Origin of the sequence: Pseudomonas rubra, assembly GCF_028656935.1 — a bacterium.
GTDB lineage: Bacteria > Pseudomonadota > Gammaproteobacteria > Pseudomonadales > Pseudomonadaceae > Aquipseudomonas > Aquipseudomonas rubra.
This window is the reverse complement of sequence record NZ_JAMDGZ010000063.1, coordinates 1-54,261: the sequence shown is the minus strand read 5'-3', so window position 1 is coordinate 54,261 and position 54,261 is coordinate 1. Positions and strand designations below refer to the sequence as shown.

The window sequence follows — 54,261 nt, the reverse complement described above, 5'->3', positions numbered from 1 at the left end:
TTCCGGCGTGTGTTGTCATATCCTGACAAGTCACGTGCGGCTTCGTGGGGCAACCATGGTCTCGTCCGATTCCGAACTTCATGTCATGCATGCCAGTCGCTACGAGCAACTGGTCCAGACCGTTGTCGATTACGCCATCTACATGCTCGACCTCGAAGGCCATGTGGTGTCCTGGAATGCAGGGGCCCAGCGGATCAAGGGCTACCGAGCGGACGAGGTGATCGGCAAGCATTTCTCGTTGTTTTTTACCCCCCAGGACTGCGCCGATGGCAAGCCAGCCCGGCTGCTACAACGGGCCTTGAGCACCGGCGGTGCCCAGGACGAAGGCTGGCGCATGCGCAAGGACGGTACGCTGTTCTGGGCGCTGGTGGCGCTGGACGTGATCAGGGCACCCGATGGCGAAGTGGTGGGGCTGGCGAAGATTACCCGCGATATCACAGATCGGCGCGACGCCGCACTGCAGCTCGATGAAGTCCGCGCCCAGCTGTTCCAGTCACAAAAGCTTGAAGCCCTGGGCCAACTGACCGGGGGCATGGCCCATGACTTCAACAACCTGCTCACGATCATCATCGGTTCGGCCCGGCTGGCCCTCAACAGCCGTGATCCGCAGCGCACCCAACGGCTGCTGGAACATATCCTCGATGCCGGCGAGCGCGGTAGCCAGATGACCCAGCAATTGCTCAGTTTTGCCCGGCACAAGGCATTGCGTTTCGGCCGCGTGCGGGTCGCCGACCTGGTCGAGTCGACCCGACTGCTACTGGGCCAGACCTTGCCCAAGGCCGTGAACCTACAGGTGATCATGGCAGACAACCTGTGGGACGTCGAAGTCGACGCCGGGCAACTGCAGATGGTGCTGCTCAACCTGATCTTCAATGCCCGTGATGCCATCGATGGCGAAGGCTTGATCATCATGCAGGCGCACAACCACGAACTGCAGGGCATCCCCGACGGCCTGGTGGGGCGCTATGTGTGCATCAGCGTCAGTGACAGCGGCCGGGGGATCGACAACCTGGTACTGCCGCGCATCTTCGAACCGTTCTTTACCACCAAGAGCTTTGGTAAGGGCACCGGTCTGGGCCTGAGCCAGGTCTATGGTTTTGCCAAGCAGAGCAATGGCACGGTCAGTGTCAGCAGCGAGGTGGGCAAGGGCACGCGCATGAGTGTCTACCTGCCGGTCTATACCCTCGCCGCTGATTCGCAACTCAACCCCTGACGCAAGAGGCTCAGCATCGTGGAACCACTTGAACGCCTTGTCACAGGAATTCCCGGGCTCGACGCACTGCTCAAGGGCGGCTTGGTGGTCGGCGCCTCGTACATCGTTCAAGGGCGACCGGGTTCGGGCAAGACCATCCTCGCCAACCAGCTGGCCTTCAATCACGTAGCCCAGGGCGGCCGTGTGCTGGTGGCGACGCTGCTGAGCGAATCCCATGAGCGCCTGTTCCAGTACCTGTCGACCCTGAGCTTTTTCGACCCGACGAAGATCGGCGGACAGTTGCAGTTCGTCAGTGCCTTCGACACCCTCGAACAGGAAGGCCTGGATGAAGTGGTGAAGCTGCTGCGCGGCGAGATCAGCCGCCATCAGGCCAGCTTGCTGATTGTCGATGGCCTGCTCAATGCACGCTCGCGGGCGGAAACCCCGCTGGATACCAAGAAATTCATCGCCGAACTGCATGGCCATGCCGCGTTTGCCGGCTGCACCGTGCTGTTTCTCACTAGCTCGCGGCTTGAGGACGGTAGCCCGGAACACACCATGGTCGATGGCGTCATCGAGCTGGGTGAGGAGTTGTACGGAAGTCGCTCGGTGCGCCGTATCCAGCTGCGCAAAACCCGTGGCAGCGCTGCGTTGTCGGGTATTCATGAATGTGAAATCACCGAGGACGGCCTTCAGGTCTACCCGCGGCTGGAGTCGCTGTACAGCTACCCCAGTGGGCTTGGCAGCGGCGAGTTGAGCCGGGTGCCCAGCGGCATCCCGGTATTGGACAGCCTGCTGGGCGGTGGCCTGCCAGCGGCCTCGGTGACCCTGGTGATGGGACCGTCGGGCATTGGCAAGACCTCGCTGGGCGCAAGCTTTCTGGGCGCCGCAACCGTCGACGCACCGGCCCTGCACTTCGGCTTTTACGAAACCCCGCAACGTCTGCGCCTGAAGGCTCGAGCCCTGGGTCACGACTTTGCCGCGCTGGAACGTAGCGGCGCCTTGCACATTGCCTGGCAGCCGACCACCGAAGGCTTGCTTGATGACGTTGGCATGCGCCTATTGCGTAAGGTCGATCAACACCAGATCAAACGCGTGTTGATCGACAGCCTGGGCGCGTTTACCCGGCTGGCGACACATCCTGGCCGGCTCAACGAATTCTTCCGCGCCTTGACGGGCGAGTTGCGCGCTCGCGATGTCACCGTTCTGGCCACTTGGGAGATGCGCGATATCTTTGGCTCGGAAATAAATGCACCAGCGCCTGACCTGTCGAGCATCGTTGATAACCTGTTGTTGATGCGTTTTGTCGAGCTTGAGTCCGAGCTCAAGCGGCTACTGTCGATTCTAAAGGTGCGCGACAGCGACTACGATCCGGCCCTGTTGGAACTGATCATCAGTGACCACGGTATCGATCTGCAGAAAGCCTTCAACCAGGCCACGGCTGTGATGTCTGGATCGGCGACGCCGGTACCCGGGTCATGAGACGCAGGAAGGCAAGGCCATGAAGACCATTCTGGTCGTTGACGATGAGTACCTGATTGCCCAGATTCTTGGATGGGCCCTTGAGGATGCAGGTTTTGACGTGGAACTGGCCGGCAATGGGCACAAAGCCCTGGAACTGTTGAAAGGCAAGCGGGTCGAGCTGGTAATCACCGACTACATGATGCCGGGGATGAATGGCGAGGAGTTGGCCACAAGCATTCGCGCAGAGCCGCAATGGCAAGGCGTGTCGGTCATGCTGATGAGTGGGGCGCAGGCTTACAGGGGACGGGAGGCTCCCGCGCTGTTCGCTGCAGTGTTCGACAAGCCCTTCGATATCGATCAACTGATCGCCAAGGTCAAGGAACTGGTCGGCACGCCTGAAGCACCTTGAGACCTGGTCGGCAGCCAGCTGGGGGCTGTCAGGGCAGGATCAAGCGCATCCGTGCGGCTTGAGTCAGCTGGGGGCTGTTTAGTGCTCGTCGCCTCCTTTCTCCGGTGCCGGGCTGCCGGCCTGAATGCGTTTGAAAATTTCTTCGCGGTGCACCTGTACATCTTTCGGTGCATCGATGCCAATCCTCACTTGCATCCCTTTGACGCCCAGAATGGTGACTTTGATGTCATCGTTGATGACGATGCTTTCGCCAACCTTGCGGGTGAGTATCAGCATGTATATCTCCTTGGTAACGTAAGTTGCCTTGCAGGCGTTGCCCGCACAAGCCGGGATCACACGGAGGTGTTTCCCTCTTTCCCTTCATTAAAGACGCTTTCGGCGGATATTAATTCCCCCGAACACAGATTCTGTAGTGAGAGTCTTTAGTCGCAGGTGCCGATTGGCTGGCCAAGCGATCCCGAACAGCGAGTGCTGCTCGTACCCGCAAGCATAGGGGTGTTGAAGGAATATGGGAAATTTCTCTGCGTGATATAGGAAGTAGGTTGCGCTGAATGCTTTTTCAAGGGGCGGTCAGGTTATCTGGAAACTGCGATGGAGCGCAGGCTCAGCCCAACAGTGCTACCGACTTGATCTGTGCCCACAGCGCCTGCCCGGCATGCAGCTTGAGCTGGTCGGCGGAGTAGCGGGTAATGCGTGCCAGCAGGGTGGTGCCGGCGGCGTCGAGGCTGACCAGCACATGGGCGCTGTTGTCGGCCGGGCGGTGGTGACTGACGGTTACCGGCAGGCGATTGAGGATGCTCGACTGCTGGTCGGCGCCCAGGCTCAGGCTCACATCACGCGCCTGTACTTTCAGGCGCAATGGCATACCGACGGCCAGCGGCTCGTGAGCCACGCGCAGTTGCAGGTCACTGTGCGGCAGTTGCAGGCTGAGCAGTTGATAGTCGCTGTCGTAGGCACTCACCTTGCCCTCTATGATCACCCCGGCGTCATCGCCCTGGGCCAGCGGCAGGTCGAGGCGCGCAAGGGTGGCGGCGATCGGGCCGCTGGCCTGGACCTTGCCGTGCTCCAGCAGCACCAGGTGATCGGCCAGGCGTGCGACTTCGTCCTGGGCATGGCTGACATAGATCAGCGGAATCTCCAGCTCGCTGTGCAGGCGCTCCAGGTACGGCAGGATCTCGCGCTTGCGCGGGCCATCGAGGGCCGCCAGTGGTTCGTCCATCAGCAGCAACTGCGGGCTGCTCAGCAGCGCCCGGGCAATGCCCACGCGCTGGGCTTCGCCACCGGAGAGAGTAGCGGGTTTGCGTTCGAGCAGGTGTTCGATGCCCAGCAGCTCACAGGCCTGTTCAAGGCTGACCTTGCGCTGCCGGGCGGGGATGCGTTTGTAGCCAAAGGTCAGGTTGGCGAGTACCGACAGGTGGGTGAACAGGCTGGCTTCCTGGAACACGTAGCCAATCGGGCGCTGATGCGGGGCGACGAAATGATCGCGGCGCGAGTCTTGCCAGATCTCGCCATTGACCTCGATGTACGCCTGTGGTGCGCGTTCGAGCCCGGCCAGGCAGCGCAGGCAGGTGGTCTTGCCCGAACCTGAATGGCCGAACAGAGCGCTGATGCCGCGCCCAGGCAGTTGCAGGTCGACATCCAGCTTGAAGTCGGCGCGGGCCAGCTGCAAGCGGGCGTGAATCATCGCGGCCATGCTCAGCTCCAGACCGATTTGCTGCGGCGGCTGGAGTACAGCGCCAGCAGCACGAGGAAGGAAAACACCAGCATGGCCCCGGCCAGCCAGTGGGCCTGCAGGTACTCCATGGCCTCGACATGATCGAAGATCTGCACCGAAACCACCCGGGTCTTGTCGGGAATATTGCCGCCGATCATCAGCACCACGCCGAACTCACCGACCGTGTGGGCAAAACCGAGGATGCTGGCGGTGATGAAGCCGGGGCGCGCCAGCGGCAGCACCACATGCACGAACGTGTCCCAGGGGCTGGCCCGCAGGGTCGCGGCCACTTCCAGCGGTCGCTCGCCGATGGCGCTGAAGGCGTTTTGCAGCGGTTGTACGACAAAGGGCATGGAATACACCACCGAACCGATCACCAGACCACTGAAGCTGAACACCACGGTGCCCAGCCCCAGTGCCTCGGTGGTTTGGCCGATCCAGCCATTGGGTCCCAGAGCCAGCAACAGGTAGAAGCCGATCACCGTGGGTGGCAGCACCAGGGGCAGGGCTACCACCGCACCCACCGGCCCGCGCAGCCACGAGCGCGTGCGCGCCAGCCACCAGGCGATGGGCGTGCCGAGTAGCAACAGAATCAGCGTGGTCAGGCTGGCCAGTTTGAAGGTCAGCCAGATGGCACCGAGGTCGCTGGCATCCAGTGGCATCAGATTTGGTAACCGTAGGACTTGATCACGGCGGCAGCTTTCGGGCCCTTGAGGTATTCAACCAGGGCTTTGGCAGCGGCGCTGTCCTTGCCTTTGTTGAGGATCACTGCGTCCTGTTTGATCGGCTCATGCAGGCTGGACGGCACGATCCAGGCCGAACCGCTGCTGAGCTTGCCATCCTTGTAGATCTGCGACAGGGCGACGAAGCCCAGTTCGGCATTGCCGGTGGAGACGAACTGGAAGGCCTGGGTGATGTTCTGGCCTTCGACGATCTTGCCCTTGGTGGCCTCGCTCAGCTTTAGCTTGTCCAGCACCTGGGTGGCGGCCAGGCCGTAAGGCGCCGCTTTCGGGTTGGCGATCGACAGGTGCTTGAATTCGTTTTTCTTCAGTACATCGCCCTTGGCATCGACATAGCCTTCTTTGGCCGACCACAGTGCCAGGGTGCCGATGGCATAAGTAAAGCGCGAGCCTTTGACGGTGTCGCCTTCGCTCTCGAGTTTTGCCGGGGTACTGTCGTCGGCGGCGAGGAACACTTGGAAGGGTGCGCCGTTCTTGATCTGCGCGTAGAACTGGCCGGTGGCGCCATAGGCGGCAACCAGGGTGTGGCCGGTGTCTTTTTCGAAGTCCTTGGCGATGGCCTGGATGGGCGCTGTGAAGTTGGCGGCGACGGCGACCTGGACCTCGTCGGCCCAAGCGCTGTTGAAGGTCATGAAGGTGGCCAGGGCGGCCAGGGCAAAACGCGGTGCGCACTTACTCATGAAAAACAGCTCCACAGGCTGAGGGGTAGTCGTTATATAGGTGAATATATAGCGAATGCCCGACCAACGGGAAGTACTGCTTCAGCGTTTGAGCTGGGCGAGGGCGTCTTCGGCCAGTTTTTGCGTCAATTCGCCAGCTGGCAGTGCCTGGCCCAGTCGCAGAGCCTGACCCGCCCAGAGGTTGCTGAAATCGCTGCTGCCGAGCGGCTCGCTGATCGCCCGCAGCGGCATCAAGGCGCCACCGGCCAGGGGGAAGCGTGGCGCCAGGTCACTCATGGGGCCCAGTTCACGCATGATGCGGGTGCCGATACCGCGCGCCGGGCGTCCGGTAAACAGATTGGTCAGCGCCGTGTCGCTTGCCATGGCGCTGTGCAGGGCCTGGCGATGGGCCGCCGAGACCTTGGCCTCCGGGCAGAACAGGTAGGCGGTGCCCAATTGCACCGCTGAGGCACCCAGGGCCAGGGCGGCAACGATGCCGCGGTGGTCGCCAATGCCGCCGGCGGCAATCACTGGAACCTTCACGGCGTCGACAACCTGCGGCACCAGCGCCAGGGTGCCGATCTGGGTGTTGAGGTCACTGCTCAGAAACATCCCGCGATGGCCACCGGCTTCATAGCCCATGGCAATGATCGCGTCACAACCGTGATCTTCCAGCCACAGGGCTTCTTCTACGGTGGTGGCGCTGGACAGGACCCTGGCGCCCGAGGCCTTGACCCGTTTGAGCAAGCTGGCCTCGGGCAGGCCGAAGTGGAAACTGACCACAGCGGGTTTGAACTCTTCGATCAGGCGACAGGTGGCGTCGTCGAACGGCGCGCGGTTTGACACCGGCGTCGGCGCGTCGAAGTCGGCGCCCAGTTCTTCGTAATAAGGCTTGAGCGCCAGCTTCCAGGCTGCGTCGCGGGCAGGGTCGGGCTGCGGTGGTTGATGGCAGAAGAAGTTGACGTTGAGCGGGCCACGGCTTGCTTCGGCAAAGGCTTGCAGCTCGGCGCGGATCTGTTCCGGGCTCAACGTGGCACAGGGCAACGAACCCAGGCCGCCGGCATTGCTCACGGCAATGGCCATGGCTGAACCGGTAGAGCCGGCCATCGGTGCCTGAAGAATCGGCAGGTCGATGCCGAGCAGATCGAGCAGGCGGGTGTCCGGCCATTGGCTCATGCCTGGGGTTCCTTGTGCTGAGGGGGTTACAGCGCTTTGCTAACCTTTATATCGGTGATTTTACTGGCGTCTTCGCCGTGCAGCGCTTTCAACGCTGCTTGTACCTGCTCAGGTGCATCACTGCTCATCTGGGCGAAATCGAATCGTTGCGCGCCGTCTAGCTTGTACTTGATGACGTACTTGGTGGTCTGGCTCATGGGCTTATCTCAGCTTCGACGACGAACGGCGAATGAACTTGATGGTGTGGGTAAAGGTCGGCTTGGTCACTGCCGACAGGGCCCGTGGGCCGACGGTGTCGATGGTGATGTTCCAGAAGCCGGTGCTGGGCACGGTGATCTTGGCCGGGAAGTCGACGAAGGCGCCACCATGGTAGGTGTGACGGCCGCCGTTCTTGAAGCTGCGGAAGTTGGCGTCGTTCATCAGGCGGATGTTGCAGCGCTGGGAGCAATGGATGACCACGATGTCTTCCTCATTGAGGTGCTCGCGCTGGTGTACGAATTTCATGTTGCACTCCGCAGGGGATCTGTTAGCAAATCAAAACGATACCATGATGTCGGTTACACTGTCGGCCTTCGTGCCAGGCCCAGGATAAAACTGCCAATCAAGGGAGCAAAATGGTCTGCGCGTGGTCCTATCCTTTTTCCGTGGTGGAGGTGTGCTTGATGAAGTGGGTCGTAGCAGCGTTGGCAGTGACGCTGGGTGGGTGTGTCAGTGTCTCGGAGCTGGAAAACAGCCCGGAAACCCTCAATGTGATTTCTGGCAAGAAGCCTGAGGAATACGCTGTTTGCGTGCAGCAGCAATTGAGCGAGTCGCGTGGGCAACTGGCGGTTGAAGAGCGCCACGACGGTCTGCGCCTGGTCGTGCCGCAAAAGGTCGGTGCTGGCCCTGCCGCACTGGTGGACATCGATAAGCGTGGTAGCGGCAGCAGCATCAAACTGTACGAGCGGCTGAACAATTTCCCCCTGCGCCTGGGTGATGTAAAGACTGCGGCGACGCGCTGCATCTCCGGATGATCTCACCTTGAGCTAACCGATTCACCTGGCATCTCGCCATTATTCTTCGTTGTAGCTCACGGCGTATAGGCCTACTATTCATAGGCTTATATTTATTAAGCCTAAGCTTATAACAAGAAAATGGAGCCCGTGATGATCCCACTGGATCGAATCCTGATCAGCAGCCTGCTGCTGTTTTCACTGCCTGCCGCGCATGCCGTCGATGGCCAGAAAATCTTCACCCAGGGCGGCCAAAACCCGGCTGCCATGGCCTGCCTGGGTTGCCATGGCCCGGACGGCAAGGGTATCGCGCCTGCGGGTTTCCCGCGATTGGCTGGCTTGCCAGCGGCTTATCTGAGCAAGCAGTTGCATGATTTTCAAAATGGCAGCCGCAAGCACCCGATCATGGAACCCCTGGCCAAAGCCCTCAGCGCTGAGGAAATCCAGGCGGTAACCGCAGCCTTGGCCGCCATGCCCAGCGAACCGGCCAGCGACCGCCATCGCCAGCAAATGGCCACAGATCCGGCACAGAAACTGGCGCTCTATGGTGACTGGACGCGCAACATCCCCGGTTGCGTGCAGTGTCATGGCCCAGGTGGTGCGGGCGTTGGCGAGCATTTCCCGCCCTTGGCCCATCAGCCTGCGGGCTACCTGGTCGCCCAGCTCAACGCCTGGCGCGACGGCAGTCGTAGTAATGACCCCAACCAGTTGATGGTCGGTGTGGCCAAGGCCATGACCGATGACGAAATAAGGGCCGTGGCCAACTACTTCGCCAACCCCGCCAGCCCGGAGGTCAAGCCATGAAGCCAATGATATTCGTCGCCCTGGCTCTGAGCCTGGGCACTGTCCAGGCAGCGCCGATTGCCATGGAAGACCAGTCTCAACTCAAGACCTCGCCCGCCGCGGCGCCAAGCTTCACGCCGCCAGCGGAAAGCGAACTGCCTGACAATGCCTACGGCAAAATGGTCCGCGATGGCTACGCTTTGTTCGTCGACACTCGTAGATTGATGCCCGAATACGTCGGCAACGGCCTTAACTGCAGTAATTGCCATCTGGACCAGGGCCGCCTGGGTAATTCTGCGCCACTGTGGGGCGCGTATCCCATGTACCCGGCCTATCGCAAGAAAAACGACAAGGTCAACACTTTCGCCGAGCGTATCCAGGGTTGCTTCCAGTTCAGCATGAACGGCAAGCCCCCGGCGGCGGACAGCCCGCAGATGACCGCCTTGTCGGTGTATGCCTACTGGCTGGCGAGCAAGGCGCCCATTGGCGTTGAAAGCGCCGGGCGTGGCTACCCGGAAGTACCGCAATCGGCTGAAGGCTATGACTTCAAACGTGGCGAGCAGGTGTACCAGGCCCAGTGCTCGATTTGCCATGGCGCCAATGGCGAGGGCCAGAAGGTAGCCAAGGACTACGTCATGCCGCCGTTGTGGGGCAAGGACTCCTACAATTGGGGCGCGGGCATGCACCGGATCAACACGGCGGCTTCATTCATCAAGCACAATATGCCGCTGGGTAAGCCTGGCAGCCTCACGGACCAGCAGGCCTGGGATGTGGCGGCCTATATCAACCGTCATGAGCGGCCACAGGACCCACGCTTGGTAGAGGGCTCGATCGAGAAAACCCGGCTGAAGTTTCACGCAAATGATGGTGTGAACCTTTATGGTCAGAAGGTCGAGGGGGTGCTGATCGGGCAGGGTACGTAGGCCGCCCGATAGCCGAACACAGGTGCCGGTGGTCACTCACCGGCGCTATATTTAGGGTCCGGGGGAACTATATCCCTCTGGATTTCTCTATCATGGACTCGGCCGCCCGCTGGTGGGGCATTGTAAGGTGACCGCCGCCTGATTAGACTGCGCCGAATTTCGTACGCAAAGCCCTTGTTAAGGACGTATATGATCAAGAAATGCTTGTTCCCGGCAGCCGGTTACGGCACTCGCTTCCTGCCTGCTACCAAAGCCATGCCCAAGGAAATGCTGCCGGTGGTGAACAAGCCACTGATCCAGTACGGCGTTGAAGAAGCGCTGGACGCTGGATTGAACGAGATTTCCATCGTTACCGGTCGCGGCAAGCGCGCCCTGGAAGACCACTTCGACATCAGCTATGAGCTGGAAAACCAGATCAAGGGTACCGATAAGGAGAAATACCTGGTCGGCATCCGTCGTCTGCTCGATGAGTGTTCGTTCTCCTACACCCGCCAGACCGAAATGAAAGGCCTGGGCCACGCGATCCTCACCGGTCGCCCGCTGATTGGCGACGAGCCGTTCGCAGTGGTGCTGGCGGACGACCTGTGCGTCAACCTCGACGGTGACGGCGTGCTCAAGCAAATGGTCAAGCTTTACAAACAGTACCGCTGCACCATCGTTGCCATCATGGAAGTCGACCCGCAGGAAACCAGCAAGTACGGTGTGATTGCCGGTGACCTGATCGGTGATGACCTGTACCGGGTACGCAACATGGTCGAGAAACCAAAGCCTGAAGATGCGCCGTCGAACCTGGCGATCATCGGCCGCTACATCATGACCCCGGACATCTTCAAACTGATCGAAGAAACCGAGCCGGGCAAGGGCGGTGAGATCCAGATCACCGACGCCCTGATGAAGCAGGCTCAGGATGGCTGCGTGATTGCCTACAAGTTCAAGGGCAAGCGTTTTGACTGCGGTGGCGCCGAAGGTTACATCGAAGCGACCAACTTCTGCTTCGAGAACTTCTACAAGACCGGCAAGGCTTACTGAGTCGTTGGTTGTCTGAGAAAGCCACCTTCGGGTGGCTTTTTTGTTCCCGGCGCGTGAGTCGGGGTATGCTGACGGCCTGGCAAGGAGACTGAAATGGCCTACGATTTTGATCTGTTCGTGATTGGTGCCGGGTCTGGTGGTGTGCGCGCTGCGCGCTTTGCCGCAGGCTTTGGTGCAAAAGTGGCGGTAGCCGAAAGCCGCTACCTGGGTGGCACCTGTGTCAACGTCGGCTGCGTGCCGAAAAAACTGCTGGTCTATGGCGCGCACTTTGCCGACGACTTCGAGCAGGCAGCAGGCTTTGGCTGGTCGCTGGAAGATGCCCAGTTCGACTGGGGCCAGTTGATCGTCAACAAGAACCGCGAAATCGAGCGGCTCAACGGTATCTACCGCAACCTGCTGGTCAACAGCGGGGTGACCCTGCTTGAAGGCCACGCCAAGCTGACCGGTGCCCATGAGGTGGAAGTCGATGGCCAGCGCTACAGCGCCGAGCACATCCTGATTGCCACTGGCGGCTGGCCGCAGATCCCGGACATTCCGGGCAAGGAACTGGCAATCAGCTCCAACGAGGCGTTCTATCTCAAGGACCTGCCCAAGCGCGTGTTGGTGGTCGGCGGTGGCTACATCGCCGTGGAGTTTGCCGGGATCTTCCAGGGCCTGGGCGCCAGCACCTCGCTGCTGTACCGCGGCGACCTGTTCCTGCGCGGTTTCGACGGCAGCGTGCGTGCGCACCTCAAGGAGGAGCTGGAAAAACGCGGCATGGACCTGCAGTTCAACAGCGATATCCAGCTTATCGAGCGCCAGGACGACGGCAGCCTCAAGGCCACCCTCAAGGATGGTCGCGAACTGGTGGCCGACTGCGTGTTCTATGCCACCGGCCGGCGGCCGATGCTCGATAACCTGGGCCTGGAAAACACTGGTGTCGAGCTCGACCCGCGTGGTTTCATCCGCGTCGATGACCTGTACCAGACCACCGCGCCGTCGATCCTGGCCATTGGCGATGTGATCGGCCGCGTGCAACTGACCCCGGTAGCCCTGGCCGAAGGCATGGCTGTAGCCCGGCGTCTGTTCAAGCCTGAGCAGTATCGCCCGGTGGATTACCAGAATATTCCAACTGCGGTGTTCAGCCAGCCACCGATTGGTACCGTCGGCCTGAGCGAAGAGCAGGCGCTAGAGCAGGGCTACAAGGTGCAGATCTTCGAAAGCCGTTTCCGGCCGATGAAACTGACCCTGACCCAGGTGCAGGAAAAGACCCTGATGAAGCTGGTGGTCGATGCCGACACCGACCGCGTACTGGGTTGCCACATGGTCGGCCCCGACGCCGGCGAGATCATCCAGGGCCTGGGCATCGCTCTCAAGGCCGGGGCGACCAAGCAGCAGTTCGACGAGACCATTGGCGTGCATCCTACGGCGGCGGAAGAATTCGTTACCCTGCGTACGCCTTCGCGTTAAGCCGCGCCTAATCGCGGGGCAAGCCCGCTCCTACAGTGTGTATAGGAGCGGGTTTGCCCCGCGATAGCTTCAAACCTTCTATTAATAATCCTGCCTTATAGCCAAAACCAATCAACAACATGAGCTTTGCCAATGAGCATTAATCCAATCCATTGGCTACGATTCTCCCATCAGTTTTTTCAACCCCTGAAGGAGCGTCACTCATGCCTATCATCAACAGCCAGGTCAAACCGTTCAAAGCTACCGCTTACCACCAGGGCAAGTTCGTCGAAGTCTCGGATGCCGATCTCAAAGGCAAATGGTCCGTGGTGTTCTTCTACCCGGCCGACTTCACCTTCGTCTGCCCGACCGAGCTGGGCGACCTGGCTGACAACTACGCGCAGTTCAAAGACCTGGGCGTGGAAATCTACGGCGTGTCCACCGACACCCACTTCACCCACAAAGCCTGGCACGACACCTCGGACACCATCGGCAAGATCCAGTACCCGCTGATCGGTGACCCGACCCACGTCATCTCGCGCAACTTCGACGTGCTGATCGAAGAAGCCGGTATCGCTGACCGTGGCACCTTCGTGATCAACCCACAAGGCCAGATCAAGATCGTCGAACTCAACGACGGTGGCGTAGGCCGTGACGCCAGCGAGCTGCTGCGCAAGGTCAAGGCTGCCCAGTACGTTGCCGCTCACCCAGGCGAAGTCTGCCCGGCCAAGTGGAAAGAAGGCGAAGCGACCCTGGCGCCATCGTTGGACCTGGTCGGCAAGATCTAAGACCGTGAGCCAGCCGAGGGCGGTGGTCTACCGCACCTGACGTTGTCACCGCCCCGCAAAACGCCCGGGCGCTTTCGCCCGGGCGTTGTTATTTCTACCGTTTGAAAAAGGAATCGCCCGTATGTTGGACGCCACGCTTAAAACTCAGTTGAAAGCCTACCTGGAGCGGGTCACTCAGCCGATCGAGATCGTTGCTTCCCTCGATGACGGCGCGAAATCCCGCGAATTGCGCGACCTGCTGGTGGAAGTCGCCGGCCTGTCGAACCTGATTACCCTGCGTGAAGATGGCAGCGACGCCCGTCGCCCGTCGTTCTCGCTCAATCGCCCGGGTGCGGGCATTAGCTTGCGCTTTGCCGGCATCCCCATGGGCCACGAATTCACCTCGCTGGTGCTCGCCCTGCTACAGGTCGGCGGACACCCGTCCAAGGCCAGCGTGGAAGTGATCGAGCAGATCAGCGCGCTCAAGGGTGAGTTCAATTTCGAAACCTACTTCTCGCTGTCGTGCCAGAACTGCCCGGACGTAGTCCAGGCGCTGAACCTGATGGCGGTGCTCAACCCCAATATTCGCCACGTCGCCATCGACGGTGCGCTGTTCCAGGCCGAAGTCGAGACCCGCAAGGTCATGGCTGTGCCCAGCGTCTACCTCAACGGCGAAGTGTTCGGCCAGGGTCGCATGGGCCTGGAAGAGATCCTCGCCAAGCTCGACAGCAGCGCCGGCGAGCGCCAGGCCGAGAAGATCAACGCCAAAGAGGCCTTCGACGTGCTGGTGGTCGGTGGTGGCCCGGCCGGCGCTGCAGCGGCGATCTATGCCGCCCGTAAAGGCATCCGCACCGGCGTTGCTGCCGAGCGTTTCGGTGGCCAGGTGCTCGACACCATGGCCATCGAGAACTTCATCTCGGTGCAGGAAACCGAAGGGCCGAAACTGGCCATGGCCCTTGAGGAACACGTCAAGCAGTACGACGTCGACATCATGAACCTGCAGCGCGGTGAAGCCTTGATCCCGGCAACTGACGGCGGCCTGCACGAAGTGCGCCTGGCCAGCGGCGCCTCGCTCAAGGCCAAGACGGTGATTCTGGCGACCGGCGCACGCTGGCGCGAAATGAACGTGCCGGGCGAGCAGCAGTACCGCAGCCGTGGCGTTGCCTATTGCCCGCACTGTGATGGCCCGCTGTTCAAGGGCAAGCGCGTGGCGGTGATTGGTGGCGGTAACTCGGGTGTAGAAGCTGCCATCGACCTGGCCGGTATCGTCGCCCAAGTGACCCTGATCGAATTCGACAGCCAATTGCGTGCCGACGCGGTGCTGCAACGCAAGCTGCACAGCTTGCCGAACGTGAAGGTGATCACCAGTGCGCTGACCACCGAAGTGCTCGGTGATGGCGAGAAGGTCAACGGCCTGCGCTACAAAGACCGCAACAGCGATGAGGTGCATGACCTCGCGCTGGAAGGGATCTTCGTGCAGATCGGCTTGCTGCCCAATACCGACTGGCTCAAAGGCACGCTCGAGCTGACCCCGCGTGGCGAGATCATCGTCGATGCCCGCGGCCAGACCAACCTGCCGGGGGTGTTCGCTGCCGGTGACGTGACCACAGTGCCGTACAAGCAGATCGTGATTGCGCTGGGTGAGGGGGCCAAGGCTTCGTTGGCGGCCTTTGACCACCTGATCCGCACTTCGGCGCCGGCCTGACGGGCCTTATCGCGGGGCAAGCCCGCTCCTACAGACTATGTAGGAGCGGGCTTGCCCCGCGATTGCTTCAGTGCGCCCCAGCAGCCTTGTTCAAATCACTTGGGGCCCATTGGCTGTACACACAGGCATCCGCCACTGCCCAACGCACCTTGACGCTATCGCCCGGCTGCATCGGCATTCCCGCCGCTGACAGCGCTTTGACGGTCATTGCCGTGCCGCCGTGGGTTACCACGCTGCAGGTCTGGCTCTCGCCCAGGAACAGCACTTCCCCGACCCTCGCCGTTACCTCGTTCCAGCCCGCTGGCAAGGCCTCGCGCGCCGCTTGTTCAGCACTCAGGGCCAGGGCCTTTTCCGGGCGCACCATCAGCAGCACTTCCTGACCTTCAGCCAGCCCCGGCGTCAACCGCATCGCCAGCGGCTGCCCCTCGAAACTGGCCGCGCCATTGCCATGGGCCTTGACCCGCAGGAAGTTGGAGTTGCCCAGGAACGAGGCGACAAAGGCATTCGGCGGGTTCTGGTAAAGGTCATAGCCCGTGCCCAGGCCGACGATCTTGCCGTGGCTGAAGATGGCGATGCGCTGGGACAGGCGCATGGCTTCTTCCTGATCGTGAGTGACATAGACGATGGTGATGCCCAGGCGCCGGTGCAACTGCCGCAATTCGTCCTGCAGGTCTTCGCGCAGCTTTTTATCCAGCGCCCCCAGCGGTTCGTCCATCAGCAGGATGCGTGGCTCGTAGACCAGTGCCCGGGCAATGGCCACCCGTTGTTGCTGGCCACCAGAGAGTTGCGCCGGCCGGCGCTGGGCAAAGCTGTCCAGTTGCACCAGCTTGAGCATGGCGTCCACTTGCCGGTCGCGCTCGGCGGCGCTGCGCTTGCGGATGGCCAGGGGGAAGGCGATGTTGTCGCGCACCGACAAGTGCGGGAACAGCGAGTAGCGCTGGAACACCATGCCGATGTCGCGCTTGTGCGGCGGCACGTTGACCAGGGAGGCGCCGTTGACCAGAATCTCGCCGCTGCTAGGTGTCTCGAAGCCTGCGAGCATCGACAGCGTGGTGCTCTTGCCCGAGCCGCTGGAGCCGAGGAAGGTGAGGAACTCGCCGTCCTGGATGTCCAGGCTGATGTCGTCGACGGCGGCAAAGTCGCCGTAATGCTTGTTCAGGTTGCGCAGGCTGACCAGGGGTTTGGCCTGTTGTTCACAGAGGACTGCACTCATCTTGTTGTTCTCCAGGCGCTCAGGCGCTGACCGGGTTGCGCCGGCGCAGAGCGGCGGCAATCATCATCACCAGCACCGACAGGCCGATCAGCAGCGTCGAAGCGACGGCGATCACCGGGGTCAGGTCCTGGCGCAGGGTGGTCCACATTTTTACCGGCAGGGTCTGCAGGTTGGGGCTGGCCATCATCACGCTGAGCACCACCTCGTCCCACGACACCAAGAAGGCGAACAGGGCACCGGCGATCATCCCCGGGCGAATCGCCGGGAAGGTCACCTTGACGATCGCCTGCAACCTTGAAGCGCCGCAGATCACCGCGGCGTCTTCGATCGACTGATCGAACAGTTTCAGCGAGTTGATGATCGAGATGATGGTAAAGGGCAGGGCGACGATTACGTGGCTGACCACGAAAGAAAACAGCGTGCCGGTGTAGCCGAGCTTGAGGAACAACGCATACACCGCCACGGCGATGATCACCAGCGGCACGATCATCGGCAGGGTGAACAGGCCATAGAGCATCTCCCGCCCAGGGAAGCGCCCGCGCACCAGGGCAAAAGCGATGGGCAGGCCCAGGGCCACGGCAAACACCGTGGTCAGCAGCGCGACCTTCAGGCTGGCCAGGGCCGCCTCCATCCACTCGGCGTTGGAGAAGAACTGGCCGTACCACTTCAGTGTCCAGCCCGGCGGCGGGAACACCAGCCACTGCGATGAGCCGAACGACAGCAGGACGATAAACACGATCGGCAGCAGCAAGAACAGTGCGATCACCCCGGTGGTGGTGTACAGGCCCAGGCGCAGGCGCCGACTCATGGCATTGGGTGTCAGGAGCATCTTGGCTTACCTCGCGTTACTGTTGCCGACCGGGGATTCCGGTTGCAGCTTCAGGTAGAAGTAGAACAGCACCAGGGTGATGGCGATCAGCAACGCGGCGGCGGCACTGGCCAGGCCCCAGTTGAGGAACGACTGCACCTGCTGGACGATGAACTCGGGCAGCATCATATTCTGTGCGCCACCGAGCAGCGCCGGGGTCACGTAGTACCCCAGGGACATGACGAACACCATCAGCGCCCCGGAAAACAACCCGGACCGGCACAGCGGCAGGAACACCTTGAAGAAGTTGCTCCAGGGGCTGGCCCCGCAGATGGAGCCAGCCTGCAGCACCATCGGATCGATCGCCTGCATGGTGGCCTGCAGGGGCAGGACGATGAACGGGATCATGATGTAGCTCATGCCGATCACCACGCCGGTGAGGTTGTGCACCATCTCCAGCGGCGCATCGATGATGCCGATGGCCATCAACGCCTTGTTGATCACCCCTGAAGCCTGTAGCAGCACCAGCCAGGAGTAGGTGCGGGCGAGCAGGCTGGTCCACATCGACAGCAGCACGATATTCAGCAGCCAGCGGCCCCAGCCACGTGGCACCAGGGTGATCGCCCAGGCCAGGGGAAAGCCCAGCAGTACGCTGATCAGGGTGACCAGGCCGGCCACCGAAAAGGTATTGAACAGCACCCGGGCGTAGGCCGAGTTGGCGAACAGTTGCTCATAGTTGCCCAGGCCCGGAACGGGTTCGAGCACGCCGCGCAGCAGCAGGCCGATCAGTGGCGCAAAAAAGAACAGGCCGAGGAACAGCAGGGCCGGCAGCAGGTTGCGGCTGCCGCGCCAGCGTACACGCAGTGGCGGCGAGTGCTTCATCGCAGCTCCCTTGGTGCCGGCCGCGGCGCCGGACGGGGTTTGCAGGGCGTTGATGGCGACTTTCATTTGACCAGCCACTCATTCCAGCGGGTCGCGATTGCCTGGCCGTTCTTGGCCCAGTAGGCGAAATCGAGGGTCACCTGATCCTGAGCGTAGGCGGTCGGCAGGTTGGGCGCGAGCTCGGGCTTGAGCAGGCTGATGCTGTCGAGGTTGACCGGCGCGTAGGCGGTGAGGTTGGCAAAGTCGGCCTGGCCCTGGGCGCCACTGGCATTGGCCAGGAACTTCATGGCCGCGTCCTTGTTTTTCGCGCCTTTTGGGATGACCAGGAAGTCGGCCATGACCAGGTTCTGTTTCCAGCTCACGCCGACCGGCGCGCCATCTTGCTGCAGGGCGTAGACCCGGCCGTTCCAGAACTGGCCCAGGCTTGCTTCGCCTGAGGCCAGCAACTGCTGGGACTGGGCACCGCCGCCCCACCAGACGATGTCTTGCTTGATGGTGTCGAGTTTCTTGAAGGCGCGGTCCAGGTCCAGCGGGTAGAGCTTGTCGGCAGCGACGCCATCGGCCAGCAGGGCCAGTTCGAGTACGCCAGGGCTCGGCCATTTGTACAGGGCACGTTTGCCGGGGAAGGCCTTGGTGTCGAACAGCGCGCTCCAGTCCTGGGGTTTGTTGGCGCCGAGCTTGCCCTCGTTGTAGCCGAGGACGAAGGAGAAGAAGAACGAGCCGACGCCGTGATCGGAGACGAATCGCGGGTCGAGGCGATCACGCTTGATGCTGTTGAAGTCCAGTGGCTCAAGCAGGCCTTCGCTGGCTGCGCGCAGGGCGAAATCTGCTTCGACATCGACCACATCCCACTGCACGTTGCCGCTTTCGACCATGGCCTTGAGCTTGCCATAGTCGGTAGGACCGTCCTGGACCACGCGGATCTTGCTGCTGGCGCTGAACGGCTCGGCCCAGGCCTGCTTCTGCGCATCCTGGGTGGTGCCGCCCCAACTGACGAAATTCAGGCTGTCGGCGGCCAGGGCGGCCTGGCAGGTCAATGTCAGCAGGCTGGCAGCCAGCACTGCGCTTGCGCGATTGGAAAACAGCATGGGTACGCCCTCGTTTCTTGTGTTTTGAGCGGGCTTGGCACTGCCCGCCTTGTAGTGGGGAGCATCAGCAGATTTCTAGGTCTACGGGATATCATATTATGGTATTCCAAGATTTTGACAAGAGCCCGCAGGCTACCGGCTATCACCCGGCACCGGGGCGGGGCGCGGATGCCTGCAGCAGAGCCTTCGCGGTCGACCGTCTATAGTGAAGTCATGTTTTTGCGCGGGAGCCATTGCCATGGAATTGATCAGTCGCGAGCCCTGGTGGCGTAATCCGCCCAAGCCGGGTCAGCACGAACAGGATCTGGAGTGGGGTTATCTGGAGATCTACAAGGATGGCCATGCGGTGTTTGTCGACCAGCGTCCGAGTGACAAGGAACTGGCCGAGCGCAAGAGTTGCCGTAATTTTCCCGAGGCAGATGGATAGCTTCTAAAAGGCAATGCCGAACGCTCCTTATTGGTATACCGTAATACGAAGTATCCAGAGGGAGAGTGTGCAATGAAGGCTTACTGGATTGCCCATGTCGATGTCAGCGACCTGGAGCAGTATCAACAGTACACCCAGCGGGCGCCGGCGGCATTTGCCGCCTTTGGTGGCAAGTTGCTGGCCCGTGGTGGGCGCAGCGAGGCCATGGAAGGCAGGCTGACGCCCCAGCGCAGTGTGGTGATCGAGTTCGAATCTTACGAACAGGCGCTGGCGTGCTACCGGTCGGATGCGTATCAGCAGGCGTGTGTATTCAGGCAGGGGGTGGCGAGGGCCGAGGTGATTATTGTCGAGGGGGTATGAGGGACTATGCGGCTATGCCGAGTTCGTCATCGCACGGGGCTAAAGAGATCAAGTCGGCGCCAGCGGGTTTAGGGCAGGCTGGACAGTCAGCCCAAGGAGATGACCATGACCCGCCTGACCCTGTCCGAAGCCCATACGCTGGCGTATTCAATCCTCTTGCACAATGGCTTTTGCGCCGACCACGCCCAGGCGGTGAGCGACACCATCGTCGCCGGTGAACGTGATGGTTGCGCCTCCCATGGCCTGTACCGGGTACTGGGCTGCGTCAGTTCGCTCAAGGCTGGCAAGGTGGTTGCCGATGCCCGCCCGCAAGTGATTGACCAGGCGCCCTCGATCGTCCGTGTCGACGCCGGTGGCGGGTTCTCCCAGCTGGCGTTCCAGGCCGGCTTGCCGTTGTTGCAAGCCAAGGCCCGCAGCAATGGTATCGCTGCCCTGGCGATCAACCGCTGTGTGCACTTTTCCGCATTGTGGGTGGAGATCGAACAACTGGCTGAAACCGGCCTGGTGGCCCTGGCGTTCACCCCCAGCCATGCCTGGGTTGCGCCAGCTGGCGGGCACCGGCCGGTGTTCGGCACCAACCCGATCGCCTTTGGCTGGCCGCGGGCAGGCCAGCATCCATACGTATTCGACTTCGCCACCAGCGCTATTGCCCGGGGCGATATCGAACTGCACCGGCGTGCGGGCAAGGCCATTCCCCAAGGTTGGGGCGTTGACGAGCACGGCCAGGCCAGCACCGACCCCAACGTGGTCCTGGACCGTGGCGCGATGTTGACCTTCGGCGGGCACAAGGGCTCGGCGCTGGCGGCGATGGTCGAATTGATCGCCGGTCCCTTGATTGGCGACCTGACCAGCGCCGAATCCCTGGCCCATGCCGATGACAGCAAAGCCTCGCCTTACCATGGCGAATTACTGATTGCCCTGGACCCGCGCAAATTTCTGGGTGATGCCGCCGATCTGCACCTGGCCCGCGCTGAAAGCGTGTTTGCAAGTATTGAAGGGCAGGGCGCGCGGTTGCCGTCGCAGCGGCGTTATGCCGCCCGCGCGCGCAGTGTGGAGGAGGGGGTAGAGATCCCGCATGCCCTGTACAACGACCTCAAGGCGCTGCTGGCCTGACCCCCAGTGGGAGCAAGCCCTGTTCTACAGCGCGGCGCGGCTGCTCTGGCCGTCGACCAGGCGGGCGATGCCCAAGGGGTTGGCGTTCTGCAAGGCTTCAGGCAACAGCGCATCCGGACAGTTCTGGTAACACACCGGGCGCAGGAAGCGCTCGATGGCCAGGCTGCCGACCGAAGTGCCGCGTGCATCCGAGGTGGCCGGGTACGGCCCGCCATGTACCATCGCATCACAGACTTCGACACCGGTGGGGTAGCCGTTGAACAGCACGCGGCCAACTTTCTGTTCCAGTAGCGGCAGCAGCTCGGCATGGGTTTGCAGATCTGCCGCTTCGCCAATCAGTGTTGCGGTGAGCTGGCCGTGCAAGCCGTTCAAGGCTTGATGCAATTCGCCGACATCGGCCACTTCAACCAGTACGGTGGCCGGGCCGAAGACTTCTTCCTGCAGCAGCGGATCACCCTCGACCAACAGCGCCGCATCCGCTTTGAACAACTGCGGTTGGGCCTGATTGCCTTGGTGCGCATGGCCCGCCAGGTGGTTGATGTGCGGATGTGCAAGCAGCGCCTCGACGCCCTTGCGGTAACTGGTGAGGGTGCCGCTATTGAGCAGGGTTTGTGCCGGTTGCTCGGCCAATTGCGCCGCCAGTTGCTCGGTGAAGGCGCTGAACGCGGGGGCGCGCAGGCCGATCACCAGCCCCGGATTGGTACAGAACTGCCCACCGCCGAGCACCACTGAGGCGGCCAGTTCGCGGGCGATCTGCTCGCCACGCTTGGCCAGGGCCTGGGGCAGTACCAGCACCGGGTTGATGCTGCTCATCTCGGCGAACACCGGGATCGGTTGTGGCCGCGCCGCCGCCATGTCGCACAGCGCGCGGCCGCCCTTGAGCGAACCGGTAAAGGCCACAGCCTGGATCGCCGGGTGCTTGACCAGCGCTTCGCCGACGCCGGCGCCGTAGATCATGTTGAACACGCCCTTGGGCATGCCGGTGAGCTCGGCGGCGCGGATGATCGCGTCGGCGACCCGTTCGGCCGTGGCCATGTGGCCGCTATGGGCCTTGAACACCACCGGGCAGCCGGCGGCCAGTGCGGCTGCCGTGTCACCACCTGCGGTAGAGAAGGCCAGCGGGAAATTGCTCGCGCCGAACACCGCGACCGGGCCGACGCCCAGGCGATACTGACGCAGGTCGGCGCGTGGCAGCGGTTGCCGATCAGGTTGGGCGCGGTCGATCCGTGCACCGAGGCAATCACCCCGGCGCAGTACCTGGGCGAACAGGCGCATCTGTCCACTGGTGCGCCCACGCTCACCCAGGATGCGCGCAGTGGGCAGCGCCGTTTCGCAGGTCACCAATTGGACGAAGTCATCCCCGAGGGCGTCCAGTTGTGCGGCGATGGCTTCGAGGAATTGCGCGCGCCGCCCTGGTGACACACTGCGAAACGCCGGGTACGCCTGTTGTGCTGCGCGAGCGGCGGCGTCCACCTCTTCGGGCGTGGCTTGATGGAAGCGATAAGGTAGGGCTTCACCACTGCTTGCCGCATGGCTTTGCAGGGTGACAGTGCCAGCGGCGCTGCGCGCGCCGCCGATGTAGTTGTGGCCGATAATAGCCGCCATGGAACACTCCTGAAAAAGGGTGGGGTCAGGCCAGCGCACTGCGCTGGCGCGCCGACACTCAGAGGCCGACGTCCGGCAGATGCGGACGGTTGGCCAGGGCCTTGGCCATGATCTGCTCGACGTAGGCCCGATCGCTTTCTGGCAGGGCCAGGCGTGGTGGACGGGTCAGCGCGCTGCCGCGACCGGCGATGGCTTCACACAGCTTGATGCACTGCACAAGATCCGCACGCGCGTCCAGGTGCAGGATCGGCATCAGCCATTCATAGATCGGCATGGCCTCGGCGAAGCGACCGGCCTTGGCCAGGCGGAAGATCGTCTCGCCCTCTTTGGGGAACACGTTGGACATGCCCGAGACCCAGCCCTGGGCGCCGACCGCGATGCTCTCCAGCACCACGTCGTCCAGGCCTGCGAACAGGATGAAGCGGTCGCCCACTTCGTTGCGCACATCGATAAAGCGCCGGGTGTCGCCGGAGGAGTCCTTAAAGCACACCACGTTGTCGCAGTCGGCCAGGGAAATCAGGATGTCCGGGGTGACGTCGTTTTTGTAGATCGGTGGGTTGTTGTAGACCATCAGCGGCACGTCAGTGTGCTTGGCCACGTACCGATAGTGCTCGGCGGTCTCGAATGGCTTGGAGCCGTAGACCAGCGCCGGCATCAGCATCACGCCGTCGACGCCGACCTGGCGTACCGCGTTGGCCACCTTGGCGGCCTGCACGCTGGTGAACTCGGCCACCCCGCAGATCACCGGCACCCGGCTGCGGGAGGCGTCGACGGCGACTTCGGTGACGGCGATTTTCTCGTCGCTGCTCAGCGAGGTGTTCTCACCCACCGAGCCACAGACCACTAGGCCCGAGACGCCGTCGCGGATCACGTTGGAAATCACTTCGTGGGTTTTTTCCAGGTTGATCGAGAAGTCGTCGTTGAATTGAGTGGTGACCGCAGGGAAGACGCCGCTCCAGTTTACGTGCTTGCTCATGGTGTTCTCCGGTTGTTTATTGTATTTCGTATACGATATTTGAAGTGTTTATGCAGGACCAGTGTTTTTTCATGTTTGAGGCGGTTCGGTTTTCAAGGCTGTTTCGAAATCAAGGGGTTAGGCTTCAGGCGCCGGGCCAGGTGTCCGACAACCGGTAGCCCTGCGGCCAGGGATCGCCCGGATCGAGCAGCAATTGCTGGGTTCCGGTGATCCAGGCACGGCCGGAAATGCACGGGTAGATGGCCGGGCGACCGGCAATCTCGGTGAGCGATTCGATGCGGCAGTCGAACTGCGAACCGATGATCGAACGGCCGATGAAACGATCGCCGGCCTTCATCAGACCTTTGGCCTGCAGCACCGCCATGCGCGCCGAGCAGCCGGTGCCACAGGGCGAGCGGTCGATCTTGCCGGGGCGGATGACCACCGCGTTGGCGGCGCTGGCAACGCCGTCCTGATACTCGATGGGCGCTGCAATCTGGCAGAAGGAAATGTGCGCCCAGTCCGGGTTCAGCGGGTGGCGGAAACCCAGCTGTTCATTGGAGGCGTGAGTGATTTTCAGGCCTATCTCGACGATGTCCCGGGCTTCGTCGGGGCGTATGGCAAAGCCCAGTTGCCGGGCATCGGCAATAACGAAGCTGTCGCCGCCATAGGCGGTGTCGACCTGCAGCGAGCCGTGGCCTTCGACCTCGATCCAGGCGTCGAGGCGGTCGGCGAAGGACGGCACGTTCTTCACTTCCACCCGCTGTACCTTGCCGTCGCGGCAGTGGGCGACGGCCTCGATCAGGCCGCCGGGAGCCTCGAGCACCAGGTACGTCTCGGGCTCGGTCATCGGCAGAATGCCGCTGTCGAGCAGCACCGTCGACACGCACAGCGAGTTGGAGCCGGACATCGGCGGGGTGTCGGCCGGTTCCATGATGATCCAGGCCATTTGTGCGCGCGGATCCTTGGCCGGGACCAACAGGTTGACGTGGCGGAACACGCCGCCGCGCGGCTCGTTGAGGACCAGGTTGCGCAGGGTCTGATCGCGAGCGATCCAGCGTGACTGCTCCCAGACGGTGGCTCCGGGGGGCGGGGCCACGCCGCCGACGATGACGTCGCCAACTTCGCCTTCGGCGTGGCAGTTGACGATGTGGATGATCTTTGATGAACGCATTCACAGGACTCCTTGTGTTGAAGTGCAGGGCCCCATCGCTGGCAAGCCAGCTCCCACAGAGGTCCCTGTGGGAGCTGGCTTGCCAGCGATGCTTCTATTTCACCGACTTGAGAAACGCCGCCGTCTCCGGCTGCAACGGGTTGCCGATGACCTGGTCCGGCGAGCCGATTTCGTGCACCAGGCCGTTGCGAAAGAACGCCACCCGGTCCGACACATCCCGGGCAAAACGTATCTCGTGGGTCACCAGGACCATGGTCATGCCGTCCTCGGCCAGCATGCGCATGGTGTCGAGCACCTCGCCCACCAGTTGCGGGTCGAGGGCCGAGGTGGCTTCGTCAAACAGCATGTAGTCCGGCGACATCGCCAGCGCCCGGGCTATCGCCATGCGCTGCTGCTGCCCACCGGACAGCTTGCCGGGAAAAGTCTTGAGCTTGTCGCCCAGGCCCACGTGGGTCAGTTGCTTGACCGCCAGCGCCTCGGCCTCCTGCTTGTTCTTGCCCAGCACCTTGCGTGGCGCGAGCATGACGTTTTCCAGCACCGTCAGGTGTGGGAAGGCGTTCCACTGCTGGAAGACGATGCCGATCTTCTGGCGCAGGCGGTTCAGGTTCGTGTCCCGGTGGTGGACCTCGACGCCGTCGACGCGAATGTTGCCTTTCTGGATCGGCTCCAGGCCGTTGATGCACATCAGCAAGGTCGACTTGCCCGAACCCGAGCCGCCGATGATCGACACCACCTCGCCCTTGTCCACGGTCAGGTTCACGCCCTTGACCACTTCGAGGTCGCCGAAGGATTTGTGTACGTTCTCGATCTCAATCATTTTCCTGCCACCTTCTTTCCAGACGGGCGCCCAGGCGGGCAACCACCAGGCTCATGACGTAGTAGATGAGGCCCGCGATGCACAGCACCAGCAGGGGTTCCTGAATCCGTGTAACGATGGTCTGCGAGGCGCGCAGCAGTTCGACGATGCCGATCCACATCACCAGCGCGGTGTCTTTCATCACCCCCAGCACCAGATTCAGCCAGCCGGGAAACGCTACCCGGGTGGCCATCGGCAGGACGATCCAGCGCAGGTCCTGCAGGTAACTCATGCCCAGTGAGCGGCTGGCCCGGCGCACGCTCAGCGACACCGCCAAGACACCGCCACGGACAATCTCGGTGAAGTACGCGGCGGTGTAGACCCCCAGCACGATGCAACCGACGCTGAAGGCGCTGATGTCGAGGCCGACGATGCTCTTGAAGGAGTTGAACAGTACGAACTGGATCAGCAGCGGCACGCTGCGAAACACATCCAGCAACCACGCCAGCGGCAAGCTCAGCCGTGGCCACAGGGCGCGGGCCAGGCCGAACAACAGCCCGGCGAAGGTACCCAGCAGGATGGCCCAGAAGGTCAACTGCAAGGTGATCCGCGCCCCGTCGAGCAGGAACATGAAGTCGTTCCAGGTAAAACCGGTGGAAAACATGCCGAGCTCCTCAGTAACGGAACAGCCGCCAGGCCATCAGCCGGGCCAGCGCGACGATTGCCTTGGCAATCACGTAGTACAGCGCCGCCGCCAGGGCGAAGTATTCGAAGGTGCGGAAGGTCTTGACGTTGTAGTCCTGGGTTACGCCGGTGAGGTCGTTGTTAAGGCCCACGATCACCCCCAGCGAGGTCATCAGCACCGCCCAGACCATCTGGTTGGTCAGGGGGTAGAACACCACCCGCAGCAGTTGCGGGATGACGATCATCCGGTAGGTCTGAAAGGCGCTCATGCCCAGCGAGCGCGCTGCGCGCATTTGCGTGGTCGGTACGGCCTTGAGGCCGCCGCGAAAGTTCTCCGCCAGGTACCCCGCGTTGTTGAAGGTGATACCCGCCAGCAAGGCGACCCAGGAACTGACGTGCAGGCCCAGTGAGCCAAGGCCGAAATACAGGATGTAGATCTGGAACAGCGAGGGCGTGTTGCGTGCAATCGACACCCAGCCATTGGCAATGCCGCGCAACAGCGGTTGCTTGCCTTCGCGCATGACGGTCAGGGCCAGGGCAATCAATACCCCGAAGATCATCGACAGCGCGGCGGTCTCGAAGGTGACCCAGGCGCCGGCGAGCATGTCGGGCAGGGCGCGCAGCGCCGAGCGCCACTGGAAGGTGTAGTCGAAGTCAAACATGGGCCCGGTCCTCTTTGCTCGCGGCAGGTTGCAGCCAGGCTGGCAAGCGGCCACTGGCCTGGCCGCTGCAGGCCGACTCGACGCACTCGGCGAGGCTGGCGAAATGCACCGGGCGACCGGCCAGGCCCGGCCCGTAGTGGGCAAATTTGCCCGAGTTGGTCATCAGCGTGCGCGCCGCAGGCGGAATCACCGGCTCACCGAGCATGCACCAGCAGGTGTCGGTCACCAAGGTCACGCCGAAGTGTTCGAGCACCGTGATGTGGCCGGCGGCGCGGGCCTGCTCAAACACCGTTCGACCGCAAGTGATGGCCACGACCACACCCGGGTGTTTGCGCCGGCCCCGACACAGCTGCGCGAGTGCGGCGAATTCGCTGAGCGAGAAGTGCGGGTTACCCAACGACACCACATCCACCTGTGACTCTTGGGCGCTGTTGAGCTCGCGCCAGCTGTGCAGCAACTCGGCCGGTTGCAGGCGCTCGGTGGGCAGGACTGCACCGGGTTCAAGCACCTGCGCCGGGTCCAGCGCTTCGGGGGTGACCCCGGCGATATGAAACAGCGGCGCGGCCGAGGTGGTGGCAAAGGCGGCGCCGAAGGCCTTGAGGTCGTCCAGGCTCGGCTGCGCCTGTTCCAGCCCGTATACCAAGGGGATCCGCGAGCCGGCCAGGGCGCCGATGTGGTAGCCCAGCAGTGGGTAGAAGCTGTCGTCGAGCGGCTTCAGGGCAGACACCTCGACGATTAGTTGCGCCTTGCGCTGGCTGTCCAGGTGGCAGCCAATACTTGGTGCGCGGCCGGTCAGGGCGATGCAGATATCCAGGTAGTCGGGGTACTTGAGGGTGCGCGCACCCAGTACGCTGTTGGCGTAGACCACGGCGTTGGATTCGGCCCAGACGATCTGTTCGCCCTGGCTCGGCGCGCTGTCGAGCAGGTACGGCGCGCAGGTAAAACTCATCTGCGCACCCATGGCCATGTAGGCATCGCCCAGGGCGCTGGCCGGTTCGCCCAGCGCAGGATCAATGCCCAGTTCGCGCCAGCGGCGCTGGTCGACCGAGATGGCGTTGAGGGTGGTCGGCACCCGTACCTTGGCGCCCCACTGCACCAGTTGCTCGGCAAAGCGCAGGCTGGCGGGGCCGGTGTAGATGCAGCCGTCGATGTGCGCCTGGGTCACGTCGAGCAACTGCTCGGCGCCTTGTAGCTCGGCCATGCGCAGGACGATCTGCATGGCCATCTGCGCCGCCTTGCCGTGGGCGCCGTCGAGCAGCGCCTGATCTTGTTCGCTCAGGCTCAGCGCCGTTGGGTTCGTACGCTGGCCCTCGACTCGTACAAGGCCTGCGCCGCGCAAACCGGCGAAGGCCTCCCGGCCGATGCACAGCACCGGCAGGGAACGCCCGAACAGGCGTTGCGCAACCAGCACGCCGAGGGTCAGGATCTCATCGACCTCGGCCAGCACCAGTGCCGCCGGTGCGTGGCCGTTGCTGATCAGTTCCATCATCACGCTGCTGCCGGTGCACGAGCCGCGCCCGCTGGGAATAGCCAGCACGCGCCCGGCGATGCACTGGCCGCTCAGGGGATGATGACGGTCAATGACTTCGCCACTTGCGGGGTCGACCCCGCCCCAGAAGCTCAGCCCGGTATCAGCGAACAGCAAGGGGCCCTCGGCCGCGCCCTCGACCAGGCTGCGCCCGGTCAAGAGGATGGGTGTGCTGGTCATGCTGCCCACCTCAGTAGTAGACCTTTGGCACGGTCAGGTCGGTCGGGGCGATTTCAGTGCCCACCCACTTGGTGAACAGTTCGTTGTAGCGCCCGGTGCGCACCTGCTGGTTGACGAACAGGTCCAGGTAGCGCAACAGGCCATACTCGTTGCGCTTGGCGCCCAGCGATACGTAGTCGATCACGTAGGGGGCATTGCCGGCGACCTTGAGGTTCTTGTACTTGCCGGACTTGAGGGTGGCTGCGGCGACGGTGTTGGTGACCACGGTGGCGTCGATGTGCCCCTGGGCGACCGCCAGCAGGGTGTCGTTCTGCGACTGGTAGGCGCGGAAGGTGCCGCTGCCCCAGCTTTTCACATCTTTCTCCAGGGCAATGGCTTCATAGGTGCCGCTGGTGTTGCCCAGGGCTTTGCCCTTGAGGTCGTCGAAATTGTTGATGCCGGTATTGTCGCGGGTCAGCACCACCATCTGGAAGGCGAAGTAGGGCACGGTCAGGCCGACGGTCTTGGCCCGCTCAAGGGTGTCGGAGGTGGACGCCACGATCACGTCGGCGCGGCCGGAGATCAGCGCCGGGATGCGGTCGGGGAAGGGCGTTTCGACCACTTCGGGCTCGACCCCCAGCACCTTCGCCAGGTCGCTGCAGTAGTCGACGTCGAAGCCTGCGGGCTTGTTGGCTGCATCGCGAAAGCCCATGGGTGGGAAGTCCAGGGTCACGGCGCAGCGCAGCTTGCCTGAACCGATGATGTCGTCGAGTTTGTCGGCCTGGGCGTTGGCAATGCAGGCGGTACTGAGAACAGCGCTGAGGGCTACGGCAAATGTGCGGTTTTTCATAGGTGCCTCGTGGTTGGGTAAGTGCTGTTGGATATCGTATTGGTAATTTCGTATACGATATTTTATTAGCAACGGCCGTGCCTGTTTGTCTCTGGACGCAGGAATAATCCTTAAGCCCGTGAGCTAGGGCGCCTGAAGCACACGCAGGTTGTCAGGAGGGATTTGACTGCCGCGCGATGAGCGCTGCACAGGTGTTACATATCGGAGCACTGCCTGCGCGCAGCGCCCACTAAAGGAACACTCAGCGTTGGCTGTCGCGGTACTGGCTGGGTGAAAGCCCGGTGAGGGCGCGAAACTGCCGGCTGAAGGCACTGTGGTCGGTGTAACCGCAGCGCAGGGCGATGTCGGTGATCGGCAGCTCAAGGTCTTGCAGCAGGCGCGAGGCTTCTTCCAGCCGCGCCTTGTGAATCATCTGCCGCGGCGTGAGCTGAAAGATGCGTTTGCACTGGCGCTCCAGCTGCGCCACCGACAGCCCGGCGATGGCGGTCAGTTCGGCAAGGCTGATGGGGCGGCTGAAGTGGGCGCGGATATGCCCATCGACCGCGGCCAGCTTGTGAAACGCCGGGTGGTTGGACTGGGGCAATTGCAGGTCGCGGGAGATACCGGCGAGGCCGACGATGTTACCGGCGCCATCCTTGAGCGCACGTTTGTGGGTCAGGCACCAGATCGGCTGGTTGCCGAAGTACAGGTGCAGTTCGAGCTGGTCGGACAGCTCCCGGCCACTGCTGAGCACGCGGCGGTCCTGCTCGGTGTAGAGCGGGCCGAAGCGGGCGGGGAAGACGTGCTCGGCGGTGAGCCCGAGCAGGTCTTGGCAGTGCTTGCGCCCGCAGCGCCGGGCCAGGGTCTGGTTGACGAAGGCGTAGCGCGCCTCGCGGTCCTTGATGAAGAACACCACATCGTTGAGCGTGTCGAGCAGCGGCGCGATGGGTTGCAGGCTGCTGAGCAGGGTCGGCAGATCGCAGGGCGCGAAGTGGTTGAGCGTGGCGTGCATGGCGCAAAGGTCCCGGGGGCGTCCGTCCGGATCATAGGGCGCCCCCGGTGCTTACCTCAAGCGTCGCGGGTGTGTTCCAGGCACAGCAGGGTATCGATTCGCGCCGGGCTGAACGGCGGGCGCGGCGCCGAAGGTTGCCAGCCGAACAGGTGCTCGGTGGCCGCACCGCAGATCCTGCCCTGGCAGGCGCCCATGCCGCAGCGGCTGGCCAGCTTGGCCTGGCGCCAGTCGCTGTGCCCGGTGAGGGCAGCATAGGGCACGTCTTCGCAGCGGCACACCAGGGTGTCGGAGTCGGCCAGCGACTTGAGCGCAGGGTCCAGGGCGAAGGCCGTGTTCAGCGCGTTGGCAAAACCCTGCCAGCGCGCGCGGCGGTGCCACAGCCGCTGCGCCGCCTGGCGATTGCCGACCGCAGCATGACCTGCGATAGCACCTTCAACCAAGGCCCGCTCGCTGCCGCCGAAACCGGTGCATTCGCCTGCCGCGTAAACGCAAGGCTGCGACGTCGCCTGCCAGCTGTCGACGGCAACGGCCTGTCGCTCCACGGCGCAGCCCAGTGCCTGGGCGAGCTGGATGTTGGGGATCAGACCGAAGCCGCAGGCCAGTCGATCACAGGCTATTTCCACCACCTTGCCATTTTGTTTCAGGCGCACGCCTTCAAGCCGATCGCGGCCCAAGGCGGCCAGTACATGGCTGGCGCTGCGGTACTGGCGGTCGAACAGGCTGATCGACTGCAGCAGCTTGTGCGGCCAGCGCGGCAACTGTGCGGCGAAGCTGGCGATGGCGGCAGGCGAGGCCTGTTCGGCAATGCGCAGTACCCGGGCGCCATTGCTTTTGGCGGTGGCTGCACTGGCCAGCAGCAAGGGGCCGCTGCCAGCGATGACAATACCTTGGTCACGTACCGGCAGGCCGGCCTTGATCAAGGCCTGCAAGCCACCGGCGCCGGTCACGCCAGGCAGCGTCCAGCCGGGGAAGGGCAGCAGCAGTTCGCGGGCGCCGGTACAGAGAATCACGCAGTCGTAGTCGATCTGCCAGCCGCGCTCGGCGTTCTCCAGCAGCAGGGTGTTCGGGGCGGGGTTGGCGATCACCCGGGTGCTGCTGTGCCAGTGCACATTGGCGCAGGCGAGCACTTGCTCGCGCAGTCGGCGCGCCTGACCGGGTACTTTGGCCTGGGGCCCGTCGCGCCAGATCTGCCCGCCCGGCAGCGGGTTGTCGTCGAGCAGCACGATGCGTTTGGCCCTGGGCGCGGCGGCCAGGGCCGCGCTCAGCCCGGCGGGGCCGGCGCCAATGATCAGCAGGTTGGCGTGTTCGTTCATGGCCGGGTCTCCACCTGCATGCCATCGCGGCACAGGGTCTGGCAGGCCAGGCGCCGACGGCCGTCGATGCTCACCCGGCACTCCTGGCAAATGCCCATGCCGCACAGCGGTGCGCGGCGTTGGCCACTGACCGAGGTGCGCGAGCAGCCATCGCCGCCCAGCGCTAGGGCTGCGGCCACGCTGGTACCGGCAGCCACGTGCAGCGGGCGGCCATCGAGGGTCAGGTCAGGCATGGGCGAGAGCTCCGAGGAAACGATCTGGCAGATAGGGGCAGGCCGCCAGCGGCGGCGTTTCGTCGAACAGTTGTGCGCTCAGCAGGTCGGCGGTTGCCGGTGCGGTGGTAACGCCCAGCCCTTCATGACCGACCGCCAGCCACAGGCCATCCTGCTGCGGATGGCGGCCCACCAGTGGCAGGCCATCGGGGCTGGCGGCGCGAAAGCCGGTCCAGGCGCGGATGCCGTTGAGGTTGGCCAGGTCCGGCATGTACTCGGTCGCGCGTTTGAGCATGCGCGCGAGCATCCAGCCTTCCACGGCCGGGTCGGTGGTGCCGAACTGGCGTGAAGCGCCGATGAACAGCTGGCCGGTCGGGCGCGGCTGGATATTGCACGCAGTCGATGGGCCGCTGGCGTTATGCGCGCTGGTCACGTAGCCCAGCTCCACCAGGGTATGGGTGACGGTGCCGGGGTAGCGGTCGGTGATCAGCAGGTGGCCTTTCTTCGGCTCGATGGGCAGCTCCGGGCACAGGTCAACGGCCTGGATGCCGTTGGCCAGCACCACGGCCTCGGCGCTCAGCCACTGGCCGCTGTCGAGGCGCACGCGATTGCCCTCTACTGCGCTAACCCGCGCCCGACGCTGATCGATTCCTGTTGTTTCTAGCATCCAGCCGGCAGTGGCAGGGGCATAGAGGATGCCGTCGTCGTTGATCAGCAGACCGCCTTCCAGCCCTTCGCGCAGGGCCGGTTCGCGCTGGCGCACGGCGCGTCCGGCGACCAGCTCGCAGGTCACACCCTGTGCTTGCAGGACGTTGAATTTGTGCTCGGCCACGGCCATTTCTTCGGCGTTGGCCGCAAGCCACAGGGTACCGTTGCTGCGGTAGGCGCAGGCCTCTGGCAGTCGCGGGGCCAGTTCGCGCCAGCGTTGCAGCGAGTATTGGCTGAGCGCCAGCTCCGCGGGATTGTCGTCGAGCACCAGCAAGTGGCCCATGCCGGCGGCGGTGGCGCCATGCAGCCCGGCATCCAGCACCAGCACGCGCAGGCCACGGGCGGCCAGCGATTGCGCGCAGGCGGCGCCGATGATACCGGCGCCAATCACGATCACATCGGCGGCGGTAGTGCTGCTCACGGGCGAATGCCCCAGGCGAAGGGGTCGTCTTCCTGGAGGATCAGTGTGGCCTCGGCGCTGATGTGCGCACGGCCGCGGATGGTCGGGATGATGCGCTCGCCGTCGGCCTCGAACGAGCCTTCGAAGGTACTGCCGATGACGCTGGCCTGGCGCCAGGTCTGCCCTGGTTGTAGCTTGCCGTCGGCGGCAAGGCAGGCGAGCTTGGCGCTGGTGCCGGTGCCGCAGGGCGAGCGGTCGTAGGCTTTGCCGGGGCAAAGTACAAAGTTGCGGCTGTCGGCGGCCGGGTCGCCTGCGAACAGTTCGATATGATCGATCAGGCCGCCGTCTTCGCCACGGATGTCTTGATCTTCCAGCGCCTGCTGCACGGCGTAGGTGTATGCGGTCAGCGCTTCGATGTTGTCAGCGGCGACCCGCTGGCCGTGCTCGGCAATCAGGAAGAACCAGTTGCCGCCCCAGGCCACATCGCCGACCACCTGGCCAAAGCCCGGCACCTCCAGTGCCAGGTCCTTGCGGTAGCGGTAGGCTGGCACATTACGCACGCTGACCGAGTGGTCCTCGTGCAGAGTCGCCTGCACGGTGCCGACCGGGGTTTCGATGCGGTGCACGCCCGGGCCGATCCGGCCCAGGTGCGCCAGCGACGCCACCAGGCCGATAGTGCCGTGGCCGCACATGCCCAGGTAACCGGTGTTGTTGAAGAAGATCACCCCGGCGCAGGCGCTTGGCTCCACCGGCTCGCACAACAGCGCGCCGACCAGCACATCGCTGCCGCGCGGCTCGAGCATGCACGCCGTGCGCCATTGGTCGTGCGCCTCAGCCAGGCGCTGGCGGCGCTGGGCCATGCTGCCGTTGCCAAGGTCGGGGAAGCCGTCGGTGACCAGGCGGGTCGGTTCGCCGCCGGTATGGGAGTCGATCACGGTAATGCGTTTCATGGAAGGCCGCGTCCGTTCAGGGAAGTGAACGACAGAGTGGCCTGTGCCCTGCTGGGCAGGCTTGATGCCTTTAGGCTACACCGATGACGAAATCGGCACAGGTTGCCATTATTTGGTGGGAGGCAAATGCTCGAAGAGGGTCTTGCAGACGCCGGCAATGTGTTCATCAAGCAGCCGGACCGCCCGCTCGACATCCTGGGCTCGGCAGGCGTCGAGGATGTCGCGGTGTTCGTGATCGGCGCGCTCCTTGCCGGCCGACAGGCTCATCTGCATGCGCAGGTAGCGCTCCAGCTTATCGTTCACCGAGCGGATCATGTTGACCAGGAACGGGCGCTGCGCAGGTTCGTACAGGCAGGCGTGCAGCTCCCAGTTGAGCTCGGCCCAACGGCCGACGTCGTTCTCGCCGACGAACTCCTGGCAGATGCGTTCGGCGCGGGCGAAGGTCGCGTCTGTCATGTTCGGGATGGCCAGGCGCAGGGCCTTGTCCTCAAGCAGCATGCGCACTTCGAACATCTGCGCCAACTCCGCTTCGGACATGCGTGTGACCATCGCCCCGCGATTGCGCTGGAACATCACCAGGCCTTCGGCCTCCAGGCGCTTGAGCGCTTCGCGCACCGGGATCTTGCTGACGTTGAACTGGCGGGCGATGTCGTCCTGGCGGATCGGTTCGTCTTCGGCGAAGTGCCCGGCAATGATTGCATCGCGCAGGTGACGGGTGATGATCTCCGAGGTCGAAGGCGTGTTGCCCAGGTCCGGGGCGTTGAGGCGGGGTACGGTCACGGTGGCGTCGTCCGAAGTTATTTCTGGATATGGTATACGAAACTATCCAGGCACGGCGCCACACCTGGCAGACGGACAGCCGTGGGGCGGGTTTAACGGATGAAATGCACCTTGCCGGTGTCGTCGTTGCCCATGTAGATCCCGTACACCCCGGCTTGTCGTTCCTCGATGTAGCGTTCGAGAATCTGCCGGATTGCCGGGTAGTAGATCTCGTCCCAGGGAATGTCCTCGGGGGCGAAGAACCGGTAGTCGAGGGTTTCCGGCCCGTACTGGCCGGTGATCTCCAGGGCCGTGGCGCGAAAGATGATGTACACCTCGCTGATGCTCGGCACGCTGAAGATCGAGTAGGGCGAGAGGATCTCGCCACGTACGCCGCTTTCTTCCCACAGCTCGCGCAGCGCCGCCTGCTCGGTCGTCTCGCCGCTTTCCATGAAGCCTGCCGGCAACGTCCAGGTGCCCGGGCGCGGCGGGATCGCCCGTTGGCACAGCAGGTACTTGCCGTCCTGCTCGATGATGCAGCCGGCGATGATCTTCGGGTTCACATAGTGGATGTAGCCACAGGCGTTGCACAGCAGGCGCTCGTGGGTGTCGCCGCTGGGCCGTCCCTGGTGCAGCTGGGCAGTGCAATGCGGGCAGTAACGCGGGACGGCGGGCATGGTCAGCGGCCTATGCGGGGTTCTTTGAGGGCAATGGGCGCGGCGATGTCGCGCACCTTGCTGTTGTCGTTCTGTTTCAGGCGCAGGTAGTCCAGTGCCACCTTGGCAGCGGCGCGCACGTGATCGACCGAGGCCTGGTGGGCGGCCAGCGGGTCGCCGCTCTTGATCGCTTCGACGATTTTTTCCATTTCCTGGTTGCTGGCGCCGCGGCGGTTTTCCTGGGACACCGAGGTGGCGCGCAAGTAGCTGATGCGCGCCTGCAACTGGCGCAACTGGGTCGCGGCGACATGGTTGCCCGAGCCTTCAAGCAGCACATCGTAAAAGCCCTGCACCGAGTCGATCACCTGCTGCAGCTCGCCTTCTTCCAGGGATTTGCGGTTCACTTCCAGGGCTTTTTCCAGGGCGCGGATGTCCTTGGCCTTGGCGTTCAAGGTGAACAGCTGGACGATCAGGCCTTCGAGCACGCAACGCAGCTCGTAGATGTCGCGGGCGTCTTCCAGGGTGATGATGGCTACCCGCGGACCCTTGGCATCGGCGAACTCCACCAGGCCTTCGGACTCCAGGTGGCGCAGGGCTTCGCGCACCGAAGTGCGGCTGACGCCAAGACGCTCGCACAGGTCGCGTTCGACCAGGCGATCTCCGGGCAACAGCTGGAAGCTCATGATCGCTCCGCGCAGTTTGTCGAGGACGATTTCACGCAGGGTGACGGGGTTGCGGTTGACCTTGAAGCTGTCGTCGAGAGGCTGGCGTTTCATCATCGGTGCTCTGCTGAAGGCTGTTGCAGTGGAACAGCCCATCGTTATCGGGTGGGCTCCGAGTCGGCCTCGGCGAAGGCTTCGCGGGCCAGCCGGAAACTGTCCACGGCTGCGGGCACACCGCAATAGATACCGACTTGAAGCAGGATTTCGCGTATTTGCTCACGACTCAGACCGTTACGCAAGGCGCCGCGTATATGCAGCTTGAGTTCGTGCGGGCGGTTGAGCGCGGAAATCATCGCCAGGTTGATCATGCTGCGTTCCTTGAGCGACAACCCGTCGCGGCCCCAGACATGCCCCCAGCAGTATTCGGTGACCAGCTCCTGCAGGGGCCGGTTGAAGTCGTCGGCGTTCTCGATCGATCTGTTGACGTAGTCCTGGCCCAGCACCTGGGTGCGGATCTGCAGGCCTTTTTCGTACATGTCGTTGTGCATCACTGTGCTCCCAATCAGTCAGGCCAGCGGCGGCAGGGCGCCGAGTTTGCCTTTGTGATAGATCATCGGTGTGGCCGGTTGCTCGGGCAGGATCAGGTGCTTGACCGCGCCGACGATGATGGCGTGGTCGCCGCCATCGTACTCGCGCCACAGCTCGCACTCGATGATCGCCGTGGCGTTGCTCAGCAGCGGGTTGCCCAGCGCGCTCAGGTGCCAGTCGATGCCCTTGGCCTTGTCTTTGCCCTTGCCGGCGAAGGCGTAGGCTTCGGCGGTTTGCCCGGCGGCCAGCAGGTGGATGGCGAACTGCTTGCTGTCACGCAGCACCGGGTAGGTGTCGGAGGCGTAGTTGGGGCAGAACAGCACCAGCGCCGGATCGATCGACAGCGCACTGAAGGCGCTGGCGGTGATGCCGACGATGCCGCCGTCGGCGTCCAGGGTGGTGACCACGGTGACGCCGGAGGGAAACGAGCCCATCACGTCTTTGTAAATGCCAGGTTCAATCATGGACGGGCGCTCCTAACGCATGACAAAGGGGTCGGGCATGGGCGCGGTGGAGAGGTTGATCCACACCGTTTTCAGCTCGGTATAGGCCAGCACCGAATCGATGCCGCTTTCACGGCCGTAGCCGCTGTTCTTGAAGCCGCCGATCGGCGCCATGGCCGACACCGCGCGGTAGGTGTTGACCCAGATGATCCCCGAGCGCACGTCCCGGGCCAGGCGATGGGCGCGGCCCAAGTCGCGGGTCCAGATGCCGGCGGCCAGGCCAAACTGCGAGTCGTTGGCCATGGCCAGCGCCTGGGCTTCGGTCTTGAAGCGGATCACTGCCGCCACCGGGCCAAAGACTTCTTCCTGCATGATCTTCAGCGAGTGGCTGTCGCATTCGAACAGGGTCGGCTGGTAGTACCAGCCATCGCCTTCGACCTCGGCGCGCTGGCCGCCCAGGCGCAATGTCGCGCCTTCGGCCTTGGCCGCCGCCACCAGGCTTTCGACCACCGCCAGTTGCTGGGCGGTGGCCATGGGGCCCATTTCGCTGCTTTCATCCTGCGGGTTGCCGATCTTGATGCGTTTGGCCCGCTCGATCAGGCGCTCGACGAATTCGTCGAAGATCTCGTCTTGCACCAGCAGGCGCGAGCCTGCCACGCAGCTCTGCCCGGAGGCAGCGTAGATGCCGGCCACCGCGCCATTGATGGCGCTGTCCAGGTCAGCGTCGGCGAAGATGATGTTCGGCGACTTGCCGCCCAGTTCCAGCGACAGTTTGGCGAAGTTCTCGGCGCTGCTGCGCACCACATGGCGAGCGGTGGCGGCGCCGCCGGTGAAGGCGATTTTGCGCACCAGCGGGTGGCGGGTCAGGGCGGCGCCAGTGCTTGGGCCAAAGCCTGTGACGACGTTGACCACCCCGGGTGGGAAGCCGGCTTCAAGGGCCAGGCGTGCCAGCTCAAGGATGGTCGCCGAGGCATGCTCGGACGGTTTGATGACGATGGTGTTGCCGGCCGCAAGCGCTGGCGCCAGCTTGATCGCGGTCAGGTACAGCGGGCTGTTCCAAGGAATGATCGCCGCCACCACGCCGATCGGTTCGTGCACGGTGTAGGCAAACAGCTCAGGCTTGTCCAGCGGCAGGGTGCCGCCTTCGAGCTTGTCGGCAAGGCCTGCGGTGTAGTGGAAGAATTCTGGCAGGTAACCGACCTGGCCGCGGGTCTCGCGGATCAGCTTGCCGTTGTCGCGGCTCTCCAGTTGGGCCAGGCGCTCTTTATTGTCGCCGATCAAATCACCCAGGCGGCGCAACAGCTTGCCCCGGGCAGTGGCGGTGATGCTGCGCCAGGCGGGGTTATCAAAGGCTCTTTGCGCGGCCTGTACCGCCAGCTCGACATCGGCTTGCGCGGCATCGGGCAGTTGTGCCCAGGCCTGCGCGGTGGACGGGTCGAGGCTGTCGAAAGTTTTGCCGCTTAAGGCATCGCGCCACTGGCCGTCGATGCACATCTGGAAGGGTACAAGTGTCATGCAACGATCCCCTTGGCTGTATCGGAGAGGGCTCGGGCGCGCCCGAGAAAGTCCAGGAGCATCTGGTTGACCAGGCGCGGCGACTCTACCGGCATCATATGCCGTTGCTCGGCCAGCACCACGCTCTGCGCCCCGGGAATGCGCCGGGCCAGTTGCTCGCTCATGGCCGGGGTCGAGCCCAGGTCCCATTCGCCGGTGGCGATCAGCGTTGGTACCTGGATGCTGCCCAGGTCGTCGGCGCGGTACATGTCTTGGGTGGCGAACAGCTCGTAGGTGGTCAGGTAACCCTGCGGATCGTTACTGGCCAGGGTCTGGCGAAGGGCCGCGATCTGCGCCGGGTTGGCCGCCTGGTACTCGCGGCTGAACCAGCGTGCCAGGGCCGCTTCGGCGTTGGCGTCGGGGCCGTGCTCGGCAGCTTGAGCGGTGCGTGCGATGACCCCGGCGCGCTGTTCGGCGCTGCGGTTGAATACACTGTTGAGTACCACCAGCGCGGCCAGGCGCTGCGGGTAGTGCAGGGCGAAGGCGCGGGCCACCAGGCCGCCCATGGAAAAACCGATGATGGTTGCCTGGGGCACTTGCAAGTGCTCAAGCAGCTCGGCCAGTTGTGCGGCATAGCCGGGCAGGCCAGTGCCTGCGGCCGGACGCGGGCTCTGGCCATGGCCGAGCATGTCGTAGGCAATCACCTGGTAGTTGCTGGCCAGGCCGACGATCTGCCCGCCCCACATTTCTTTGTTCAGGCCCACGCCGTGGATCAACACCACGGGTTGGCCTTGGCCGGTCGCCAGGTAACTGGTGCCGGCCGGGGTGCGTTCAGCAGCAGGCTGCATCATCGCTCACTCCTGGGGCGTCATTATTGTTATTGCGCTTTTTCAGCGGCCAGCTCTTCCAGGTCGATGTAGCGGTTGCCGATGCGCGGGTGCAGGCGGCCACCGTCGGCGCAACCGAGCACCACGACGATTTCGTCGGCGCGTGGGGCGTCTTCGATCTGCATTTCCAGGGTGATGTAGTGCGAGCGCAGGCCTTCGTCGTCCTTGTGCATCATCGGGATCTGGATCGAGGTGCCCGGGCCGCCCCGCTTGTTGGTGAAGCTCAGGTAGCTTTTGGCCTGGACCGCTTCGCGGTAGTGGTTGCCAAACCGCAGGGTGTGGATCACTGCCGAGGCGTGTTCGATCTCGCCCTCGGCGCCGACCACGGCGGCCTTGCCGTAGGCCTGGATCTTGTCGGCGCCACCGATGGCTGCGCACAGGCGCTCGACCATTTGCGCGCCCAGATCCGAGCAGTGGGCACGGATCTCGGGCTTCAAGTCGTCGACAAAGCCGCGACCCAGCCACGGGTTCTTGATCACCACCGCCAGGCCGACCATGGTCACCGGCTTGGCAGCGGCCTTGCCGCCTTCAATCAGGGTTTGTTCGCTGTAGGTGACGATCTTGCGGATTTCGAAACTCATGGGCTGCTCCGGTGCAGGGTATTGGTCTTGTTGTCTGATGGTATACCATAATATTTGACGTGCAAGGGCTTCCTGCAAATTTCTCTGCGTGGGGGACGGGTGGGAGGTAGAAAAGCATCGCGGGGCAAGCCCGCTCCTACGGGCCGGTAGGAGCGGGCTTGCCCCGCGATCAGCGATTACTTGCGCGCTTCAAGAATCAAATTGAACGGCGTCTCGGTCGCCCGGCGAAAGCGCTTGAACCCGGCCTCTTCAAACACCGCCCGCAGCCGCGCCTCGCCAGCCTGGGCGCCAAGCCCGAGGCCAACTTCCTGGGACAGCGAGTTGGGCGTGCAGATAAAAGTCGAGGCGGCGTAGAACAGCCGCCCGACCGGCGTGCTGTTCTCATCCAGGGTGTCGTTGGCATAGGGCTCGACCAGCAGCACCGTGCCGTCGGCTTTGAGCGAATCATAGGCATGCCGGGCGGCGCCGACCGGGTCGCCCATGTCGTGCAGGCAGTCGAAGTAGCAGATCAGGTCGAAGTCGTTGCCGGGGAAGTTCTTGGCGCTGGCCTGGACGAACTGCGTGCGCTCGGCCACGCCGCCTTCGGCGGCACGCTGGCTGGCGATGCTGATCGACGGGGCATGGTAGTCAAAGCCACTGAAACGCGAGGCGGGGAAGGCCTGGGCCATAATCACCGTCGAGGCGCCATGACCACAGCCGACGTCGGCAACCTTGGCGCCGGCCTGGAGCTTGTCGATCACGCCACTCAGTGTCGGCAGCCATTGGCTCACCAGGTGGGCACGGTAACCGGGGCGGAAGAAGCGCTCGGTGCCGCTGAACATGCACGGGTGATGATCGCCCCAGGCCAGGGCGCCATCGCCGCGCATGGCGGCGACCAGTTTGTCTTTGTCGTGAAACAGTGCGGCGATCACCGAGGCACCACCGGCGGCATACACCGGTGAGTCTTCGATGGCCAGGGCCATGGCCTGTTCTTCGGGCAGGCGAAAGCGCCCGTCGCGGTGTTCCATGTAACCGGAAGCCGCCTGGGCGCTCAGCCATTCGCGCAGCAGGCGGGCATTGCAGCCGGTCTTGTCGGCCAGCTGTTCGGGGGTGGTGAACTGGCTGTCGGCCATGGCCCGGTACAAACCGAGCTCATCGCCGAGGATCAGGTTGGCAAGCATTGCGGCGGCGCCCATGTCGGACACCAGCTTGCCCATGAAATCGTTAAGCCTGGCTTCGTCCATTGCGTGTTCTCCTCCAGGAAGTCCAACGTCAACGGGGTTGCCAGCGCTGCCGGCAACCTCGGGCCAATGTGGGGTGGGGCAACCCTTAAGTCTAGTTCGCCTGGAAAAACTCCAGCAGGTGCTGGCTGAACGCTTCGTCCGCTTCTTCCATGACGAAGTGCCCGCAGTCGGCGATGACACAACCGCGCAAGTCCTCGGCATGCGCCTTGAGGGTCTGTAGCGGCACCTCGGCGGTGGCGTGCTCGGCGCCTATGGCCAGCACCGGCATGAGCAGACGCTGGTGGGCGCGTTGCTGGTTCTGGGCGATGGTCTGGCGAATCGAGCGGTAGTAGGCCAGCCCGCCACTGAGGCCGCCCGGTTTGCTGTAGGCCTTGATGTAGGTATCGACGGCGACGCGGTCGACATGGTGCGCCCAGCGCTCGAACATGAACGTCAGGTAACGGTCCTCACGGCCACTGATCAAGGCCTCGGGCAGGTCGTGCAACTGGTTGAAGAGAAAGTGCCAGATGAAGATGTTCTGTTCGGCGCTGACGAAGATCGGCGGCGCCTCGGCAAGCCCGGGGATCACCGCTTCGCTGAGCACCAGTTGGCTGACCGCCTCGGGGAAGTCGCAGGCCAGGGCGTAGCCGACCCACATGCCCACATCATGGCCGGCCAGGCGATAACGCTGATGACCCAGTTGGCCCATGGCCCGGTGCAGCAGTGCAGCGATGGTGCCGGTGTCGTGACCGTCGGCGGCCGGGTCCGACAGGCCGGTGCCCGGCAGGTCGACGGCGATGGCCTGGTAACCTTGGCGGGCTAGGGCGCTCATTACGTGCCGCCAGGCGTACCAGGTCTGCGGCCAACCTGGGATCAACAGCACCGGTTGGCCGCTGCCGGCCAGCACGCAGTGCAGACGGCGACCGGGTTCCAGGTTCAGGTAGCGGTGTTCAAAGCGAGGTTCGGGGGTTGTTGGCATCGTGCTGCACTCCATGTGAACAGGGGAATTCAAGCCAGGCCCAGGAGGGTCTGGATTTGTTGCGGGTCGACCGGGGCGCCGGCAAAGTCATCGAAGGTACGGGTGGTCACCGGGATGATGTGCTCACGGATGAACGCTGCGCCTTCGCGTGCGCCGGCTTCCTGGTCTTTCAGGCAGCACTCCCATTCCAGCGTCGCCCAGCCGGGGAAGTCGTACTGCGCCAGCTTGGAAAAGATCGCCTTGAAGTCGACCTGGCCGTCGCCCAGCGAGCGAAAACGCCCGGCCCGATCGTTCCAGTCGCAGTAGCCGCCGTAGGTGCCCTGGCGGCCGCTGGGATTGAACTCGGCGTCCTTGACGTGAAACATGCGGATGCGCGAGTGGTACAGGTCCAGGTAGTCGAGGTAGTTCAGTTGCTGCAGGACGAAGTGGCTGGGGTCGAACAGCAGGTTGCAGCGTGGGTGGTTATCCACCAGCTCAAGGAAACGTTCGAAACTGCTGCCATCGTGCAGGTCTTCGCTGGGGTGGATCTCGTAGCAGAGGTTGATGCCGTGTGCATCGCAAGCATCGAGGATCGGCCGCCAGCGCCGCGCCAGCTCCTCGAACGCCGCCTCGATCAGGCCTGCCGGGCGCTGCGGGAAGGGGAACAGGTAGGGCCAGGCCAGGGAGCCTGAGAAGGTGCCCATGTCGGTCAGGCCCAGGCGTTGCGAGGCCTTGATTGCCAGGTGCAATTGTTCCAGTGCCCAGGCCGTGCGCTCCTTGGGTTTGCCGTGCAAGGCCTGCGGGGCGAAGTTGTCGCACAGGGCGTCATAGGCCGGGTGCACTGCGACCAACTGACCGAGCAAGTGGGTGCTCAGTTCGCTGACCTGCAGCCCATGTTCGGCCAGCATGCCGCGCAGCTCGTCACAGTAGGTCTGGCTTTGGGCAGCCAGTTCCAGGTCGAACAGGCGGCGATCCCAGGCTGGCACTTGCAAGGCTTCGAAGCCATGGCCGGCGGCCCAGCGGGCGATTTCGCCAAGGCTGTTGAACGGCGGTTGTTCGGCGCTGAACTGGGCCAGGTGCAGGCTGGGTCCTTTGAGGGTACGCATGGTGATTTCCTATTGTTTGTCGATCGACAAATAATAGGGTGGCAACGGGCTTGCGTCAACTGCTTTGCAAGGTAGAATTCGCCGCAACTGATTGGATGGACACACAACCCATGGCCGGACGTCCCCGGGAATTCGATCGTGACCAGGCCCTGCACAAGGCCTTGGTGACCTTCTGGCAATACGGATACGAAGGCACCTCGATGGCCTTGCTGGTCAATGCCCTGGGCATTGCGTCAGCGCGTATCTACGCAGCCTTTGGCAGCAAGGAGCAGTTGTTTCGCGAAGTGGTGGCGCTGTACCTGGCCGAACAGGGTGGCTTTACCGAGCGCGTTATCCAGCGCAGCTTGCCGGTGAGTGAGGCGGTGCAGCAGATCCTTGCCGATGCCATCACCACCTACACCGCCGCCGACAGCCCGCGGGGCTGCCTGGCCGTCTCCTCGACCGCCAGCGGCGGGCCGGATATCACGGCTGTGCTCGACTGGATGAGCGAGCTGCGCCGCCAGCGCACCCAGTCGATCATCGACCTGCTGCAGCAGGCCCACGGCCGTGGCGAACTCAAGGCTGATGCCGACCCCGAGGCGCTGGGCGACCTGTTTGCCACCTTGCTGCACGGCATTGCCATTCAGGCCCGCGACGGCATTGCCGCACCGCGCTTGCAGGCGATGATCAAACCGGCGCTGAGCGCGCTACACGGCGCCTGCGCCTGACTCAGCGGGCCTGGCCGGAGGAGCGCTGCCTCAGGGCCTTGCTGACCTTCGCCTGGATTTCGTAGGCCGGGGCTTCGACGGCGTTGAAGTCGCGCGAATAGCGCCGGGCGAACTCCTCCACTCCCCATTGCTGGTACTGCTGCACATGCTGCAGCTCGTGGGCCCAGAGCGCGACGTTGTCCTGGGCGTCGGCTTCGTTGCGAAAGACGATGATGTCGATCAGGGTCACGGCATTGACGTCGGGGTTCTGCAGCAGCGCGTTGGCACTGTCCAGGGCCTGTTGATCGCCGACCTTGTAGCGCGCCGCATCGAGCACCTGGAAGTCGTAAAAGGGTTCGAGCTGGGCGCGGATGTGCAGCGGGATCGGCAGCACCGTGCCGGCCGCCGCAGTCGCGCGCGCTTGCTGCAAGGCCAGGGCCAGGGAACTGCTGGCCACGCGCCCGAGGTCGTCAAGCACGCTGCCGGCCTGGCCGGGGTCGATGGGTGAGCAGATACAACTGCCTAGGCAAATTTCGTACTGGCCGACCGGGCAGGCGGCGAGGGCGGTAAGCGGGACAGTCAGGGCCAGGCTCAGCAGCAGCGACTCAAGGGGCTTCATGCAAGGCCCCGGTGATGAAGTCGCGGGAGGCCTTGAGCACCTGTTCCTGAAGCGGCTCGCTGGCGAGCATGCGGGCAATCAACAGCGCGCCCACACACTGGCTGAGCAGCGCCCAGGCCAGGTCCGGATCTTCCAGGGTCTGCGTCCAGGCGTGCTGCAGGCTGCACAGCCAGTGCTCGGCTTCAGCGCGCACGGGTAACTCGGCGCGGGCGATTTCCGCACCCAGGGTGGGGATCGCGCACCCGCCTTCGACATTGTGCAGATGCGCCATGCTCAGGTACTGGTCAAGGCAGCGTTCCAGCCGCGCACGATTCATGGGTTGCTGGGCAATCGGGCTGCTGGACAGCTCGCGGCGTACCACCTCGGTGAACAGGTCGTCCTTGGACGGGAAGTGGTTGTAGAAGGCGCCGCCGGTCAGGCCGATGGCTTTCATCAGCCCGGCCACGCCGGTGGCCGCGAAGCCACCGCGCTTGGCCAGGGCGCCGCTGCTTTCCAGCAGTTTCTGCCGGGTCTGTTGTTTGTGGGTGGTGGAATAGCGCACGCCGACACGCTCCGCAGGGCTGGCTTGACGAAGCCTGAATCATAGCATAGCGTTCGTTTACTAAATGATCGTTTACCAATGGAGGCAAGACATGACTCAAGGCAAGAAGGTGGTACTGGTGGTTGGGGCCGGCGATGCCACCGGCGGCGCGATTGCCAGGCGTTTTGCTCGCGAGGGTTATGTCGCCTGCGTGACCCGGCGCAGTGCTGACAAGCTGCAACCGCTGGTGGACGATATCCGCGCGGCCGGTGGCGAGGCGCATGGTTTTGCTTCGGATGCGCGCAAGGAAGAGGAGGTGGCGGCGCTGGTTGAGGCGATCGAAAGCACCATTGGCCCGATCGAGGCTTTTGTCTTCAACATCGGTGCCAACGTGCCCTGCAGCATTCTCGAAGAGACCGCGCGCAAGTACTTCAAAATCTGGGAGATGGCCTGTTTCGCCGGCTTCTTGACCAGTCAGGCCGTGGCCCGGCGCATGGTCACCCGCAAGCGTGGAACCATCCTGTTTACCGGTGCCACCGCCGGTTTGCGCGGCGCTGCCGGGTTCGCCGCCTTTGCCGGGGCCAAGCATGGTATTCGCGCCCTGGCCCAGAGCATGGCCCGGGAGCTTGGGCCGCGCAATATTCATGTCGCCCATGTGGTGGTGGACGGCGCTATCGATACCGCCTTCATCCGTGACAGTTTTCCCGAGCGCTATGCCCTCAAGGACCAGGACGGCATTCTCGACCCGCAGCACATTGCCGACAGCTACTGGTTCCTGCACAGCCAGCCGCGCGATGCCTGGACCTTCGAGCTCGACCTGCGGCCGTGGATGGAGCGCTGGTAAACCCTCCCACAACAACAAAAATAGGAACTGCTGCCAATGAGCAAGACCGTCGAATTTTTCTTTGACCTGGGCAGTCCGGCCAGCTATCTGGCCTGGACCCAACTACCTAAACTGTGCGCCCAGCACGATGCGCAATTGCTGTACCGGCCAATGTTGCTGGGCGGGGTGTTCCAGGCCACCGGCAATGCTTCGCCAGTGATGGTGCCGGCCAAGGCCCGGCATGTGTTCGTCGATTTTCAGCGCTATGCCAAGCGCTATGGCGTGACCCTGGCCTTCCCTCCGGGCTTTCCGATCAACACCCTGGGCCTGATGCGCGGCACCGTTGCCGTGCAGCGCTATCAGCCGGAGCGATTCGAGACTTACCTGAGCGCGATGTTCCAGGCCCTGTGGGTGCATCAGCGTAATCTTGGCGACCTGCAGGTGCTGGCCGCTGTGCTGCAAGAGGCCGGTTTTGATCCTGCGCAGTACCAGGCATGGACGGCCGAGCCAGTGGTCAAGGCGGAACTCAAGGAGGCCACCGAAGAGGCGGTGCACCGCGGTGTGTTTGGCGCACCCACCTGCTTTGTCGGCGAGCAGATGTTCTTCGGCCAGGACCGCCTGGCGTTCGTCATCGAGGCGTTGGCGGAGCAGGACAGTCAAGTGTAGCGGCATTATTTTCAACAACTGTATGGTCGAGGCGACTCGGGACTCCGTTAGTGTCAGTGCAGCCCAATAAAAAACAGGATGCCTGCCATGCTCGGCTCACTGGACCTGCTCAGCGCCTTCGTGCTGTTCGCCTTCGTCTCCTCGATCACCCCGGGGCCCAACAACACCATGTTGCTGGCCTCCGGGGTGAATTTTGGCGTGCGTCGTTCGATTCCTCATGCGCTGGGCATCAGCGTTGGCTTCATGGTCATGGTCCTGGCGGTAGGCTTTGGCCTGGGCGAGGTGTTCCAGGCCTACCCGCCGATCTATACCGTGCTGCGCTATGTTGGCGCCGCTTACTTGCTGTACCTGGCGTATAAGATTGCCACCTCCGGGCCACTGTCGGTGAGTAACGCCGACAGTCGCAACCCGCTGGGGTTCTGGGGGGCGGCGGCCTTCCAGTGGGTCAATCCGAAGGCCTGGGTCATGGCCGTGGGCGCGATCACCACTTACACCCCGGCCCAGGGTTACGTCATTAACGTAATCGTCATTGCTGCCGTGTTTGCCCTGGTCAATCTGCCCAGCGTTTGCGTCTGGGTAATGTTCGGCAGCGCCTTGCGCACGGTACTGCAGAACCCGCGCTGGCTGATGTTGTTCAACCTGCTGATGGCGGCATTGCTGGTGATATCGCTGTATCCCTTGCTGTTTACAGGAGCAAGCTTTGCTTAGACCGGGGAGCAGAGCATTGAATTAATTAACACCTAGGGACTTCGCTGCCGGGGTTTGCTGGTTTCTTTTGTCTAATCAAGGAAACCGGCATGGACAATGCGCCAGATATTTCAATTGACCACTTCATCCGCCAGCGCCTGCCTGCCTGGCTGCAGGGCCCGAACCCGGAACTGATTCAAGGGCTGCAAAGCCTGCTCATCGAGCATGACCGGGCGCAGCGCCAGCTGCAGCAGGTGCTCGACCGCATTGAGCCGCTTGAGGCCTTCGCCCTGCCCAGGCTGCAAAGCGCCATGGCAGCGGCCTTCACCCCGACCCTCGATGCCCGACTGTGCCGATTGCGCCGTGTGACACTGGTACGCAGCAGCATCCCAACTGGCGTTACTTCGCTGAGGTTCATCTCGCACAGCCGCGACTTCAGCCTGCTGGTGGCAGCTTTGCAAAATTTCAGTGCCGATGAATTTTTTGGCCAGGGCAGTATGCTCGTTGATGCCAATGGCGCCATGCTGAGCATTTCCCCTGAAAGCCGTGCTGGAGCCGACAGAAACGAATGCCGAGCAGCATGTGACCTTGATACTGAAACAGGCGATGGAGTCGCAGTTGCGCGTGGCCGCCCAACGGGCAGTGATCGAGGGGGCAGTGGACGCCGACAACCACGCCAGCCTGCTGCAGCTGCTGGGCGATCACCAACCCCCGGGTACCTGGGGCATGAAAGCCTATCAGCTCAACCTCCTCGGCAAGCGCCTGGTGGGGGTCAGTGGCTTCGAGTGCCGCGAGTGGTTTTCGGCGCAGTCCTGGGCCACGCCGGTGCAGTCGGTGCTGCTGTATGTACCGGACGATCCGCTCCAGGCGCTGACTCAGCATAAATCCTGGGCAGACGCTTACACCGCACTGTCCAAGCGCTTCGACACTCCGGGTTATGCGGCATTTTTCCAGCGTTTCGTGCGTCAGCGCGATCGCGTGCAGTTCGCCGCAAGTTATGTCAGGCAACAGAAGGCAGGCACCGATGGCGTGCCCATTGAGCTTGATGGCCGGCACTTCGGCTATGCCAGCGACTGGTTGACAGCCCAGGTCCGCTCACGCCGTGAAACCATCTTCGATGACGCCTTGCAAATGGCGGTGTCCACCGACGTCGAGGACCATAACCTTCGCCAGCAGCGTCTGCAGGCGCTGGAAGAGGCGGGACTGGACCTGGCGAATCTACTCGGTTTATTTGTCCCGGGGGTCGGCGAGGCCATGCTCGGTGTGGCCGCCGCACAACTGTTGGGTGAAGTGTTTCATGGCCATGAAGCTTGGCAGCAAGGGGACCGTGAAGGCGCGCTCAACCACCTGTGCAACGTTGCCCAGAACCTGGCTGCCAATGCCGTGTTGGCAGGTGGCGGCTGGGCGCTGGGCAAGGTGTGGCAGCGCTCGGCATTCGTCGATGAAATGCTCCCGGTGCGCCTGGCCGATGGCCAACAGCGACTTGGTAATGCACCGCCGCTGGAGAATCCGGCTGACTGGCCGGACGGTCTTGGCCTGCTCAGGCGTTTTGCCGGTGAATGGCAGTTGGCAAGCGACCGCCAACTGCAGCAGGTCATGGAGGTGACGGGCACCACCTACGCCCAGTTGCGGCGCTGGCATGTTCACGACCTGGCAGTGCCCGCACTGATGCACGACGCCCGCTTGCGCCTGGCGCTCGACGAGCAGCTCAATGCTGCCATCGCCCAGTGCCTGAGCGGGGAGGCGGGAACCCCCTGCGCGCAGTTGCAGGGCACGCGTCAGGCGTCTTTTGAGTTTCTCTACAACGGCCAACAGGCGCCGCTGGAGGAGGGCGCCCGTGTCCTCAGCAGGCAATTTCCCGGATTGCCGGCCAGCGTTGTGCAAGAACTCATCGCCTATGGCGAGCCTGCCCAGCTTGAGCGCCTGAACAACCAGGGCCGCGTGCCGTTAGCCATGGCCGAGCAAGCCCGATGTATGCTTGAAGCGCTGCGGGTCAATCGTGCTGTGCAAGGTTTTTTCCTGGACAACCCGGCGGCGGCTGATACTCGCCAGTTGGCCCAGGCGTTGCTGCCGCATTTGCCCGGATGGCCCGTTGGGCTGGGGTTTACAGGTTCTGGCAGCTATCGCCAGGGTAAGGACTATTTTCTCGAACTGGCGGCGGCGCTGTCAGCGGACCAACAGCAGGCCATGGCCCTGGACGCCAGCGACCCGGCAGCCGATTTGCGTGCACGGCTGGCAGCGCTGGCTGTTGCGCGGCGTGCCCAGGCCCTGGAGCTGCTCGGCGTGCCCCGGCCCGCGCGAGTGTTCAACGCACCGCAGCGCCTTGCTGATGTTCGCCTGGGGTACCCGCTGAGCCCGGGATTTAGTGCTGGCAACCGCGCCGCATACCGTGCCGTTCGGGAGCTGTATCCAAGTTTCAGTGAGACCGAGGTCAATGAGTTTCTCGCTGAAGTCCGCACCGGGGGGCGAGACTTCTGGACGGTGGTGGGCGAATTGCAACAGGCTCTGGGCGAGCTCAATGAAGTCCTGTATGCCTGGCGCACCGCTCCCGGTGCCAGCCAGCCGCTACGCAGCGCCAATCGTGCACGCGTTGCCACCTTGCTGCGCCAGTGCTGGCGACGTCAGTCGCTGCGCTTGCGCAACCGTGGCTTTGACTATCGATTACGCCTCGTCGACGAGGATATCGGTCAGTTGCCGACCCTGCCCGATAGCGTCCAGTTCAACCACGTGCAAGAGCTGATACTCAACCGTTTGGGCCTGCACAGCATTGCCGATGGCTTTTTGCGCAGCTTTCCCAACCTGCGCTGGCTGGATGTGGTCAACAATTCCCTGACCCACGTCCCGGCCGAATTGACTCACCTCCAGCAACTGACCTGGCTGAACCTGCGGCACAATAACGTCGCCTGGCGGCCGGCTGACAATACCTTGCTGGCGGCCTTGCCGCGGCTGGAGGTGCTGGACCTGGAGCACAACCCGATTCGCCGTAACCTGGATGTCGCCGGGGTACCGCGCCTGCGCATACTCAGGGTGCGCAATACCCAGATGGTTGCTGTGCCGGGTGGTTTGCTGAGCAGGCCGCTGCTGGAAAGCGCCGACCTGCGCGACAACCCGATCGTGGTCCTGCATGAAGGCCTGTTCAACGCGCCACGGCGGGTGCTGGAGCGGATCAATTTTCACGACAACCCGTTGGATGCAGTCAGCCGCCAGCGCTTGCTGGACTTTGAACGGGCCAATCGGTTGCCGGCTCTGGCCGGCTACAGCCATGCGCGCTTCGACCAGTTGCGCGAAAATTGGCTGATCGGTACCCCAGCTGAGCAACTGCCCGCGCTGTCGCAACGTTGGGACGCGGTACAGGCTGAACCTGGTGCCCATGCGCTGTTTCGCATGCTCGGCGACTTGCGCCAGACGGCCGACTACCAGCGCCATGCCACGGAACTGCGGCGTCGGGTGTGGGCCGTGCTGGAGGCCTGTGAACAGAACAGCGAACTGCGCCAGGAACTGTTTGCCCTCGCAGCCCAGCCGCGCAGTTGCGCAGACAGTGTGGCATTCAACTTCAGTGCCCTGGAGATCCGTACCTTCGTCGCCACGGCGGTGGTGGGCATCATGCCACAGGGGCGCGAGGCCGCTCTGTTGAAGGTGGCCCGGGCGCTGTTTCGCCTCGATGAGGTCGATCGTCTGACCCGCGTGCAGATTGTCGCGCGCGAAGCCGAGGATGAAGCCGTGGATGAGATTGAAGTGGCCTTGGCTTACCGCAGCGGCCTTGCCGCCGATCTTGACCTGCCTGGCCAACCGCGCTCGATGCAGTACCGTTTTAGCGCAGACGTCAGCGCCGCCGACCTCAAGCGCATGCGCGCCGAGGTGCTGGCCAGAGAGGCAACCCCGCAGTTGGCGGAGTCGATCGCCAGCCGCGACTTCTGGGTGGCCCATCTCAAGGAAACCTTTGCCGACCAGCTCGAAGCGCTCAACCAGCCGTTCTACCTGCGCATGGAGCAACTGATGAGCCGCGAGAGTGACATGAGCGATTTGAGCTATATGCATGGCATGAACGACATCGGCACAGCCCAGGAACAGGCACAAAAGGCCTGGGTATTGCAACAGACGCTACAGGCCTTGCAGCGGTAGAATCGCCGCTTTCCATTGATGAGTGTGCAGGCCCATGCAGTTGATTCCCTGGTCCCACGACACAAGTGCCGGTTTCACCCTGCGCGGCTGGCGCTCTGCTGCCAGTGGCAAGCCGTTGCTGCATTTCCTGCATGGCAACGGCTTTTGCTGCCTGGCCTACCAGCCGTTGCTGGCGCGCCTGGCCGAGCATTTCGACCTGTGGCTGTGTGATGTCCAGGGCCACGGCGACAGTGATCATGGCGGGCCGTTCGCCGGTTGGAACCGCACCGCGACGCTGGCCATCGAGGCTTTCGAAGCGGGGCGCGGCGAGTACGACGAGGTGCCGCGCTTTGCTGTCGGCCACAGCTTCGGCGGGGTGCTCACCGGCCTGATGCTGGCGCAGCAACCACCGCTGTTCCAGCGCGCGGTACTGCTCGACCCGGTGCTCTTCACCCGTTCGATGATGGGCATCATGGGCGCTGCGGCACTGGTCGGCCTGCACCGTCGCCACGCCCTGGCCCGCAAGGCCGCCACCCGCCGCAGCCACTGGCCCGATCGCAGCGCCGCGCGGGCGTCACTGGAAGGTCGGGGGATCTTCAAGGGCTGGAGCGAGTCGGCGTTGCAGTCCTACATCGAACACGCCATTGGTGACTGCGGTGAGGGCGTGGTGCTCAAGTGCCGGCCCAGCCGCGAAGTGGAAATCTTCAGCTCCTTCCCGCGGCGCATGTGGGCATCACTGGCCCAGGTACACACCCCGACCCTGGTGCTCTATGGCGAAAGCACTTATCCCTTCGTGCCGCAGTCGGTTCAGCGCTGGGCTCGCAACAACCCTCAGGTCACGGCCAACCAGGTGCCGGGCGGGCACTGCTTTATGCAGGAAGATGCGGCGAAGTGCAGTGAGTGGGTGGAAAAGTTCCTGTTAGGTTGATCAGAATCGGGATCAGGATGAAGGTACAATGCCACCATTGTTTGTCAGCCTATCCCGGACCGAAAGAACTTACGCATGATGCCTGCGCTCGATACCTTGATCAGTTTTGCCACTCGCTGGGGACCTCAATTTGGTGGGATCAACAGTTTCAATAGTGACCTGCTGGGGGCGTTTTCTGCGCTGTACTATCGCCAGGCCCGGACTGTCTGTGTGGTGCTTTGGGCCAGTGAACAGGAGCGCGATGATGCCGCAGCCCAGCAGGTAATGCTGATTTCGCTGGGGCTGGAGGAGCAAAAGCAGTTTGCATCCGGCCACGAGCATATGGCTTGGCAAGCGTTGGCAGCGGCAGGGATTGAGATAGATGCGCGGTGCGTCTGGTTGGGGCATGACCGCATTACCGGTGCCATTGCCCTAGCGTCGAAGGCGCGAGGTGGACGGTCGGCATTGATCCACCATATGAGCTATGAACGCTATGAGCCCTTTGTCGAGAACGCCCAGCGGGCCAGGGCGAAAGAGGATGAACAACGGCAATTGTTTCAGGCTGCGGACGTGGTGATGGCTGTCGGCCCGCTGCTACGCGATGCGTTGTACGACATGCTCGACCATGAGTCGATCCCAATGTTGGTTCCGGGATTGGCGGAAATAACTGCCAAGCGTGAACCCAAGACATTGAAAGGATTCTTGAGTGGGCGTCTGAGTGCTGACGCAAGGAAAATCAAACAGGCGCATCTGGGGGTTGCAGCGTTCTCCCAGGCGATTCGTCAAGCAGACGCACAACCGGAAATGCCCAACAGGTTTCAGGGCAAGAACGAACCAAAGTTGTTGTTGCGTGGCGTAGATTTCGAAAATATCACGCAAGGCGCCGGTGACGATGCGGAAGCGGAGCTGCGACATTACGCACAGGAGCAAGCGGGGCGTGTGGTCAACATCCAGCCTCTGCCTTTTACTGCGCAACGGCAGGTACTGTTCGACGACTTGCGAGGTTCATCCGTTGCAATGATGCCGTCCTGGCATGAAGGGTTTGGCCTGGTAGCCTGGGAGGCGATCGCCGCAGGCGTGCCGCTGGTGCTGAGTGTGAAAAGTGGTGCGTACAAGTTGCTCGAAGAGCTTGAACACGGGGCTTACAAGTCCTGGGTCACGACAATGGATGTCGAAGGCAACGAGCAGGCGCCTTATCATTCAGCAACTGATGTAGAACGGCTGGTCAAGGCGTTGACGCTGATTGCCCATGACCCGTCCAAACGCCACGATGCCTTTCGCCTGCGGGAGAAACTGTGCGGCCTTTATTCGTGGGCGCAGTGCGCGCAGTCCTGCGGGCAAGCATTGGGTTGGGTGTTGGAGAGCGCTCCGGTGCAGGTGCATGAACAGCGTCCGAATGCACCGCTTGCTACCGACACGACTGCGCCAATCGAGACGGTCGCGAGTCAGGTCCTGCCTGGTTTTGTATTACCCAAGGCAACCTGGCGGCCGAGACAGGGCTTGAGCGACAGTCAGCTCTTGCGTGCCGAAGAGGCAATCGTGCCTTTCGATGCCAACCGTGAACCCTTTCTGCTAACGCAGTTGGAGTGGGTACAGCGATCTGACTTTACCTTGCAAGTGCGTTTGCTCTGTGGCCCAGGGGGTGTCGGCAAGACGCGCATGGCACTGGAAATGTGCCGACGGATGCAACTACAGGGATGGAATGCAGGATTTCTGGCGGGTGAGTGTGACACCGACAAAGTGCAGGAACTGGCTCGGAGCCTGGTTGCAAGTCCAACCCCCAGTTTGATCGTGATCGACTACGCCGAGACCCGCCAGCCGCTTCTGCTTGCCCTGATCAAGGGGCTCAAGGACAAGTCGCAGATTCAGCCAGTACGTTTACTTCTGTTAGCCCGCGCCGGGGGCGAATGGTGGAACGTGCTGCCCGGCAAAGACAGTCAGTGTGAGGACGTGCTGGAAGGGCCCGCTACTAGCGGCCCGTTCATTCTGCCAGCACTCCATGCAAATCCCGACGCTAGGCAATCGGCTTATAACAAGGCTTTAGGGATTCTCCGATC

At 63.1% G+C, this 54,261-nt stretch carries 58 protein-coding genes; 20 read left to right on the top strand and 38 right to left on the bottom strand.

The window, feature by feature from the left end:
- Positions 1–55: 55 nt before the first annotated feature.
- The 3 genes from M5G17_RS24370 to M5G17_RS24360 are packed head-to-tail and all read left to right on the top strand — an operon-like array spanning position 56 to position 3,065.
- Complete coding sequence (locus M5G17_RS24370; protein ID WP_273895417.1) at positions 56–1,213, top strand: two-component system sensor histidine kinase NtrB; 1,158 nt, start codon at positions 56–58, stop codon at positions 1,211–1,213.
- Positions 1,214–1,231: 18 nt separating this feature from the next.
- On the top strand, positions 1,232–2,674 hold the full coding sequence (locus M5G17_RS24365; protein ID WP_420793365.1) for an ATPase domain-containing protein: 1,443 nt from the start codon (positions 1,232–1,234) through the stop codon (positions 2,672–2,674).
- Positions 2,675–2,693: 19 nt separating this feature from the next.
- Positions 2,694–3,065, top strand: a complete 372-nt coding sequence (locus M5G17_RS24360; protein ID WP_130264985.1) for a response regulator — start codon at positions 2,694–2,696, stop codon at positions 3,063–3,065.
- Positions 3,066–3,143: 78 nt separating this feature from the next.
- Here M5G17_RS24360 and csrA read toward each other — a convergent pair whose 3' ends face one another.
- From csrA to M5G17_RS24325, 7 genes are all read right to left on the bottom strand, one after another.
- Positions 3,144–3,341, bottom strand: a complete 198-nt coding sequence (csrA, locus tag M5G17_RS24355) for a carbon storage regulator CsrA (RefSeq protein ID WP_010223936.1) — start codon at positions 3,339–3,341, stop codon at positions 3,144–3,146.
- Between the two features lie 328 nt (positions 3,342–3,669).
- On the bottom strand, positions 3,670–4,758 hold the full coding sequence (modC, locus tag M5G17_RS24350) for a molybdenum ABC transporter ATP-binding protein (protein WP_273895416.1): 1,089 nt from the start codon (positions 4,756–4,758) through the stop codon (positions 3,670–3,672).
- Between the two features lie 2 nt (positions 4,759–4,760).
- Entirely contained in the window at positions 4,761–5,441 is a 681-nt protein-coding gene (modB, locus tag M5G17_RS24345; protein WP_273895415.1) for a molybdate ABC transporter permease subunit, read from the bottom strand.
- On the bottom strand, positions 5,441–6,199 hold the full coding sequence (modA, locus tag M5G17_RS24340) for a molybdate ABC transporter substrate-binding protein (protein WP_273895414.1): 759 nt from the start codon (positions 6,197–6,199) through the stop codon (positions 5,441–5,443). Before modA ends, modB begins: the two co-directional genes overlap by 1 nt.
- Positions 6,200–6,280: 81 nt before the next feature.
- Positions 6,281–7,354, bottom strand: a complete 1,074-nt coding sequence (locus M5G17_RS24335; RefSeq protein ID WP_273895413.1) for an NAD(P)H-dependent flavin oxidoreductase — start codon at positions 7,352–7,354, stop codon at positions 6,281–6,283.
- A gap of 26 nt (positions 7,355–7,380) precedes the next feature.
- Complete coding sequence (locus tag M5G17_RS24330) at positions 7,381–7,551, bottom strand: hypothetical protein (protein ID WP_165392219.1); 171 nt, start codon at positions 7,549–7,551, stop codon at positions 7,381–7,383.
- A 4-nt stretch (positions 7,552–7,555) separates the two neighbouring features.
- Entirely contained in the window at positions 7,556–7,858 is a 303-nt protein-coding gene (locus tag M5G17_RS24325) for a DUF1883 domain-containing protein (RefSeq protein ID WP_273895412.1), read from the bottom strand.
- Positions 7,859–8,016: 158 nt separating this feature from the next.
- Here M5G17_RS24325 and M5G17_RS24320 point away from each other — a divergent pair, with 158 nt between their 5' ends.
- The 7 genes from M5G17_RS24320 to ahpF all read left to right on the top strand — a co-directional run bounded on the left by M5G17_RS24320 (position 8,017) and on the right by ahpF (position 14,981).
- Positions 8,017–8,367, top strand: a complete 351-nt coding sequence (locus M5G17_RS24320) for a hypothetical protein (protein ID WP_273895411.1) — start codon at positions 8,017–8,019, stop codon at positions 8,365–8,367.
- Positions 8,368–8,499: 132 nt separating this feature from the next.
- Positions 8,500–9,150 (top strand): c-type cytochrome, encoded by a 651-nt coding sequence (locus tag M5G17_RS24315; RefSeq protein ID WP_273895410.1) that lies wholly within the window; start codon positions 8,500–8,502, stop codon positions 9,148–9,150.
- Positions 9,147–10,052 carry a c-type cytochrome gene (locus M5G17_RS24310; RefSeq protein ID WP_273895409.1) on the top strand — a complete coding sequence of 302 codons (906 nt, stop codon included), beginning with the start codon at positions 9,147–9,149 and terminating at the stop codon, positions 10,050–10,052. The genes M5G17_RS24315 and M5G17_RS24310 overlap by 4 nt, the downstream gene beginning before the upstream one ends.
- A 189-nt stretch (positions 10,053–10,241) precedes the next feature.
- The gene (galU, locus tag M5G17_RS24305) at positions 10,242–11,081 is read left to right on the top strand and encodes a UTP--glucose-1-phosphate uridylyltransferase GalU (RefSeq protein WP_130264976.1); all 840 of its coding nucleotides are present in this window, start codon (positions 10,242–10,244) and stop codon (positions 11,079–11,081) included.
- A 93-nt stretch (positions 11,082–11,174) separates the two neighbouring features.
- The gene (gene gorA / locus M5G17_RS24300) at positions 11,175–12,530 is read left to right on the top strand and encodes a glutathione-disulfide reductase (RefSeq protein ID WP_273895408.1); all 1,356 of its coding nucleotides are present in this window, start codon (positions 11,175–11,177) and stop codon (positions 12,528–12,530) included.
- 203 nt (positions 12,531–12,733) lie between these two features.
- Entirely contained in the window at positions 12,734–13,297 is a 564-nt protein-coding gene (gene ahpC / locus M5G17_RS24295; protein WP_130264974.1) for an alkyl hydroperoxide reductase subunit C, read from the top strand.
- A 121-nt stretch (positions 13,298–13,418) separates the two neighbouring features.
- On the top strand, positions 13,419–14,981 hold the full coding sequence (gene ahpF / locus M5G17_RS24290) for an alkyl hydroperoxide reductase subunit F (protein ID WP_273895407.1): 1,563 nt from the start codon (positions 13,419–13,421) through the stop codon (positions 14,979–14,981).
- A 67-nt stretch (positions 14,982–15,048) separates the two neighbouring features.
- Here ahpF and M5G17_RS24285 read toward each other — a convergent pair whose 3' ends face one another.
- From M5G17_RS24285 to M5G17_RS24270, 4 genes are read right to left on the bottom strand one after another with little or no spacing between them, the layout of a single operon-like run.
- Positions 15,049–16,194 (bottom strand): ABC transporter ATP-binding protein, encoded by a 1,146-nt coding sequence (locus M5G17_RS24285; protein WP_273895406.1) that lies wholly within the window; start codon positions 16,192–16,194, stop codon positions 15,049–15,051.
- A 19-nt stretch (positions 16,195–16,213) separates the two neighbouring features.
- Positions 16,214–17,023: an ABC transporter permease gene (locus M5G17_RS24280; protein WP_273895405.1), complete on the bottom strand. Its 810-nt coding sequence runs from the start codon at positions 17,021–17,023 to the stop codon at positions 16,214–16,216.
- Positions 17,024–17,029: 6 nt separating this feature from the next.
- Entirely contained in the window at positions 17,030–17,950 is a 921-nt protein-coding gene (locus M5G17_RS24275; RefSeq protein ID WP_273895404.1) for an ABC transporter permease, read from the bottom strand.
- Positions 17,947–18,972, bottom strand: a complete 1,026-nt coding sequence (locus M5G17_RS24270) for an ABC transporter substrate-binding protein (protein ID WP_273895403.1) — start codon at positions 18,970–18,972, stop codon at positions 17,947–17,949. Before M5G17_RS24270 ends, M5G17_RS24275 begins: the two co-directional genes overlap by 4 nt.
- Positions 18,973–19,210: 238 nt before the next feature.
- Between M5G17_RS24270 and M5G17_RS24265 the strand changes: the two genes are divergently transcribed.
- The 3 genes from M5G17_RS24265 to M5G17_RS24255 all read left to right on the top strand — a co-directional run bounded on the left by M5G17_RS24265 (position 19,211) and on the right by M5G17_RS24255 (position 20,872).
- The gene (locus M5G17_RS24265; protein ID WP_273895402.1) at positions 19,211–19,399 is read left to right on the top strand and encodes a hypothetical protein; all 189 of its coding nucleotides are present in this window, start codon (positions 19,211–19,213) and stop codon (positions 19,397–19,399) included.
- A 72-nt stretch (positions 19,400–19,471) separates the two neighbouring features.
- The gene (locus M5G17_RS24260; RefSeq protein WP_273895401.1) at positions 19,472–19,759 is read left to right on the top strand and encodes a DUF1330 domain-containing protein; all 288 of its coding nucleotides are present in this window, start codon (positions 19,472–19,474) and stop codon (positions 19,757–19,759) included.
- A 105-nt stretch (positions 19,760–19,864) separates the two neighbouring features.
- Entirely contained in the window at positions 19,865–20,872 is a 1,008-nt protein-coding gene (locus M5G17_RS24255; RefSeq protein ID WP_273895400.1) for an Ldh family oxidoreductase, read from the top strand.
- A gap of 24 nt (positions 20,873–20,896) precedes the next feature.
- Here M5G17_RS24255 and M5G17_RS24250 read toward each other — a convergent pair whose 3' ends face one another.
- The 24 genes from M5G17_RS24250 to M5G17_RS24135 all read right to left on the bottom strand — a co-directional run bounded on the left by M5G17_RS24250 (position 20,897) and on the right by M5G17_RS24135 (position 43,195).
- Positions 20,897–22,477 carry an aldehyde dehydrogenase (NADP(+)) gene (locus M5G17_RS24250; protein ID WP_273895399.1) on the bottom strand — a complete coding sequence of 527 codons (1,581 nt, stop codon included), beginning with the start codon at positions 22,475–22,477 and terminating at the stop codon, positions 20,897–20,899.
- A gap of 58 nt (positions 22,478–22,535) precedes the next feature.
- Positions 22,536–23,453: a dihydrodipicolinate synthase family protein gene (locus tag M5G17_RS24245; protein ID WP_273895398.1), complete on the bottom strand. Its 918-nt coding sequence runs from the start codon at positions 23,451–23,453 to the stop codon at positions 22,536–22,538.
- A 124-nt stretch (positions 23,454–23,577) separates the two neighbouring features.
- The gene (locus tag M5G17_RS24240; RefSeq protein WP_273895397.1) at positions 23,578–24,606 is read right to left on the bottom strand and encodes a trans-3-hydroxy-L-proline dehydratase; all 1,029 of its coding nucleotides are present in this window, start codon (positions 24,604–24,606) and stop codon (positions 23,578–23,580) included.
- A 94-nt stretch (positions 24,607–24,700) separates the two neighbouring features.
- Positions 24,701–25,423 carry an amino acid ABC transporter ATP-binding protein gene (locus M5G17_RS24235; protein WP_273895396.1) on the bottom strand — a complete coding sequence of 241 codons (723 nt, stop codon included), beginning with the start codon at positions 25,421–25,423 and terminating at the stop codon, positions 24,701–24,703.
- Entirely contained in the window at positions 25,416–26,066 is a 651-nt protein-coding gene (locus M5G17_RS24230) for an amino acid ABC transporter permease (RefSeq protein WP_273895395.1), read from the bottom strand. The genes M5G17_RS24235 and M5G17_RS24230 overlap by 8 nt, the downstream gene beginning before the upstream one ends.
- A 10-nt stretch (positions 26,067–26,076) precedes the next feature.
- Positions 26,077–26,748: an amino acid ABC transporter permease gene (locus M5G17_RS24225; protein ID WP_273895394.1), complete on the bottom strand. Its 672-nt coding sequence runs from the start codon at positions 26,746–26,748 to the stop codon at positions 26,077–26,079.
- Positions 26,741–28,456 (bottom strand): cis-3-hydroxy-L-proline dehydratase, encoded by a 1,716-nt coding sequence (gene lhpI, locus M5G17_RS24220; protein WP_273895393.1) that lies wholly within the window; start codon positions 28,454–28,456, stop codon positions 26,741–26,743. The genes M5G17_RS24225 and lhpI overlap by 8 nt, the downstream gene beginning before the upstream one ends.
- A 10-nt stretch (positions 28,457–28,466) precedes the next feature.
- Positions 28,467–29,285: an ABC transporter substrate-binding protein gene (locus M5G17_RS24215; protein WP_273895392.1), complete on the bottom strand. Its 819-nt coding sequence runs from the start codon at positions 29,283–29,285 to the stop codon at positions 28,467–28,469.
- Positions 29,286–29,526: 241 nt separating this feature from the next.
- Positions 29,527–30,276: an AraC family transcriptional regulator gene (locus M5G17_RS24210; protein ID WP_273895391.1), complete on the bottom strand. Its 750-nt coding sequence runs from the start codon at positions 30,274–30,276 to the stop codon at positions 29,527–29,529.
- A 56-nt stretch (positions 30,277–30,332) separates the two neighbouring features.
- Entirely contained in the window at positions 30,333–31,589 is a 1,257-nt protein-coding gene (locus tag M5G17_RS24205; RefSeq protein WP_273895390.1) for an NAD(P)/FAD-dependent oxidoreductase, read from the bottom strand.
- The gene (locus tag M5G17_RS24200) at positions 31,586–31,822 is read right to left on the bottom strand and encodes a (2Fe-2S)-binding protein (RefSeq protein WP_273895389.1); all 237 of its coding nucleotides are present in this window, start codon (positions 31,820–31,822) and stop codon (positions 31,586–31,588) included. Before M5G17_RS24200 ends, M5G17_RS24205 begins: the two co-directional genes overlap by 4 nt.
- Positions 31,815–32,930 carry an NAD(P)/FAD-dependent oxidoreductase gene (locus tag M5G17_RS24195; protein ID WP_273895388.1) on the bottom strand — a complete coding sequence of 372 codons (1,116 nt, stop codon included), beginning with the start codon at positions 32,928–32,930 and terminating at the stop codon, positions 31,815–31,817. The genes M5G17_RS24200 and M5G17_RS24195 overlap by 8 nt, the downstream gene beginning before the upstream one ends.
- Positions 32,927–33,859: a 4-hydroxyproline epimerase gene (locus M5G17_RS24190; protein WP_273895387.1), complete on the bottom strand. Its 933-nt coding sequence runs from the start codon at positions 33,857–33,859 to the stop codon at positions 32,927–32,929. The genes M5G17_RS24195 and M5G17_RS24190 overlap by 4 nt, the downstream gene beginning before the upstream one ends.
- A 108-nt stretch (positions 33,860–33,967) precedes the next feature.
- Positions 33,968–34,639 carry a GntR family transcriptional regulator gene (locus tag M5G17_RS24185; RefSeq protein ID WP_273895386.1) on the bottom strand — a complete coding sequence of 224 codons (672 nt, stop codon included), beginning with the start codon at positions 34,637–34,639 and terminating at the stop codon, positions 33,968–33,970.
- A gap of 92 nt (positions 34,640–34,731) precedes the next feature.
- Positions 34,732–35,295: an NUDIX hydrolase gene (locus tag M5G17_RS24180; protein WP_273895385.1), complete on the bottom strand. Its 564-nt coding sequence runs from the start codon at positions 35,293–35,295 to the stop codon at positions 34,732–34,734.
- 2 nt (positions 35,296–35,297) lie between these two features.
- Entirely contained in the window at positions 35,298–36,050 is a 753-nt protein-coding gene (locus M5G17_RS24175) for a GntR family transcriptional regulator (RefSeq protein WP_273895384.1), read from the bottom strand.
- Positions 36,051–36,094: 44 nt separating this feature from the next.
- Positions 36,095–36,484: a carboxymuconolactone decarboxylase family protein gene (locus tag M5G17_RS24170; RefSeq protein WP_273895383.1), complete on the bottom strand. Its 390-nt coding sequence runs from the start codon at positions 36,482–36,484 to the stop codon at positions 36,095–36,097.
- Between the two features lie 18 nt (positions 36,485–36,502).
- Complete coding sequence (locus M5G17_RS24165; protein WP_273895382.1) at positions 36,503–36,988, bottom strand: flavin reductase family protein; 486 nt, start codon at positions 36,986–36,988, stop codon at positions 36,503–36,505.
- Between the two features lie 12 nt (positions 36,989–37,000).
- A complete protein-coding gene (locus M5G17_RS24160) occupies positions 37,001–38,482 on the bottom strand; it encodes an aldehyde dehydrogenase (RefSeq protein ID WP_273895381.1) in 1,482 nt (493 codons plus the stop codon).
- Positions 38,479–39,312: an alpha/beta fold hydrolase gene (locus M5G17_RS24155; RefSeq protein ID WP_273895380.1), complete on the bottom strand. Its 834-nt coding sequence runs from the start codon at positions 39,310–39,312 to the stop codon at positions 38,479–38,481. The genes M5G17_RS24160 and M5G17_RS24155 overlap by 4 nt, the downstream gene beginning before the upstream one ends.
- 26 nt (positions 39,313–39,338) lie before the next feature.
- Complete coding sequence (locus tag M5G17_RS24150; protein ID WP_273895379.1) at positions 39,339–39,929, bottom strand: amino acid synthesis family protein; 591 nt, start codon at positions 39,927–39,929, stop codon at positions 39,339–39,341.
- 176 nt (positions 39,930–40,105) lie between these two features.
- Positions 40,106–41,152 (bottom strand): class I SAM-dependent methyltransferase, encoded by a 1,047-nt coding sequence (locus M5G17_RS24145; RefSeq protein ID WP_273895378.1) that lies wholly within the window; start codon positions 41,150–41,152, stop codon positions 40,106–40,108.
- Between the two features lie 91 nt (positions 41,153–41,243).
- Entirely contained in the window at positions 41,244–42,110 is an 867-nt protein-coding gene (locus M5G17_RS24140; protein ID WP_273895377.1) for an alpha/beta fold hydrolase, read from the bottom strand.
- Positions 42,111–42,139: 29 nt separating this feature from the next.
- Positions 42,140–43,195 carry a sugar phosphate isomerase/epimerase family protein gene (locus M5G17_RS24135; RefSeq protein ID WP_273895376.1) on the bottom strand — a complete coding sequence of 352 codons (1,056 nt, stop codon included), beginning with the start codon at positions 43,193–43,195 and terminating at the stop codon, positions 42,140–42,142.
- 110 nt (positions 43,196–43,305) lie between these two features.
- On the opposite strand from M5G17_RS24135, the gene M5G17_RS24130 reads away from it, so the two are divergent.
- Positions 43,306–43,902 (top strand): TetR/AcrR family transcriptional regulator, encoded by a 597-nt coding sequence (locus M5G17_RS24130; protein WP_273895375.1) that lies wholly within the window; start codon positions 43,306–43,308, stop codon positions 43,900–43,902.
- A gap of 1 nt (position 43,903) precedes the next feature.
- On the opposite strand, the gene M5G17_RS24125 is transcribed toward M5G17_RS24130, so the two are convergent.
- Together M5G17_RS24125 and M5G17_RS24120 are read right to left on the bottom strand one after the other, a co-directional pair.
- Positions 43,904–44,500: an eCIS core domain-containing protein gene (locus M5G17_RS24125; protein ID WP_273895374.1), complete on the bottom strand. Its 597-nt coding sequence runs from the start codon at positions 44,498–44,500 to the stop codon at positions 43,904–43,906.
- Positions 44,487–45,041: a TetR/AcrR family transcriptional regulator gene (locus M5G17_RS24120; RefSeq protein WP_273895373.1), complete on the bottom strand. Its 555-nt coding sequence runs from the start codon at positions 45,039–45,041 to the stop codon at positions 44,487–44,489. Before M5G17_RS24120 ends, M5G17_RS24125 begins: the two co-directional genes overlap by 14 nt.
- Before the next feature lie 91 nt (positions 45,042–45,132).
- On the opposite strand from M5G17_RS24120, the gene M5G17_RS24115 reads away from it, so the two are divergent.
- The 3 genes from M5G17_RS24115 to M5G17_RS24105 all read left to right on the top strand — a co-directional run bounded on the left by M5G17_RS24115 (position 45,133) and on the right by M5G17_RS24105 (position 47,217).
- Entirely contained in the window at positions 45,133–45,864 is a 732-nt protein-coding gene (locus M5G17_RS24115) for an SDR family oxidoreductase (protein WP_273895372.1), read from the top strand.
- A gap of 36 nt (positions 45,865–45,900) precedes the next feature.
- Positions 45,901–46,509, top strand: coding sequence for a 2-hydroxychromene-2-carboxylate isomerase (locus tag M5G17_RS24110; protein ID WP_273895371.1), 609 nt, complete (start codon positions 45,901–45,903; stop codon positions 46,507–46,509).
- 78 nt (positions 46,510–46,587) lie between these two features.
- Positions 46,588–47,217: a LysE family translocator gene (locus tag M5G17_RS24105; protein WP_273895370.1), complete on the top strand. Its 630-nt coding sequence runs from the start codon at positions 46,588–46,590 to the stop codon at positions 47,215–47,217.
- A 110-nt stretch (positions 47,218–47,327) separates the two neighbouring features.
- Here the strand turns inward: M5G17_RS24105 and M5G17_RS24100 are convergent, their stop codons facing one another.
- Positions 47,328–47,621 (bottom strand): hypothetical protein, encoded by a 294-nt coding sequence (locus M5G17_RS24100; protein ID WP_273895369.1) that lies wholly within the window; start codon positions 47,619–47,621, stop codon positions 47,328–47,330.
- Between the two features lie 157 nt (positions 47,622–47,778).
- On the opposite strand from M5G17_RS24100, the gene M5G17_RS24095 reads away from it, so the two are divergent.
- From M5G17_RS24095 to M5G17_RS24085, 3 genes are all read left to right on the top strand, one after another.
- Positions 47,779–51,318, top strand: coding sequence for an NEL-type E3 ubiquitin ligase domain-containing protein (locus M5G17_RS24095; protein ID WP_273895368.1), 3,540 nt, complete (start codon positions 47,779–47,781; stop codon positions 51,316–51,318).
- Between the two features lie 34 nt (positions 51,319–51,352).
- Entirely contained in the window at positions 51,353–52,225 is an 873-nt protein-coding gene (locus tag M5G17_RS24090; RefSeq protein WP_273895367.1) for an alpha/beta fold hydrolase, read from the top strand.
- 75 nt (positions 52,226–52,300) lie between these two features.
- On the top strand, positions 52,301–54,261 hold a 1,961-nt coding region (locus M5G17_RS24085), incomplete at its 3' end, for a glycosyltransferase (RefSeq protein WP_273895366.1).

What these genes read in the sequence shown, in the direction of transcription:
- M5G17_RS24370 (WP_273895417.1), top strand. Translation starts at nt 56, where the DNA reads ATGGTCTCGTCCGATTCCGAACTTCATGTCATGCATGCCAGTCGCTAC.
- M5G17_RS24360 (WP_130264985.1), top strand. Translation starts at nt 2,694, where the DNA reads ATGAAGACCATTCTGGTCGTTGACGATGAGTACCTGATTGCCCAGATT.
- csrA (WP_010223936.1), bottom strand. Translation starts at nt 3,341, where the DNA reads ATGCTGATACTCACCCGCAAGGTTGGCGAAAGCATCGTCATCAACGAT.
- modC (WP_273895416.1), bottom strand. Translation starts at nt 4,758, where the DNA reads ATGGCCGCGATGATTCACGCCCGCTTGCAGCTGGCCCGCGCCGACTTC.
- modB (WP_273895415.1), bottom strand. Translation starts at nt 5,441, where the DNA reads ATGCCACTGGATGCCAGCGACCTCGGTGCCATCTGGCTGACCTTCAAA.
- modA (WP_273895414.1), bottom strand. Translation starts at nt 6,199, where the DNA reads ATGAGTAAGTGCGCACCGCGTTTTGCCCTGGCCGCCCTGGCCACCTTC.
- M5G17_RS24335 (WP_273895413.1), bottom strand. Translation starts at nt 7,354, where the DNA reads ATGAGCCAATGGCCGGACACCCGCCTGCTCGATCTGCTCGGCATCGAC.
- M5G17_RS24330 (WP_165392219.1), bottom strand. Translation starts at nt 7,551, where the DNA reads ATGAGCCAGACCACCAAGTACGTCATCAAGTACAAGCTAGACGGCGCG.
- M5G17_RS24325 (WP_273895412.1), bottom strand. Translation starts at nt 7,858, where the DNA reads ATGAAATTCGTACACCAGCGCGAGCACCTCAATGAGGAAGACATCGTG.
- M5G17_RS24320 (WP_273895411.1), top strand. Translation starts at nt 8,017, where the DNA reads ATGAAGTGGGTCGTAGCAGCGTTGGCAGTGACGCTGGGTGGGTGTGTC.
- M5G17_RS24315 (WP_273895410.1), top strand. Translation starts at nt 8,500, where the DNA reads ATGATCCCACTGGATCGAATCCTGATCAGCAGCCTGCTGCTGTTTTCA.
- M5G17_RS24310 (WP_273895409.1), top strand. Translation starts at nt 9,147, where the DNA reads ATGAAGCCAATGATATTCGTCGCCCTGGCTCTGAGCCTGGGCACTGTC.
- galU (WP_130264976.1), top strand. Translation starts at nt 10,242, where the DNA reads ATGATCAAGAAATGCTTGTTCCCGGCAGCCGGTTACGGCACTCGCTTC.
- gorA (WP_273895408.1), top strand. Translation starts at nt 11,175, where the DNA reads ATGGCCTACGATTTTGATCTGTTCGTGATTGGTGCCGGGTCTGGTGGT.
- ahpC (WP_130264974.1), top strand. Translation starts at nt 12,734, where the DNA reads ATGCCTATCATCAACAGCCAGGTCAAACCGTTCAAAGCTACCGCTTAC.
- ahpF (WP_273895407.1), top strand. Translation starts at nt 13,419, where the DNA reads ATGTTGGACGCCACGCTTAAAACTCAGTTGAAAGCCTACCTGGAGCGG.
- M5G17_RS24285 (WP_273895406.1), bottom strand. Translation starts at nt 16,194, where the DNA reads ATGAGTGCAGTCCTCTGTGAACAACAGGCCAAACCCCTGGTCAGCCTG.
- M5G17_RS24280 (WP_273895405.1), bottom strand. Translation starts at nt 17,023, where the DNA reads ATGCTCCTGACACCCAATGCCATGAGTCGGCGCCTGCGCCTGGGCCTG.
- M5G17_RS24275 (WP_273895404.1), bottom strand. Translation starts at nt 17,950, where the DNA reads ATGAAAGTCGCCATCAACGCCCTGCAAACCCCGTCCGGCGCCGCGGCC.
- M5G17_RS24270 (WP_273895403.1), bottom strand. Translation starts at nt 18,972, where the DNA reads ATGCTGTTTTCCAATCGCGCAAGCGCAGTGCTGGCTGCCAGCCTGCTG.
- M5G17_RS24265 (WP_273895402.1), top strand. Translation starts at nt 19,211, where the DNA reads ATGGAATTGATCAGTCGCGAGCCCTGGTGGCGTAATCCGCCCAAGCCG.
- M5G17_RS24260 (WP_273895401.1), top strand. Translation starts at nt 19,472, where the DNA reads ATGAAGGCTTACTGGATTGCCCATGTCGATGTCAGCGACCTGGAGCAG.
- M5G17_RS24255 (WP_273895400.1), top strand. Translation starts at nt 19,865, where the DNA reads ATGACCCGCCTGACCCTGTCCGAAGCCCATACGCTGGCGTATTCAATC.
- M5G17_RS24250 (WP_273895399.1), bottom strand. Translation starts at nt 22,477, where the DNA reads ATGGCGGCTATTATCGGCCACAACTACATCGGCGGCGCGCGCAGCGCC.
- M5G17_RS24245 (WP_273895398.1), bottom strand. Translation starts at nt 23,453, where the DNA reads ATGAGCAAGCACGTAAACTGGAGCGGCGTCTTCCCTGCGGTCACCACT.
- M5G17_RS24240 (WP_273895397.1), bottom strand. Translation starts at nt 24,606, where the DNA reads ATGCGTTCATCAAAGATCATCCACATCGTCAACTGCCACGCCGAAGGC.
- M5G17_RS24235 (WP_273895396.1), bottom strand. Translation starts at nt 25,423, where the DNA reads ATGATTGAGATCGAGAACGTACACAAATCCTTCGGCGACCTCGAAGTG.
- M5G17_RS24230 (WP_273895395.1), bottom strand. Translation starts at nt 26,066, where the DNA reads ATGTTTTCCACCGGTTTTACCTGGAACGACTTCATGTTCCTGCTCGAC.
- M5G17_RS24225 (WP_273895394.1), bottom strand. Translation starts at nt 26,748, where the DNA reads ATGTTTGACTTCGACTACACCTTCCAGTGGCGCTCGGCGCTGCGCGCC.
- lhpI (WP_273895393.1), bottom strand. Translation starts at nt 28,456, where the DNA reads ATGACCAGCACACCCATCCTCTTGACCGGGCGCAGCCTGGTCGAGGGC.
- M5G17_RS24215 (WP_273895392.1), bottom strand. Translation starts at nt 29,285, where the DNA reads ATGAAAAACCGCACATTTGCCGTAGCCCTCAGCGCTGTTCTCAGTACC.
- M5G17_RS24210 (WP_273895391.1), bottom strand. Translation starts at nt 30,276, where the DNA reads ATGCACGCCACGCTCAACCACTTCGCGCCCTGCGATCTGCCGACCCTG.
- M5G17_RS24205 (WP_273895390.1), bottom strand. Translation starts at nt 31,589, where the DNA reads ATGAACGAACACGCCAACCTGCTGATCATTGGCGCCGGCCCCGCCGGG.
- M5G17_RS24200 (WP_273895389.1), bottom strand. Translation starts at nt 31,822, where the DNA reads ATGCCTGACCTGACCCTCGATGGCCGCCCGCTGCACGTGGCTGCCGGT.
- M5G17_RS24190 (WP_273895387.1), bottom strand. Translation starts at nt 33,859, where the DNA reads ATGAAACGCATTACCGTGATCGACTCCCATACCGGCGGCGAACCGACC.
- M5G17_RS24180 (WP_273895385.1), bottom strand. Translation starts at nt 35,295, where the DNA reads ATGCCCGCCGTCCCGCGTTACTGCCCGCATTGCACTGCCCAGCTGCAC.
- M5G17_RS24175 (WP_273895384.1), bottom strand. Translation starts at nt 36,050, where the DNA reads ATGAAACGCCAGCCTCTCGACGACAGCTTCAAGGTCAACCGCAACCCC.
- M5G17_RS24170 (WP_273895383.1), bottom strand. Translation starts at nt 36,484, where the DNA reads ATGCACAACGACATGTACGAAAAAGGCCTGCAGATCCGCACCCAGGTG.
- M5G17_RS24165 (WP_273895382.1), bottom strand. Translation starts at nt 36,988, where the DNA reads ATGATTGAACCTGGCATTTACAAAGACGTGATGGGCTCGTTTCCCTCC.
- M5G17_RS24160 (WP_273895381.1), bottom strand. Translation starts at nt 38,482, where the DNA reads ATGACACTTGTACCCTTCCAGATGTGCATCGACGGCCAGTGGCGCGAT.
- M5G17_RS24155 (WP_273895380.1), bottom strand. Translation starts at nt 39,312, where the DNA reads ATGATGCAGCCTGCTGCTGAACGCACCCCGGCCGGCACCAGTTACCTG.
- M5G17_RS24150 (WP_273895379.1), bottom strand. Translation starts at nt 39,929, where the DNA reads ATGAGTTTCGAAATCCGCAAGATCGTCACCTACAGCGAACAAACCCTG.
- M5G17_RS24145 (WP_273895378.1), bottom strand. Translation starts at nt 41,152, where the DNA reads ATGGACGAAGCCAGGCTTAACGATTTCATGGGCAAGCTGGTGTCCGAC.
- M5G17_RS24140 (WP_273895377.1), bottom strand. Translation starts at nt 42,110, where the DNA reads ATGCCAACAACCCCCGAACCTCGCTTTGAACACCGCTACCTGAACCTG.
- M5G17_RS24135 (WP_273895376.1), bottom strand. Translation starts at nt 43,195, where the DNA reads ATGCGTACCCTCAAAGGACCCAGCCTGCACCTGGCCCAGTTCAGCGCC.
- M5G17_RS24130 (WP_273895375.1), top strand. Translation starts at nt 43,306, where the DNA reads ATGGCCGGACGTCCCCGGGAATTCGATCGTGACCAGGCCCTGCACAAG.
- M5G17_RS24125 (WP_273895374.1), bottom strand. Translation starts at nt 44,500, where the DNA reads ATGAAGCCCCTTGAGTCGCTGCTGCTGAGCCTGGCCCTGACTGTCCCG.
- M5G17_RS24115 (WP_273895372.1), top strand. Translation starts at nt 45,133, where the DNA reads ATGACTCAAGGCAAGAAGGTGGTACTGGTGGTTGGGGCCGGCGATGCC.
- M5G17_RS24110 (WP_273895371.1), top strand. Translation starts at nt 45,901, where the DNA reads ATGAGCAAGACCGTCGAATTTTTCTTTGACCTGGGCAGTCCGGCCAGC.
- M5G17_RS24105 (WP_273895370.1), top strand. Translation starts at nt 46,588, where the DNA reads ATGCCTGCCATGCTCGGCTCACTGGACCTGCTCAGCGCCTTCGTGCTG.
- M5G17_RS24090 (WP_273895367.1), top strand. Translation starts at nt 51,353, where the DNA reads ATGCAGTTGATTCCCTGGTCCCACGACACAAGTGCCGGTTTCACCCTG.